This is a genomic window from Bacillus cereus group sp. MYBK79-1 (genome assembly GCF_051915365.1).
Classification (GTDB): domain Bacteria; phylum Bacillota; class Bacilli; order Bacillales; family Bacillaceae_G; genus Bacillus_A.
On record NZ_JBQAEO010000003.1, the window covers coordinates 285927 to 343597 of the forward strand.

Sequence of the window (57671 nt, forward strand, 5' to 3'; positions counted from 1 at the left end):
TCGATGATTAATTTCATATCTGGCGCGATGGCTATGAGTGTAGTAGGGAAATTGCTTGATAATGGTTCTACTTCGCTACAACTCAATCCTTTTGTTGCAAATGAAGCTGCAAATATGTATAGTAATATCTTCGGCGTGATGTCATTGTTGATCCTACTTGTAGTTGTGCTGTATCGCCTTCAATTTGGCATGGGCGTTTCTACATTAAATATGACTAACAAAGGTAGTAAGAATTTATAAAAGAATACGAGGAGGTTTATGTATGAATGCTCAAACTGCGTCTGTTTCTTCGCAGTCAAAGGAATTTGACAATGTGAAAAGACTCCCAATTTTAATATCGATGATCATTGGGGCGTTTTTCACCATTTTGAATGAAACATTATTGAACGTTGCTTTTCCGCAATTGATGATTGAGTTGAATGTAACACCATCAACTCTTCAATGGCTTTCAACAGGGTACATGCTTGTAGTTGCTGTACTAATTCCAGCTTCTGCTTTATTAGTACAATGGTTTACAACAAGACAAGTATTCATAGGTGCGATGGTAGTCTTTACTTTCGGTACATTTGTAAGTGCGATTGCACCTGGATTTTCTATACTATTGGTGGGTCGCTTGTTACAAGCGGCAGGTACGGGATTAATGATGCCCGTATTAATGAATACGATTCTCCTTCTATATCCTCCTGAAAAGAGAGGAGCGGCAATGGGGAGTATTGGGCTTGTGATCATGTTCGCTCCTGCTATTGGACCGACACTTTCAGGTATCATTTTAGAAACATGGAATTGGAGATGGCTATTTTATATCGTTCTTCCATTCGCAATTTTTTCTATCGTTTTCGCGTTTATTTATTTAAAAAATGTCTCAGAGCCTACTAAACCAAAGGTAGATGTGTTATCTATTCTTTTATCTACAATTGGATTTGGCGGGATTGTTTATGGATTTAGTAGCTCAGGTGAAGGTTGGGATAGTTTCCAAGTATATGGCATAATCCTAATTGGTCTTGTAGCACTTCTATTCTTCGTATTACGTCAATTGAAATTGAAAGAGCCGTTACTAGATCTTAGTGCATTTAAATATCCGATGTTTACGCTGACGACAATTTTATTGACGATTATGATGATGACGATGTTCTCGACAATGACGTTACTACCATTTCTATTCCAAGGTGCTTTAGGCTTAACTGTCTATGCAACTGGTCTTATCATGCTTCCTGGTAGCCTGTTGAATGGTCTACTTTCTCCAGTTTCAGGGAAGCTCTTTGACAAGTTTGGTCCAAGAGCGCTTATTATTCCTGGTACGATATTATTAGCAGGTGTGATGTGGTTCTTTACACAAGTAACGGCAGATACGTCTAAAATAACTTTCATCCTATTACATGTCACTATGATGGTATCCATTTCAATGATTATGATGCCAGCGCAAACGAACGGTTTGAACCAACTTCCGAAGCGATTTTATCCTCACGGAACAGCTATTTTGAATACTCTATCACAAGTAGCGGGTGCGGTAGGAGTTGCCTTCTTTATTAGTGTTATGACTTCCGGACAAAAGAAATATTTGGATGCATCTTCAAATCCAACTGACCCAGCTCAATTGATAGAAGCGATGGTTTCAGGCGTGCATAACGCATTTACGATTGGCTTTGGTTTGGCACTACTTGCAGTCGTTGTAGCTTTATTTATTAAACGTTCGGAAACCTCAGATAATTAATAGAAGGTTTTCGCTAATTGATAAATAAGATTTTAATCTATTTCTTTTTCAACATTAATTTTTTGTTTCAGAAACGTAAATAGATAGTAGAAGAGGGTTATGAGAAATAACCCTCTTTTTATGTTGTAATAAGTGAACTCGCTTTAATAGATGTACATAATTCAGAACGAGATATAGATTCAGCTAGTTGTTGTAAATAGGCGTATTCTTCTGCATCTTTTTCAGAAGTATTAGGATCTAATAAAGGTGAAGATAGAAGTACATCAAGCGTAAGTATGTCTCCATCATGAGAAATGATGTTATAACCTGCAAATACAGGGCGTTTTAAGTCTTTTACTTTCTGAATCATCTTATGGAATTTCGTAACACTTATATTGATTTTGGCTAATGGAAAGCATTTTTGGGTAGGATTCTCGATGGTCTTTCTAATTTTATAATCGTATACATAGTAGTACTTTTCTTGCTGTTCAAGTGTTTGCAACTCTTTCGTTAATAAGTGGTATTTGTCTGTAAGTCCAGTTGTGAGTGTATCGTGTTCTTCGCCAACTAATAATGTGAAAGGTCTTGGTGAGGAGATTTCGAGAGGGCGGACGTTTAGGTCGGTAAAAGTAGGATTAGATTGTAAAATGTTATGTAATTTGTCGGTAGGAAACAGGCCGTCATAAATAGCGATAAAGTAATGGTTCATCTTTTCACTCCTTAGCTTTTTCTAAAATGATATATTCTACTTTTAAGGTGTAAATCCTGCACAAAAAAGAAACACCTTGATTGTTATCAAGGTGTAATAAGTTCAAAACTCTCCGCATCAGCCCCGAGTATAAACGGACTAACCTCGCCAACGCTATAAAGTTGCAATTCATGCATTGCGCGTGTGCAAGCAGTGTAGAACAATCTACGAACGCTCTCATCACTGTATACATCTTTAGAAGCATTGTAAATAATAACAGCATCAAATTCGATACCTTTCGCTAAGTAAGCAGGGATCACGACAATGCCTTGCTCATACTCGGCTGAGTTACTTTTCACAAGTTTAATATTTTCGATATGACGAAGTGCTTCGTAGGCAGCGGCGCTTTCAGCTGCAGATTTACATATAATTGCGATTGTATTGTGCTGCTCTTTTTGTAGTGCAGCAACTTTGGCGGTAATATGCTCATGCAGTTCGCTGTCATTCGATACTTTCGTCACTGTAGGTTTCTCACCATCACGTTCAAAGGTGTGAATGTTTTTGCCTTCCGGTACGAGAGCACGTGTGAATTCAATAATCGGTTTTGTTGAGCGATAGCTACGAGTTAAGTTGATGCCGTTCGTTTCGTCTGGTCCGTATAAGCTAGTAAGTGTATTGAAATTCACTGCTTCACTCGCATGGGCAAATATCGCTTGATTAAAGTCTCCGAGTACAGTCATTCTTGCAGCAGGGAAGAGACGTTTTAAAAACTCGAATTGAAACGGCGAATAATCTTGCGCTTCGTCTACGAGTACGTGTTTAATCGATCTATTCGTTTGGAAGCCTTCAATTAATTCTTTTAAAAGTAAAAATGGAGTCGCATCCTCGTAATATAGCTTTCCTTCATCAAGCATGTTTACTGTTAAGGAGCAAATGTCATCCCATTCTGCCGGCTTTTCCCCAGTAACCCACGATGCATTTGTAAAGAGTTGTTTATATATGCCTGTGAAGTTGATGAAGCGCAATGTTTGAACGCCTTTACGAAGCGGCTTCAATTTTTTACGGACAATCATACGACCGAGTACTTTCGTTTCTTTCTCAAAGTCATTAAAGGAGTTGTCTTCAAACTCGCCTTTTTTCTGTAAATATTTATAAGCCTTTTGGTATTCATCTTTACTAAGTAATTCAATTTCTTCTTCTACCCAAGGTTTTTTCAGTTCTGTTTTTTCAATCTCATCTATTTTTTTATTTAGCCAATCTGTTAACTTTTCAATTCGATTATGGAAGCGGAGGGAGGAATCCGTATTATAAAATTGCTCTGTAATTTCTTTAGCAGAGGCAATTAGTTTTCCTCTAAATTTCATTCCTCTAAATAGCATGCCTGAAGATTCAAGAGATTGTCTATACGCTCTAATCATCTCGAAAAATTGAGTAGATGCTTTAAAGCGAATGCTAGCATCTCTCGTTTTATAGGTGGGGCTATTCGTTTCAGTTAACATATATTCTAATTGTTCATAAGGATCTTCAACGTCAAATGACTTGCTTAGTCTATGGTTTAAGTATTCTTGGAATGTCACTTGCTGCATATTTTCTTCACCGAGTTCAGGTAGTACGTTAGAAACGTAGCTATTGAACATAGAGTTAGGGGAGAAGAGAATAATTTGATCCGCTTTTAGCCATTCGCGATATTTATATAGTAAGTAGGCGATTCGTTGCAGGGCAGCTGACGTTTTACCACTACCAGCAGCTCCTTGCACGATAAGGAGTCGGCCTTCATCGTGACGAATAATTTCATTTTGCTCGCGCTGAATCGTAGCGACGATACTTTGCATATGTTTGTTCGTACCTTTTCCGAGCGCTTGTTGCAAGATTTCATCACCAATTGTAAGGCTCGTATCGAACATAGAATCAATCTCGCCATTTTGAATAATGTATTGTAATTTTTTCTCCACGTTACCATGGATTACGCCGCCTGGTGTACTGTATTCAGCCGGTCCTGGTGGATAATCGTAGTACACACTCGAAATAGGTGCACGCCAGTCATATATAAGAAAGTTTTCTCCGCTTGCATCAGTAAGTGTAGCTACGCCGATGTAAATTTTCTCCGCAGCAGATTCTCCTTCTTCTTTGAAATCAATTCGTCCGAAGTAAGGTGCTTTATGCATACGTCTTAATGCGGCAAGTCGATTAAAGGTGTGCTTATGGGTAATTTGTGTGACAGCTAGTGACTGAGCTTGTTGTCTTAAGTTGATAACTGTTTCAAGATAATCATCAAAAGTATCAGTATTCACTTTCACGTCATCCCAGAAGTGTTTACGAATATGGATTACTTCTGCCCGGCGTCTGCCAGTTTCGTTTTCCAGTTTATCAATTTGCTGCGTAATCGTTTCGATTACGGTATCCAATCGTTTTTGCTCTAAATCAAGTTTTTTGTTCATACGGTAAGCACTCCTTTAAAAGTGAAAAATAGAGGTTGACTGAAGATATGTTTTGGTGTACAATTAAGATACGGATAAATACGTTCTCTGTATTTTTCGAAACGTGTTTCTGTACTAATTTAACATAGTTTTTTCATTTAATCAATGATAATAAGATAAACCTTGGTTCCGTGTGTGATGGAATCAAGGTTTTTTTGTGTTTCTTGAAGAGAGGATAGCGATCATTGTCAGTTTTTGTCGGTAAGTCGATATATTTCAAGAATCGCCGATATAATTGGAGTTGCGCTGATATATTTTGAAAATCGCTGATATAATTTAGAGTCACGAAAACCAAACGTATAATTTCACTTACCGAATCCGAACCTAGACGCAAAGTATCGCGAAGAGAGGGCAAAATAAAAAAGCTTGGGCCGAAGCCCAAGCTTTTTTCACTTCATTATTTCTTTTCGTCTTTCTTTTCGTCAGCTTTTGGCTCTTTGAAAAGATCTTTTAAATCTTTATCGTCAACTTTTACGTCAGCTTTTTTGATTTCTTTCATCATAAGATCGTTCATGAATTCGCCGTCTTGTGATTTCTTCGCAACGATTTCTTTTTTGATGTCATCTTTAGATTGTTCGAAAGATTTTTCTGGTTCTTTAATGTCTGTTACTTTAATGATGTGGTAACCGAATTGTGATTTCACAGGCTCGCTTACTTCATCTTTTTTCAGTTTATAAGCAGCATCTTCGAATTCTTTAACCATTTTACCAGCTCCGAAGAATCCTAAGTCGCCACCTTTTTCTTTTGAACCAGTATCTTCAGAGTATTGTTTCGCTAACTCTTCGAAAGATTTACCTTGTCCAAGTTCTTCTTTAACTTTTTTAGCAGTCGCTTCATCTTTTACAAGAATGTGGCTTGCTTTAATTTCAGGCTTGTAGTTATCTTTTAATTCTTTATCAGTGATTGTTTTCTCGATAGCTTTTTCTTGCGCTAATTGAGCACGCACACCAGTTTTTAACGTTTCTTCTTTAATGCCTTGTTGTTTTAATAGTGTATCGAATTGATCACCGTATTGTTTTTTCATTTCATCGAACTTTTTGTCTACTTCTTTGTCTTCAACTTTGTAGTTTTTAATAAGTACTTTTTCCATAACCATGTTGTTTAGTACTTGTTTACCAGCTTGTGTCTTCATTTGCTCGTAGAACTCGTCTTTTGTAATGTCACCAGCTTTAGATGTAACGATTTTGTCTGATGATGATGTTCCACATGCTGATAATGCAATTACACTTGTTGCGGCTAAGGCAAGCATAGCTTTCTTCATTCGATAAACACTCCTACTATTATGTATTTTTAATTTATCCTACCCAATGAATTTTAGTTCATAAGAGCCCGATTAAGTCTCACTGATACTTTTGCTTTTTGTATTGGTAAAGCGCGCTTAACAGGGCTTACCGAGGCTTTAGGATAAAGTTAAGATGCGTGTCATTTATTTCATAGTATAAGCAATATGTACAAAATTTAATATATCATATTTCGACTCGATTTCATATTGATAAAGAAAATTTAACCAGTATGTGTCAGATTTTGAAGGTGTTCCATATTGGGCGCATGCCGCATATACAGAAAAGAGGAGGGGATGGGGATGAATTCTCAACTTATTTTATTACTTGTACTGTTTATTTTATTGGTTATAGTAGGTATAATTTGCTTATAGAGGAAAAAAGTGAGGAAGGGGCTTCCTTCCTCACTTTCCATGAAATATAATTTCTATATAACTAGAAATTAATAAAATTGTTATACATACATTAATAACCCGAAAGACACCGGGTTGGCGGCTCGCAGCTATTTGTTTTCGTTCACACAGTGTATGTGTCATGAAATTCGTGTAAAATATAACAAGAAGTGCGAATGCGACAAAAACAACTGTTATAAGTGTCATGAGGCGAGACCTCCTTTTGGCTAAAATACATATACTTTATATATTGTATCATACGATATTTTGTTCGTGTTATAAAATTCAGAAATAGAAGACTTTGTGTTAGAAAGAGAGGGAGAAAATGGACGTTGTTAGAAGATTAGAACAAGCTGAATACTACGTAGACCTACTATTTAAAATGATTGATGAAGAAAAGTGTCCATTTTATTCTTTAATCATAAAGAAAAAAGCTCGTAAAAAAGATATTGAACGTATACTACATCTTTGTGAAATGCTGAACGAGCAATATGTAGTGGAGAAAGCAGAAGGGCTTCTTCTGTTCGATGCGTTGTTAGATCAATTTGAAAAAGCGCTTCCACATCAGCTCGAAGTACACGAAACTGCGGAAGCGCTAGCAAAACAAGGTTTATTTAAGCCGCTTATGAATGAATTCTTAAGCATGATTGCGAAAAAATAAATAGATTACTTCTTAACTAACTTCTGATCGGATTCCGTAAAATTCTCCTCAATATTCTCTAACGATTTCTCAAAAATATCGATGAAGTCTTGTCCGTAAATGTTGCGCAAGATAGCGATAAGTTCGATATTTTCTGGGAACTTACCGTAAAAATTACGAAGTGCAAGAGCCCCATTAAATACAGAATTATTTTCAGGATCATACTCCTCCATTAAGCGAAGTAGTAGTTCTTCCCCTTTGTCTGTAATCTCAATGTACGTATTTCGTTTGTCATCTTCTTTTTTCGAGAATACAAGATAGCCGCGTTCTTCCAGCTTTTTCGAGAAGTTAAACGCCGTTGATACGTGCATAACTCCAAACTTTGCAATCTCAGAAATGGAAGCCCCTTTTAAATGATAAGCGATTGATAGAATATGATGCTCATTAATGTTTAAATCGTAAGGCTTGATCCACTGTTGCCAATCTTTCTCTACACATTTCCATAACGCTTTCGATAATTGAGCAATGCGTTGGCTGAAAATCATCGCTTCTTTTACCGAGTAATCTTTTTCTCCACTTTTCATTTACTCACCCACTTTAACATTCTTTTTCATTACTATCTATTATGCCAGTAAAATAAAAATTAATAAAGTCTTTTTGTGAGAATTGTGAAAATTTTTTGGAAAAATGACATTCTATACAAATCATGCATAACTATGGAAGCGTTTTATGAGTCGTGAATACATGCGTTGTCCATACATGTTAAGTGATAACATATATTGTAAATGCATAAAAACACGGCATATCTATGTGATAGGCCGTGTTAAGGTCAATTTATATAAAAAATATTTGTTATATGCAAAAAACTAAGCAGGAATTTGTTTACGCTTTTTCCGGAACAGCTTCTTGTAGTTTCTCAATTGATTTTTGAATGTCCAAAATTTCTTTCTCAATATGTCGTTTGTTTTGAGAAATGTCTTGCTTCCAGTTAGAAAGCGTGTCTTGCATATCGTCTTTTAATTCTTGAAACACTTCTTTACCTTCTGAAGCAGTTTCAACGATTTGACGTTTTAATAATTTTGTATCAGCTGTAATATCAGCTAAAGTCTTTTTAATATCAGTTCCTTTTTCTTTTAGCTTACCGCGCATAGCTTTACCAGAAGAAGGAGTAGAGAAAAGAACGGCTAGTCCAGCAACTGCTCCGCCGCAAATGACACCTGTAATAAAGGATTTAGCTTTTGACATAAAAGGAAACCTCCTTATTTTTTGTTCGTATTCATGATGTGAAAACATATGCATATTTGTAAGGCAAGGGAAAGAAAAGTGTGCAGTGCACAGTCCCCGGCATCTTGAGTGGAGAAACAAGCCGTACAATATGTCATCACTTTAGGAAAGTGGCTTGTTATGTATTACTTCTTATTATAGTGTCATTATTTCACACTATTTGCAATTGTACTTGCGATGTTTTGTAAATTTTCCATTGTGTATTCATTTTGATGTGATTTCCAAACAGCACCGAAACCATCGTTTTCACCGTAGCGTGGAATTAAATGAAGGTGGAAGTGGAACACAGTTTGTCCAGCTTTTTCACCGTTATTGTTAAGTAGGTTAAAGCCAACTGGATTAAACTCTGCTTTAATCGCATTTGCGATTTTCGGAACGACAGAAAAAATGTGTGATGCGATTTCTGGCGTTAACGCAAAAATGTCTTGTTTGTGAACTTTTGGAATAACAAGGGTATGTCCTTTTGTTACTTGACTAATATCTAAAAATGCAAGCACATGTTCATCTTCGTATACTTTTGAGCAAGGGATTTGCCCGTCAATAATTTTACAAAAAATACAATTGTCCGCTGTATGATTCATTGATCTCATCCTTTCAAATAGCCTTAGCCGTATTTTACCATAATTACATAAGAGAACAAACACGAAAAACAGGAAGCTGACTCAGCTTCCTGTTTTCTGAAGAGGGATTGAAAAAGCATTATCGTAATTTACGTTTCGCAGACACCTCATTTATTTAAGAAATGCACGGTAAATCGGCTAAAGTTTCTGCCGTAGACACCCCATTTTCAAGTGAAATGAATTGCAATCTTTATAAAGGGAAATTGTTTATTTTTTAAAACAGTATATGCTCTTTCGGAGACACCCCGTTTCTAAAATGAAACAAATAATCTGGTTATGTGTAAATTTCTTTGTCCAACATGGACACCCCATTTCATGATGACTTCACTATGTTGTTGTACTCATCAATTGGTGGTCGCTTTTTCAATGTGTTCCTTCTTCACTAATTATGATGTCCGCTTTCGCAAAAATATATGCGAACAAATTTAAATTTTTTTTGAGGGCATCGATACTATGTAGTGCAGCGCTATTTTTGGTAAGATGAATATAGAATGAATACTAATGAAGAAAGTGGTGTCGTATGAGCGAGTTATTGCGTGTAGAAAATGTTACAGGAGGATATACGAAACGACCTGTACTAAAAGATGTTTCGTTTTCTGTGAATAAAGGCGAACTTGTCGGCTTAATCGGTTTAAATGGAGCGGGTAAAAGTACGACGATTAAACATATTATCGGTTTAATGGAACCGAAAAAAGGAACTGTCACAATTAATGGGAAAACAATTCGTGACGATATGACAGCGTACCGTTCTAGTTTTTCGTTCATCCCAGAAACACCAGTATTATATGATGAGTTAACGCTAGAAGAACATTTGAAGTTAACGGCGATGGCGTACGGTGTTGATGAGAAACAATATGAAGAACGTGTAGGACAACTATTACATGAATTTCGCATGAAAAATCGTTTAAAATGGTTTCCGTCTCATTTCTCAAAAGGGATGAAACAAAAGATAATGATTATGAGTGCGTTTTTAGTGGAGCCATCTCTTTACATTGTGGACGAACCTTTCGTTGGGCTTGATCCGTTAGCCATTCAATCACTCCTTCAAATGATGGATCAAATGAAAAAGAGCGGTGCAGGTATTTTAATGAGTACACATATTTTAGCGACGGCAGAGCGTTATTGTGATTCGTTTATTATTTTGCATCAAGGTGAAGTAAGAGCGAAGGGAACATTATCTGAACTGCAATCACAGTTTAATATGCCAGGTGCAACGTTAGATGATATTTATATTGCATTAACGAAGGAAGAAGATTATGAATAGCACAGCATTATGGAAAGAACGATTTCGTCACTTTCTAAAAGAAGTTCGTACATATAGTAAATACGTATTTAACGATCATTTGAAATTTATTTTCGTATTTATCATCGGCGCAGGGGCGTATTATTACCAACAATGGTTACAAACGTTAACCCCGTCGTTTCCGGCGGCGCTCGTTATGGCAGTGTTACTGGGTCTTATATTAACGGCTGGATCAATCCAAACGTTATTAAAAGAAGCGGATCTCGTTTACTTGCTGCCAGTTGAAGAAAAGTTAAAACCTTACTTCACAAAGGCATTTCTTTTTACGTTTATGATTCAGCTATACATAATCGCAATCGTAGCGGCAGCGGTTGCCCCGTTATACTTCCAGCAAATGAAACAAACAGGAGCGGCTTACATATGGATTGTACTCGCGTTTGTCATTGTAAAAGCGTGGAACTTATTCGTTGCGTGGGAAAAGTCATTTTTAACAGATCAAAATATACAAAGAGCTGATTGGTTCATTCGTTTTATTTTAAACGGCTTATTTGTGTACTTCCTTGTAGAACGTACTTCCGTTATGTTTATTGGCGGAACCGTCCTTCTCATGATGTTATACCTCGTAGTATTGCATCAAATGGTGAAGGGAAAGCCGCTAAACTGGGAGTATTTAATTTCTGAAGAAGGTAAGAAAATGATGCTGCTATACCGCATCGCGAACATGTTCGTTGACGTACCAGCATTAAAAGAAAGAGTAGCACGTAGAAAATGGCTTGATTTCATCCTTTCGATGATCGGTGAAAAGCGTACATATTTATACTTATATACGAGAACGTTTTTACGATCTGGTAACTATTTCGGCTTGTATGTGCGTTTGCTCGCTCTTGGAGGAGTTATTCTTTACTTCATTCCGTTTTTATATGGACGATTTATCGTAAGCCTTATCTTCCTATATTTAATTGGTTATCAGCTCTTAACTTTATGGAAGCATCACCGCATGAAGATTTGGCTGGATTTGTATCCGGTCGGGGGAGAAGAGAAGAAGAAAGATTTTCTTGTCTTATTAAATGCAATCCTTATTATCGGCAGCGTTGTATTTACAGTTATATTCGCCCTTGCGACGAAAGATTTCATGATGACGGGAATTTTACTAGTCGTAAGCATAGTATTTAGTATCGGTTTCGTTTATCAATACGGGGCAAAACGTATTGAGCGTTTAAATTGAAGGGAATGAACCTATGATTACATACGAAGAGAAGGTTATAAAAGAATTGGAGCAGTGGAAAGCTACATTCATGAAAGATTCTTCTATGATGACACGGTTCTCTAAGAAAGTGCAGACGAAAGTACAACAGCTTATTCCGGCGAAAGTGCAAAAAGTATTAACGGAAACGATTCGGATGATGGTGCAAACGATTAGTGCCGGATCAAACTTTATAAAGCCGAAATTAAAAGAGACGAACTGGTCATTGCAAAGAAGAGAGGACGAAGTACGTAAAAAAATGGATGAGTACAAAAAAATAGCAGCGGCAGAAGGAGCAGGGACGGGAGCAGGCGGTATTCTCCTTGGCCTTGCTGACTTTCCGCTTTTACTCGGCATTAAAATTAAATTTTTATTCGATGCAGCAACGTTGTACGGATTTGATACGAGCGACAAAGAAGAGCGCCTTTTTATTCTTCACGTTTTCCAGCTCGCCTTTTCAAGTGACGACCACCGAAAAGAAATATGGAAAGCAATCGAAACGTGGGATATAGAAGAAGAAAATCATATGGACTGGGAAAAGTTCCAAACAGAGTACCGAGACTATATCGATTTAGCAAAAATGCTTCAGCTCGTACCAATAATCGGTGCCCCGGTCGGCGCATATGCGAACTATCAACTACTGCAAAGGCTCGGAGAAGTGACGATGAATTGTTATCGTATGCGACTACTTAATAGAAATTAAAAAGAAAGCATCCTAAATGTGTGATTTAGGATGCTTTTTTTAGAAGTTAATGCCGATATAGCTAACTCCGGCAATAATCAATACGATGAAGAGTACAATGATGAATGGAAATCCGCTTTTGCCAGCTTGTCCAGCTTCACCACCGCCAGTGCCACCACTACCGCCTTTACCACCAAGTCCCATAGGAATATCCTCCTTATTGTTATATGTTGCGTTTACTTTATACTTTTCTATATTTACCAATAAATTCCTTTTGGAGATGCTAACTTGCAAATCATTTCGTTTCATTTTATAATTTATTTACCGACCGGTAAGTAAAAATAAGTGGGGTACAGTATGACAAAGAATTTACAAACATCGCAAAACATTGTCGAGGCATCATTTAAACTCATGGCAGAGCACGGCATTGAGAAGATGAGCCTTTCTATGATTGCGAAAGAGGTAGGTATTTCAAAACCGGCTATTTATTATCATTTTTCTTCTAAAGAAGCGTTAGTCGATTTTTTATTTGAAGAAATTTTTTCTGGGTATCATTTCGTGAGTTATTTCGATAAAGAGCAATATATGAAAGAAAACTTTGCAGAAAAGTTAATTTCAGATGGTTTACATATGCTCTCTGAATATGAAGGGCAAGAAGGAATATTACGTGTTATAAATGAATTTATCGTAACTGCATCGCGAAATGAAAAGTATCAGAAACGCTTATTTGAAATACAAGAAGATTTCTTAAATGGTTTCCACGATTTATTGAAGAAAGGTGTGGAGCTTGACGTTGTGTCACAACATGAAACGGAAGAAAATGCTCATACGTTAGCGCTCGTGATCGATAATATGAGTAATTACATGTTAATGGGATTCCAGTTAAAGTATAAAGAAATTTGGATTCGAAATGTGAAAAACGTCATGAAGGAGGAATAGAAGTGAAAATGCAAAAAAACTGGTGGCTCGGTTTTCTTGGATTCATTGGGATTTATCCCGCATTAACGGGCAGTAAGACCCCCCACCTCAAAATTCAGCGAAAGCAAAGAAGTTAGGTGGGGGATCAACTGCCCGTAAAAGCCCGATTGGTTCAACTAATAATCAGCAGGGGATGAACAAAACCCCCACTGATTAAAGTTTCACTTTATAAAATCCCAGGTATGATTGAAGCTTTTCAAGCGGATGGAAGTTGGCTTAAGTTAATCGGTTTCATTTGGTTACTTTGGTTCGGATATTTTATTCCTGAGAAGAAAGATAATTAAATTACAATTTTCTGTAAAGTTATGTAAAATATAGATTGAGAGTATTCATATATTAGATTACTAGATTTGGAGTGGTTACATGGATCCATTGAAAAATGAAATTCATCCTGACATGGTCAAGGTGTGGAAAGTTCGTGCTGTCATTGAAGAAGGGATTGGTATTCTTGTCATTTTAGCTTACCTTTTCCTCATGATAAAGTTTGATTGGTGGGCGTGGATTTTGTACGTGCTAATCGGGTTAACGGTTGCACTAGCGCCATTTGAGTACTTCGTATTTCCAAAACTTCGTCAGCGTTATTATAGCTACCAACTAAATGAAGAAGAACTTGAAATTCAGCACGGTCTTTTCGTCGTAAAGCGCGTATTAGTACCGATGATTCGTGTGCAGCACGTGACGATTGAACAAGGTCCGATTATGAGAAAATATGGCTTAGCAGAATTACACATTTCAACAGCGGCAACTTCTCACAGCATCCCAGGCTTAACGATGTATGAAGCAGAAATGTTGAAAACAAAAATCGCAGAATTAGCGAAAGTGAGTGATGAGGATGTATAAGAGGCAGCATCCCATTACGATGTTATTAGAATTAAAAATAACAGACTTTATACCACTCATTATTTTCATGTTTAGTTTAAACGGAAAGTTCCCGTTTTGGTATTTAATTCCCGCTGCATTCGGTTTACTCACCGTCTTTTCAGCGTTTGAAAAATGGTATTACACAACATACTGGGTTGAAAATAACGTATTACATGTGAAACAAGGGCTCTTTGTGAAGAAGGAGAGCTACTTAAATAAAGAACGTGTGCAAACAATTAATACAAGTTCTAACGTGTTATATCAAATGCTTGGCTTAAAGAAAATTCAGATCGAGACGGCTGGTGGGGGCGACGATGCAGAAGTTAGCTTAGCTGGTATTACAGTAGAAGAAGCAACAGAGCTTATTGCGATGCTAAATGATCCAACTCCAGAAGTGAAAGCAGAAGAAACGTTAGACGAAGCGGTAGAAAATACAGAAGAAAAACAAATCGTTACAGAAGAGAAACAATCGACAGAGTATAAATTAACTTGGAAAGAAATTGTGCTAGCCTCTGTTACATCTGGTCAGTTGGGACTATTATTCTCATTAATCTTTTTCGTGTATCATCAAGTAGATGAGTACATTCCGAAATGGATAGAGAATAGCGTAAAGTCGTATGTAATGGAACATGATATATATGGCTGGATTTTCATGGTAGCCATTTTGATCGTCCTTTCGTGGATTATATCGACAATTGGTTACGCGTTAAAACATGGAGATTTCACAGTGAATCGAAGAAATGATGAAGTCCGCATTTCGCAAGGGTTACTTGAGAAAAAAGAACTCGTCCTAAAATTACACCGTATTCAAGGTATTACGATAAAAGAAAGTATTTTACGTCAACCATTCGGTTATTGTGCTGTGCAAGTAGAGGTGATTCAAAGTAAAGGACTGGGTGACGAGAAAGAAAAAGTTACACTGCATCCTATCATTCGAAAAGATCGCGTACAACAGTTACTCGCACATTTACAATTACCATATGAACTGAATACAAACATTATTTCATTACCAAAAGCAGCATTACGCCGCTATCTCATTGATAGTTTCATTTTCTTCGCAATGCTAGCAATCCCGCTTATTGGAATAAGTATATACTTTGAAAAGCACTTCATCATGTGGGCATTAATTCCGCTCGTGATCCTCATCTTTACACTTGGATACGCAACATTTAAAACAAATGGTTACAGTGTAAACGGGGAGCAAATTACGCTTGTATATCGCAGCGTCGGAAAATATACAGGGCTTGTTAGAAGAAGGCACGTTCAATCAATGGAAAAGACACAATCATATTTTCAGCGCCGTGCAAATTTATGTACGTATAAATTTTCTAACGCATCATCGAATTACAAATTAGAGCATACGAGAGTAGAAGATGCGGAGAGAATGCAGGGTTGGTATAAGAAGAGAATAAGTGAGGATTAATATGAAAAGGCTTGCCTATTATGAAAGGCAGGCCTTTTGTTATAGAGAAATTAGTAGTTTACACTTTGTGTACCCTGTTTGGAATGTAGTAACTTCAACATCTCATGGTCACTAGATGTATTGTGGTAAAAAAGACACCCTAAGGTGCCTTTCATCGACTTGGACCATCTTAAATTTAATAATATCCACTATTTTGCAATTGTAAATATATGAGAAATCTTTCATATTACATTCATGTAGCTGAATTTAATAGAGTTTATTTGGTATGAAAATCTTTAAATATTCTACATTTTATCTTTAGAAAAAAGAAAAACTCTCACCTGAAATTAAATGTGGATTGATAGCGATATGCTGCTACATCTAAAAATATTAAAAAATATGCTAGTTCTAGTAATTTAATCCTATCATTTTAAAAAAATTTGAATATTATAGTATAAATAAAAAGAAAGGAGGTATGCCAATATGAACAATCAAACGTTAGCAATTTTAAGAACATTGTCTCCTGGTACAAATATTCTATTCCAATTCAACTCTCAACCTATTATAGAGGGTGTTTTCTTAGGTATTAATAGAAACACAGTTCAGATTAGCTTTGAGGATAATGTATTTTTCATTTTAGCAAATAAAATTAATGCAGTTGCACCTATAACGTAAAAGTAGTAAGGCATAGAAGGCGGTTTTCAACAATCGCCTTCTATATTTTTTATATGCTGGATGTGTAAAGTTATGAAAGTATAAAATTGGTTCTCTTATTTATTTCGCTGCTGATATAACTAGACGTATAAGAGGTAGATGGAAATCAGCTGAAAATATGTATATCCCAGCGTATGATTATGGATTCGTAATTAATTATAATACGGAATCACGTACACCATACAAAGGAAGCGCAATCTTCTTCCACGTCTCTACTTCATGGACAGAAGGGTGTACAGGTGTAGATAAACAAAATGTTATTGATATTTTAAGATGGATTGATCCAGGGAAAAATCCTGTTATTATTCAAACTCCTGAAAATGAACTGACAAATTATTAATTGGATACGCTAAAAAAATATAATTTATACGGCATTATTTTAAGTCTACTTTCATTAGTAGGCTTTTTTGTTAATCTCAAACGCTAATGGATTATTTCATTAAAAAATTGGATTTACGATACGTTAGGGAGGTTTCATAAACGGTTGTTTGTAGTTTTTTTGAGACTAATGAATAAATTTTTTAATATATAGGGATTAAAGTGAATAAAATAAAAGGTCGATTTCTTTTCATGTAAAGAAGTTGGCTTTTTTATTTCGCTTTGTTTAGTGTAAGTGATTTTTGTTTCAGAGTACTGTTTATTTTTGGGCTTGATGATAATGAGGAGAGATCCTTTGCATCCGTATTTACACTAAGGATTGGAGTTTATCGTTTTCTAAAAATATAGACAGGGGAAAATAATGTAAAAAAACTATTGTATATTTAAAAACCTTATGTTACATTTGTGTTACAGGAAAGTTACAAACGGTAACTTATGTTACGGTTTGTTTTCTTTTGTTTTTCGTTATGTTACGAAATGGGGTTCGTATTCAATCAATCGAGAACATGTAAAGCTAAAAAAATAGCAACCTAAAAATAGTTTTTCTATGTGTATAAGAGTGTGTGTAGTAAAGAGCCTGGTGAGAGTTTTACGCACATTATTAAAATTCCTTTCTGTCTTTAAAAAAAGAAGAAGAAACCAACTACCAACTATTTAGGAGTTTTAAGTAATGATAGTAAATGAAATGTACTTCCTTTCCCACACACAAAGTACATCTTTACTTTCAGTCTAATTACTACACAGACTTTTATACATATGCTGTTACCCCGCATTAACGGTCAGTAAGCCCCCCACCTCAAAATTCAGCGAAAGCAAAGAAATTAGGTGGGGATCAACTGCCCGTAAAGGCCCGATTGGTTCAACTAATAATCAGTGGGGGAGAAATAAAAAGCCCCACTGATTAAAGTTTCACTTTATCGTTTTAGGGATATATAGGAGGAGAAAAAATGAAAAAGTTATTAATGGTAATTGGACTTACGTTTTTAATGTTAGCTGGATGTAGTAATGGTAATTTTGACAAAGCAATGGATGAAGGGAAGACCGCGTTAACGAATAAAGAATATAAAAATGCCTTATCATCATTTGAAAAAGCGCTAGATGAGAAAAAAGACGATTCAGATGCAAAGATGCTTGTAGAACAAACGAAAGTAATGATTGAAGCAGTGAAGTTAAAAGAGGAAACAAAGATAGAAGAATCAATCAATTCATTTGAAAAAGTAGAGAACATGAAGAATGGAAATGCTACGCTTGTAAAACAAGCAAAAGAAGAACGCGCAGCATTACTAGCCATCTTAGAGCAAAAAAAGAAGTATAGCGAGCAACTGACGAAAAGTGAAGAGTTAATAAGTAAGAAAAGTTATGCAGAAGCGAAAGAGCTCTTAAATAATCTAGTTGCAGAAACAAAAGATAACAAGAATCTTGAAGAATATAATAAAAAAGCGGTAGGATTAGTTACTAAAATGAATGAAGAAGAAAAAACTGCAAAGAGTGAAGCGGCAGCGAAGGCACAAAAAACAAATGTAGTAACGAATCAAAAGGTAGCAACAGAAAAGACTCAAAAAACTGAGGCAGAAAAAAATCAAAAGGTAGTAGCAGAAAAGAACGAAAAAACTGAGGCAGAAAAAAATCAAAAGGTAGCAACAGAAAAGAACCAAAAAACTGAGACAGAAAAGAATCAAAAGGTAGAAGCAGAAAAGAACCAAAAAGTAGAAACAGGAAAGAATCAAAATGCATTTACTTTTGAGAAAGCGAAAGCATATATCAAAAATGAATATAAAGAAGACTATAATTACACGCTAGAAAATACGCAAGTAGAGAATGGAAAGAAATATTATCAAATTAGAGTGCGTACGACATATAAAATAGAAGGCGCAGCTGGAGCAGGATTTACTGGCGTATTCAAAGTATTCGAAGATGGTACAATTATTGAACTGCACTAAATCGATGAAAAAGGTATCCTCAAAGTATTTGAGGATACCTTTTTTAGCATAAAAAAAGGCATCTAGCAAAAGTACTAGATGCAAATAAAAACACAAGGGAAGATAAATATCTTCCCGTTTCCCGTAAGTAATTATATCAAAAAATTTATAAAAAACTAGCTTTATTTTTTATATAATTCATGTGTAAAGCTATGAAACGATAAGATTACACTGTTTTCATAGTGTTTTATTGAAAAAAGGAGCTGCGTATATGATTAATTTTAAACCAGAAAATTTAAACCAACTATTAAAAGTGATACTAATTAGTGCGAATAAGTCGTATGATGCGATTAAAGATTATGAGTTTACGGGGGAAGAAGTAGTGTTTCGTGTAGACTTCGAGTATATTGACGTTTCTTTAATGATTGTAGATATGTTAGGAAGATCAGCTTCTAAATTCACTATTTTGCCATATGCTCATCCGAATACGAATGAAATAGATTACATTCAGTTTCAAGTGTATGCGATTAATGAAGGGAATTTTAAAGAAATGATGGATACGATGTAAAGGAACTATAATTTTACAAATATGTATATACCAACTAATATATAATTAATAAATTCATATAATTGGAGTGATGAGATGCAGCCGTTAGAAAGGGAGATTCATTCTAATATGCTGAAAGTGTGGCGAATTCACGCTTTAATTGGGGCGGCAGTTATACTAGCAGTCGTAATTGCGTATTTCTTTTTTATGATTACTTTTAATTGGTGGGGTTGGTTGTTTGGCTTGTTAGTAACAGGCGCTATTATATTTATCCCGCTTGATTATTTTGTGTTTCCAAATTTACGTCAACGCTATTATAGTTACAGATTAAATGAAGAAGAGATTGAGATTCAAAAGGGAATGTTCGTTGTAAAACGCGTACTTATTCCGATGATGCGTGTGCAGCACGTAACGATTGAACAGGGCCCGATTATGAGAAAGTATAATTTAGCAGAATTACATATTTCAACAGCAGCAACTTCTCATAGTATTCCAGGTTTAACGAAAGAAGAAGCAGAGCAGCTGAAAAGACAAATTGGAGAACTTGCGAAAGTGAGTGATGAGGATGTATAAGAGGCAACATCCAATCACGATATTGTTAGGTATTCGAGTTGCGACTTTGTTACCTTTTATTTTTCTTGTTTTATTTAAATCAGATGGCCAAGTAAAACCTTGGTATTTCTTACATCTTGTTCTTTTATTTGTAGTATTTATTATGGCGATTTTCTCAGCTATAAAATGGTATTTCAAAGTGTACTGGGTTGAAAATAATATTGTACATATAAAGCACGGTGTGTTCGTTAAGAAAGAAAGTTACTTAAATAAAGAACGTGTGCAAAATATTAGTACGTCTTCTAACATCATTTATCAAGTGCTCGGACTGACGAAGTTAAACATAGAAGTAGCCGGTGGCGGTACTGAACCGGAAGTGATGTTAGCTGGCATTAGAGAAAGTGAAGCGAAGGAACTGATCTCTTTATTACATAAAGAGATCAGTGTTGTGACTGAAGAAGAGCCCGCGACAGCAGAAAATAAGACAATTTATCAGTTAACAGCAAAAGAAATTTTATTTGCCTCTATTACATCTGGTAGATTTGGATTAGTATTTTCGATGTTAGTCATCCTTTACACAGAGTTTAATCAATTTCTACCAGAATGGCTCATCAATAAAGTAGAAGCATATGTAATGGATAACGGTGTATATGAATTAATCGTTATGGCCGCGATTTTAATGGCGGTTTCGTGGGTCATTTCAACAGCTGGCTATGCGTTAAAATATGCGAACTTTAAAATTGAGCGAAACGGAAATGAAGTTCGCATCGTGCAAGGGTTATTTGATAAGAAAGAGTTTGTTTTAAAACTACACCGCATTCAAGCAATTACGGTGAAAGAAGGAATTCTCCGTCAGCCTTTCGGATACTGCTCTGTCGAAGTAGAAGTTATTCAAAGTATAGAAGCAGCTGGAAATGAAGTGATGTTACATCCTTTTATGAAGAAAAAAGATGTCCAGCAGTTACTTACGTATTTGCAGTTGCCGTATGAAATGGAAGAGAAAATCGTTCATTTACCGAAGGCTGCATTACGTCGTTACGTAATAATGGGCTGGATTACAAGTGCCGTGCTTGCACTGCCGATCATCGGTGCGAGTATATATTTTAAACAAAATGTTGCGTTATTCACATTAATACCGCTATTTATCATATTTACGTTACTGGCATACGCCCGGTATACAAGTGGTGGATATATGATACGAGACAATCAGTTAGTCATGGTGTACCGAGGACTTGCGAAATATACGGGGGTGATGCGAAGAAGGCATGTTCAAGCAGTAGGGTACAGTCAGTCGCATTTTCAAAAGAAAGACGAGCTATGTACAGCTGTCGTATCAGTAGCGGGGCATGTATATAAAGTGAAGCATATACAAAAAGAAGACGCGCTTCGCATATATAATTGGTATAAAGAAAAAGGAAACACCGGTGCGTAACGGTGTTTCCTTTTTTGTCGTGATTTTTCGATAAGTCGATATATTTGGAAAATCGCTGATATATCTTGAGTTGCGCCGATATATATCAAAAATCGCCGATATAATTTCACATACCGCCAATTCCGAACTACAAAACCCTTAAACTAACACATCAAAAGTAGTCACAAATGACGGGCGAGAGAAGATACTTTTCTGCTGCTCTGCATGTGGATGTGCTTGAGCCTGAGCTTGTCCTTCTGCTTGTGCAGGACGTTTTTTATGAGCGTTTTCGAATGAACGTGATTCTGTCCAGTCTTTAAAGTTTTGCTCCGTTTCCCACATCGTTAAGATGACATATGTATCGTTACTTAATGGGCGTAGAACGCGGATTGCTTGGAAACCAGGTTCGTTTTCGATAAGGCCTGCGCGGTTTTTAAAACGATTTTCAAATACTGGGCGACCTTCGTCTGTTACAGAAATGTTGTTACAAACGATGTAGCCAGGTTGTCCTTTAAATTCTCCTACAGCGTCTAGTACGTCATACTGAAGAGAACCTTCTACAGATTCTTCTGTATTTTCTTTATAAAACATATCTTTTTCATTATTTTTTGCAGTGAAATGTGCTTGTTCTAGAGGTGTTTCGTATGAAATAATAGCCTTCATTTTAATGCCCCCTTTAATTGTTTGTTTCTATTATATCAACTCTCGTAAAAAACTTCGAAGATTATATACATAAAGATACTTCTTTTTCAAATAATAAATGTACCATCATTTGGAAAGAAGGCCGATGTATGAAGAAAGTAAAGTGGACTTTATTAGGTGGGTTAGCAACGCTCGTATTAGCGATTGTACTTTATAAACTTATCGTGTTAGCTGGTGGCTATATGATGGATGAGAAGCAGCTCGTTTTCCACTCTTCATCACGTATCGTGGACCAGAAAGGGAAAGAAATTACGAAATTATATGTAGAAAATAGAGACCTCGTACCAATTGAGCAAATTCCGAAATACGTGCAGCAGGCGTTTGTTGCGGTAGAGGATTCTCGTTTTTATGAGCATCAAGGAATTGATTACCCGTCTATATTCCGTGCTCTTTATAAAGATACGTTGGCTGGAGAAAAGGTAGAAGGCGGTAGTACCATTACCCAGCAACTCGCTAAAAATGTTTTTTTAACTCGTGAAAAAACAGTTACGCGTAAATTGAAGGAAGTCGCAATTTCTCTTCAATTAGAACAAAAATATACGAAGCAACAAATTCTTGAAATGTATATGAATCATATTTATTTTGGGCATGGGGCTTACGGTATTCAAGCTGCAGCAAAGTTGTATTTTAATAAAAATGTAGAAGATTTAACAGTAGAAGAGGGCGCTATGCTTGCAGGTCTTCCGAAGTCGCCAAACGGATATTCACCTTATTTCTCCCCAGAGAAAAGTAAGGAGCGCCGTGATCTCGTATTGTCGCTTATGCATAAACAAGGTTATTTGACTGCCGAAGACAGCGTACGTTATCAAGGAAGAACAATTGCTTTATATAAAAACTTAGACGAAAATGAGCTCGCATATATGCCGTATATTGATATGGTCATAGATGAAGCCGCACGTTTATACGGATTGTCTCATCAAGAAGTACTTCGCGGAGGATATACATTTGTCGTGCCGATGGATGAAAAAATTCAAAAGGTAGCATATAACCAGTTTCAAGATGCAAGGAATTTCCCTGGGAAAGAAGAGGGGGCGCAAGGTGCGTTTTTATTAATGGATAATCGTACGGGCGGAATTAAAGCCGCGATCGGCGGAAGGAAGTATGTCCCGAGAGGGTTTAATCGTGTTTTCGCAAAAAGACAACCCGGTTCTGTGTTAAAACCACTTATCGTCTATGCACCAGCACTCGAAACGAAAAAGTATAATCCGTATTCTTTATTAACGAATGAAAGAACTTCTTTTGAAGGTTATGAACCCCGCAATTACAATCGTCAATATACGAAAGAAATGACGATGTACGATGCAATTTTAGAATCAGCAAACGTACCGGCAGTTTCTTTATTAAATGAATTAGGGGTTGAAGAAGGGAAGCAATATTTAGAGAAAGGTAATGTTCATATTGCTGATGCTGGTTTAAGTACAGCACTTGGAGGATTGAAAAATGGTGTTTCAACATTTGATCTTGTGAAAATGTATCGTGCATTTTTAGCAAATGGTGATATTATTGAGCCGCACGTTATTGATAAAGTGTTAAATAGACACGGCGCAGTTATTGGAGAATCGCCAAAAGTAGAAACGAACATTTTCTCGAAACAAACGGCTTGGTATATGACGAAAATGCTTGAAGGAGTTGTAAAGGAAGGGACAGCAAAAGCCGGTGTATATAACGGGGCATTAGCTGGAAAAACAGGTACAACTTCACTGCCAAATGACGATAATGGAGCGAGAGATATGTGGTTCGTTGGCTATACGCCAAATTTAGTAGGCGCTGTTTGGATTGGTTATGACCGTACGGATAAAGAGCATCAGTTGCAAGGCGAAAGTGCGTCAGCAACGAAATTGTTTAAGAAAATTTTAACGAAGGCAAATATAGAACAGAAAGAGCAGTTTATGAAGCCAGAAGGTGTGGAAACAATCGGCGCTCCGATTCGTCTGCACAAAATTGAAGATGTGAAAATGAAATTAGCGTTTAGCCCTTTCGGTTTATTTAAAGCGAAATTAAGCTGGACACCACTTCCTGATGATAGAATTATGTATCGCATTTATAGAGTGGAAAATGGAGTCCATACGCATGTGGGCACTGTAAATGGTGCCGGGGAATATGAGGAAAAGTTCGTTAACATCTTTTCAAAACCGAGTTTTTACGTTGTGCCATATAACACACAAACGAATCGCGAAGGAGAAAAGTCAAAAGTAGCTAAACCATAGTTTTTCTCTGTGTTATAATAAGAATGTTGTGAAAATAGTAAGCGTTTTTAAGAATGTTTGTGTCAATTTAATGAACAACGTACATAATGTTATGCATTTTGTTTTTACAAGCTGTATAGTAAAAAAAGATAAATATCGAACGTATTCGAAGCATTGGTAAGGAAGGGAGCAAGGGTCTTGGTAAGAACTATAAATGAGACATTTTTAAAAGCATGTAGGGGGGAACGTACTGATTATGTACCAGCATGGTATATGCGTCAAGCAGGTCGTTCGCAGCCGGAATATAGAAAGATAAAAGAAAAGTATTCTTTATTTGAAATTACACATAATCCAGAGTTATGTGCTTACGTTACAAAGTTGCCTGTTGATCAATATAACGTAGACGCAGCAATTCTGTATAAAGATATTATGTCACCACTACCTGCAATTGGTGTGGACGTAGAAATTAAATCAGGTATTGGCCCAGTTATTGATAATCCAATTCGTTCTTTACAAGACGTAGAAAAATTAGGGGAAATCAATCCAGAAGATGACGTACCGTACATATTAGATACGATTCGTTTATTAACGACGGAAATGCTAGACGTACCGTTAATCGGATTTTCAGGAGCTCCATTTACATTAGCGAGCTATATGATTGAAGGCGGTCCATCTCGTAATTATCATAATACGAAAGCTTTCATGTATGCAGAGCCAAAAGCTTGGTTCGCTTTAATGGATAAGCTAGCAGATATGGTTATTACATATTTAAAAGCGCAAATTAACGCAGGAGCAAAAGCAGTTCAAATTTTCGATTCTTGGGTTGGAACAGTAAATGTAGCAGATTACCGCGTATTTATTAAACCAGCAATGGAGCGTATTTTTGCAGAAGTTCGTAAGATGGGTGTTCCAATGATTATGCACGGCGTAGGAGCTGCACATTTAGTAAATGAATGGCACGACTTACCGCTTGATGTAGTAGGCTTAGATTGGCGCTTACCGATTGAAGAGGCACGCGCACGCGGCATTCATAAGGCGGTACAAGGGAATATGGACCCTTCATTCTTACTTGCACCATGGTCTGTTATTGAAGAACATGTAAAAGGTATTTTAGATCAAGGGATGAAACAGCCAGGTTATATCTTTAACTTAGGACACGGTGTATTCCCAGAAGTAAATCCAGATACATTAAAACGTTTAACTACATTTATTCATGAATACTCTAAAGGGCAGTTAGCGAAGTAAAGGAGCATTGCTGTATGAAAAAGAAAATTGGTTTGCTTGTAATGGCATACGGAACGCCATATAAAGAAGAAGATATTGAACGTTACTATACACATATTCGTAGAGGAAGAAAGCCAAGTCCTGAAATGCTAGAAGATTTAACAGAGCGTTACCGTGCAATTGGTGGTATTTCTCCTTTAGCTACTATTACATTAGAGCAAGCTAAAAAGTTAGAACAGCGTTTAAATGAAGTACAAGATGAAGTAGAGTACCATATGTATCTTGGCTTAAAACATATTGAACCGTTCATTGAAGATGCAGTGAAAGATATGCATAACGACGGTATACAAGATGCAATCGCACTTGTTCTTGCGCCGCACTATTCTACATTTAGCGTGAAATCGTATGTAGGACGAGCACAAGAAGAAGCTGAGAAACTTGGAAACTTAACAATTCACGGCATTGATAGCTGGTATAAAGAACCGAAATTTATCCAGTACTGGGTTGATGCAGTGAAAGGTATATATAACGGTATGGCAGAAGCAGAGCGTGAAAAAGCAGTATTAATCGTATCTGCACATAGCTTACCAGAAAAAATTATCGCACTTGGCGATCCATATCCAGATCAATTAAATGAAACAGCTGATTATATTGCAAGAGGTGCTGAAGTAGCAAACTATGCAGTAGGTTGGCAAAGTGCAGGAAACACACCAGATCCTTGGATTGGTCCAGATGTACAAGATTTAACGAGAGAATTAAATGAAAAGTACGGTTATACTTCATTCGTATACGCACCAGTTGGATTTGTTGCGGAACATTTAGAAGTTTTATATGACAATGACTTTGAGTGTAAAGTTGTAACAGATGAAATTGGCGCGAAATATTATCGTCCAGAAATGCCAAATGCATCGGACGCATTTATTGATTGCTTAACAGATGTTGTATTAAAGAAAAAAGAATCTGTAATGTAAAAAGAAAGGGGGAGCCTGCTTGAGGAAAAAAGTTGTAATCATCGGCGGTGGCATCACAGGATTAACAACAATGTATAACCTACAAAAAGATATTTATGACAAGAACTTGCCGATCGATACATTACTGATAGAAGCATCGGGTAAACTTGGCGGGAAAATTCAAACCGTTCAAAAAGATGGATTTACAATTGAACGCGGACCGGATTCTTTCTTAGCACGAAAAGAAAGTGCAGCAAGATTAGCGAAAGAATTAGGTCTTGGCGATGACCTTGTAAACAATAAGTCCGGTCAATCATTTATCCTCGTAAACAATCGGTTACATAAAATGCCGAGCGGATCAATGATGGGAATTCCAACGCAAATTACGCCGTTTCTATTTTCCAGGCTGTTCTCCCCAATTGGTAAACTAAGAGCTGGTTTTGATCTGCTAATGCCGAGATCAAAGCCAGTATCTGACCAATCACTCGGGCATTTTTTCAGACATCGTCTTGGCAACGAAGTGGTTGAAAATTTAATCGAGCCATTACTATCGGGTATTTATGCAGGGGATATTGATGAAATGAGCTTAATGTCAACGTTCCCGCAAATGTATCAAATCGAGCAGAAACATCGTAGTATTTCACTCGGTATGCGTACACTTGCACCGAAAGAAGAGAAAACTGAACCGAAAAAAGGAATCTTCCAAACAGTGAAAAACGGTTTAGAATCTATCGTAGAATCTCTCGAAATGAAGATGCATGAAGGTACGATAATAAAGGGCACTCGCATTGAAAAAATTGCAAAACAGGGTGATGGGTATACGATCACGCTTAGTAACGGAAAAGAAATAGAAGCAGACGCGGTCGTAGTGGCAACATCACATAAAGTATTGCCATCTATGTTTGCGCATTACAAGCAGTTTCGTTTCTTCCGCAACATCCCGTCCACATCAGTTGCAAATGTAGCAATGGCTTTTCCAAAATCAGCCATTCAGCGCGATATTGATGGCACAGGGTTTGTCGTATCTCGAAATAGTGATTACACAATTACAGCATGTACGTGGACACATAAAAAATGGCCACATACAACGCCAGAAGGAAAAATGCTACTTCGTTGTTACGTTGGACGCCCTGGTGATGAAGCAGTTGTAGAACAAACAGAAGAGGAACTCGTTCAGCTCGTACTAGAAGACTTACGAAAGACGATGGATATTACAGAGGATCCAGAGTTTACAGTCGTAAGCCGCTGGAAAGAAGCAATGCCCCAATATACAGTAGGCCATAACGAGCGAATGAAGAAACTCACAACATTTATGGAGAAAGAGTTGCCAGGTATATACTTGGCAGGTAGTTCTTACGCTGGTTCTGGTCTTCCGGACTGTATTGATCAAGGTGAGAAAGCAGCAAAGCGTGTACTCTCTCATTTGGAGAAAGTAAAGGATACGGAATTAATCGCACAATAAAGTGAAACGCCTTCAATCATATTGAAGGCGTTTTGTTACTTATTCACCGATAAACATATATAAGTTATTTGGCTTTATAGCGGCATCTCCTGCATAAATAACCCATTCTGTTAAGTTATCAAAATCTAAATGATAACTATTTCCTTCACTCATATCTTTTATAAAATATGGTTCGTTAATGAGTATTCCTTGAATGAAGTCTTCCGTAATGTTTTGCATTTCAAACCACATATGTTCACTTTTTCCCTCTTCGTAGGAGACACCAAACTTAGCGAGGAAACGAAAATCTTCATTTGATTGTTCAATGTGAAAAATGTTGCTGAAATATCCGAAAGTATTCTTCGCATTGTAAGCCATACGATCAGTTTCACTATTTGTTTTATAGAACATAAGCCCTGTAGCTTCCTCGTGTTCTTTGAAAAAGCTTTCGATACATTCTTCTGAAGTATTAAATTGGAATAAGAGAACGGATGGAGATTGATGGTATTCATCTCGGTCATCCATACCGCCTAAGAATGTGTTTTGTGCATCAATTGGCTGTAACTTCACTTCTTCATCCTCGATTGAAGATAATTGATCCATACTCGTTTTATGCCCAATATAAGATAATCCTTTCTCCCACGGAACAGCTACTGTATGTATAGAACCTTGCTGACTATGTGCGATAACGATAGGCTCATTCATAGGTACTTGGCCATTCTCAACGGCATTATTCGCAAATGTTTGAAAAAGATCGCCAATGCCGTAATAGGAAGAAATGCGATTTGGAATAATTAATTCTATTTCTGTTACGCCCGCTCTTAAAAGGCCGTGTGTATGAAACCAATATTGCGTAGGCTCGCCTTCTTTATCGTCCTCATAAACGGAATGAATAACGTATAAGTCAGGAATGTCAGGTAATAATTCATTTTCAACGTGATATTCAATATAGTTTCTAGATATCACTTTCATTGCGGCACTTGAATCAATTACAAATAACAAGTCTGGAGCGAGGTGCCATAAAAACTGTAACTGCTGGAAAAAGCAGTCCAGTACATCACCTACAAATAGCGTACGAGTGAAAATTTCAGTGCCATAAGCAGCATCTTCAAAATGACGATCTACGATTGTAGCATCTTGTCTATTGTACATTTTATATTCTTCTGGGTCATTCGCCTCATCAATATGCAGTTCATACGGTATGATTGTTTCATCCATATGTAATTCAACAATAAGGCTTGTCTCATCACTAAAAACAATTTTTAACTCATCAACTTTAGTAGAGATCGTTTCTAGCCGCTGTTTTAACTGCTCAATTGTAATTCTAGTTGGTATAACGGCAATCATATCTGAAAAATGACGTTCTAATGTTCCATTCATAGCTGCGCGGTATGTTTCTGTTTGCACTTCCATCCAATCACTCCTATTCAAATGAATCCATTTTACATGCCAATGAAATTTCAATATTTTCTGTGTTCTCTCTCTAACATTATAGAGTGCATTCGTAGAAGGTGTAAAATTATTATTTTGTATTATAGTTTGAAAACGAGTAAATTAGATTAATTTTTTGTAAAACTTGTCGAAATATCATTCTATATAACGAATCATTTGATATGATAGAAATGCTGAGAAAATATGAAATAGGGAGAGGAAAATGGCTGTGAAGAAATTGTTAAGTGTCTTTTTATCATTCATACTATTGCTTTCATTTACTGGAACTTTAGTACAAGCAGAAGAAACGACTTCTATGTCAGTAGAAAAAGCAATTCAAGTATTTAAGCAGCAAGGGAAAACGAAGGGGATCGTGGAAGGATATATCGTTGGATATACGCAAAGTCCTTCTAAATACACGAAAGATCCGGCTAAGTTTGATGATACAAACTTAGCAATTGCGGATTCGCCAAATGAAACGAATCCAGACAAAATCATGCCTGTTCAGTTGCCAAAAGGCGATGTGAGAGCAGCAGTAAACGTGAAAGATCATCCTGAAAATATCGGGAAGAAAGTTAGTTTAACAGGGACGCTTGAATTATATTTTAGTAGCCCAGGTTTAAAATCGGTAACAGCTCATAAGTTTCAAGGGGAAGGGCAAAACCGTGTTAGCGATGTAGTAGCTTCGCCTGGTGGCGGGAAAGTTGCGAAGGGAACAGCGGTAACATTAACAACGAATACAGAAGGAGCAACAATCTACTATACGTTAGATGGCTCTAACCCTACAAATAAGAGTGTTCGTTATAACGGACAAATTATAGTGAATGAAGATAGTGTGATTAAAGCAATTGCAGAGAAAGAAGGGCTTACTTCTTCAGCAATTTCAACATTTTCATTTACTATCGTAAACAATGAAGAGGTTCGTATTCATGATATTCAAGGAAAATCACATATTTCTCCTTACACAGGGAAGAAAGTATACAATGTGGAAGGCGTTGTAACAGCGCTTGATAAAAATGGTTTTTATATAGAAGATAATCAGCCTGATAATGATCCAGCTACTTCAGAAGGTATTTATGTGTACAAAAAAGATGCGAATGTAGCAGTAGGAGATCTTATTCAAGTTGGTGGAGAAGTAGAAGAATATGTTGGTCCTGGATATGCAGAAAGGTTTGACACAGACTTAACGACGACTGAAATTAAAGCGAGCCGCGTTGCTGTAATCGCAAACGATCAACCTTTACCAGCACCGATTGTACTTGGAGAAAACGGTGTGAAAATTCCTGATCAAATTATCGATAATGATGCATTCGGTTTATTTGATCCAAATGAAGATGCAATCGACTTTTATGAAAGTGTAGAAGGTATGCGCGTTACGATGCCAACGCCAAAAATTATTGCACCTCAGAAAAACGGAAATTTATATGTAACAGTAGAAAATGGCGGGAATAAAGTCGTAACGAAATATGGCACACCTGTATTAGATGAAAATCAATTAAATCCAGAGCGCCTTTCTGTAAAAGTACCTCGTGATTATGTAGCGAAAGTAGGAGATACTTTCACTGGAGATATAACAGGGGTAGTCGGATATGATTACGGTTCGTTCCGCATTTCGCCAATAACGGAATTACCATCTGTAGTAGACGGCGGATTTAAGCAGGTAGGCGCCAATATTCAGCCTCGTCTTGATAAGTTAACAGTTGCTACATATAACATTGAAAACTTCTCGGCGAATAAAAAAGAAACAACAGATGAAAAAGTAAAAGCGTTAGCGTATTCTATTAAATACAATTTAAAAATGCCAGATATTATCGGTGTAGAGGAAATGCAAGATAATAATGGATCAATTAATGATGGTACAACAGATGCTTCATTAAGTGCAAAACGTATCATTGATGCAGTTCTAGAAATTCGCGGGCCAAAGTATGAGTATGTAGAAATTGCTCCGCATAATAATCTAGACGGAGGAGCACCAGGAGCGAATATTCGCGTCGGTTTCTTCTACAACCCATCACGCGTGAAATTAGCAGCAGTACCGAAGTTACTTGATAAAAATGTTGTTCGCATTGGAGACGAAAACCCATTATTTGAAAGTACACGTAAACCGCTTGCAGCAGAATTTACGTTCCAAGGACAAAACGTTGTTGTCGTTGCCAATCACTTAAACTCAAAAATAGGAGATGCAACGCCATTTGGAAAAGTGCAGCCGCTCGTATTAAAGAGTGAAGAAAAACGAGTTCAATTAGCACAAGAAGTAAACAATTTCGTACAAGGTATTCAGAAAAAGAACACGAATGCACCAGTTGTTGTGTTAGGGGATATGAACGATTTTGAGTTCGCTAAACCACTAAAAACACTAGAAGGAACAATCTTAAAAAATATGTTAAACACAGTGCCGAAAGAGAACCGCTATACGTATATTCATGAAGGAAATGCACAAGTGTTAGATCATATTTTAGTAACAAACAACATCGCACCACACACAATTGTAGATCCAGTGCACTTAAACTCAAACATTATGAAAGAACATGGACGTGTAAGTGACCATGATCCAGTACTTGCTCAAATTGATTTGAAGAAAGCTTCTTAAAGTAGGGAACGCTTAGGTAACTAAGCGTTCTTTCTTTACTTTTATGCTTGTAATGTAAAAAACATTATGAATGAAGAAGATGAAGTTGAAGTTTTTAAAAATAAATTAAATAAAAAATATTGGATATTTGATTTTTATAGAACAAATATCTCTTTAAAGAGTAAGAGGAGTAAAAAAATGAAATTGCTTCTCAAATTCTAGGAGGGATATATATGTATAGAGCTAGTCATATTTTAACGGAAGAAGTAAAAGCGGAGTATAATTTTTCTTTGAAAACAGAGGAAACATTTATTGAAGTGCTGAGAAAAGAAGGATTGAATATTGAGGATGGAAAAGTTAGCAAAGCGGTCATGTTTTTCTACGCTCAAGATGAAACGCCAGCAGAAACTGAGGTTGCGGAAGTTAGTGAGTTATTAGAGTTTGGTGAGAATGTAAAGGTTGTACTAACTATTATTCGAAATCTAGCTACAGAAACAAAAGTAAGTATTACTAAAATTTGGGATTTATCAGATGGTAAGAAGTATTTTAAAGAGTATAGTGATAATGAGCTGATGCTAAAGAGTGAACTTGCTATTGAAGAGAAGAATGAAGTGATTGATGAAATTAAAGAGTATTTTGTTGTCAGTGATGAGGGAGAAATGTCTACAAAAAATGTTGTTATGGGAGCTTTAACGTGCATTATTAAAGGGGCATGCTGCACTTTTGAGGGGATTAGATATAATCATTGTGGACAATATTGTGGTAATTGGGAAAAAGTTGGTGGAGGCAAAGCAATTAATGCACTAGATCAATGTTGTTTTGAACATGATAGATGTTTAGTAGCAGGGTATGCTCGTTGTGGATGTCATAAAAAATTCTTACAGTGTTCGCAGGGGAAGAAGGGGCCTGGTCATCAAACAATAAAAAATGGAATTGCTGCGGCATTATTACTTGATCGTTGTTAAATAGGAAAAAGAAAGCTCATATATATTGAGCTTTCTTTTTTTATTATCTAGTAAAAAGGTAGCCAAATAATAATACAGAACCAATAAGTAAGATATTTAAAAGGGTGATGATTAAAGCAATGATAGGTAATATTTTTTTTTCAGAAGGACTAATAAATGTAATGATGGCCAGTATTATAGAGAAAATGGTTCCGCCTAATATTGCGTACGTCATAGGGGTAACTGTATTGGGACCGAATCGATCTAAGACAGGAACAAGTAAAAACATTAGAATAGTACTTAATAGGCTAAAGGTTAAAAACGTATAACTTTTCCAAGTGTGAAATTTAGGTTGCATAATTAAAATTCCCCTTTCCATGGTAATGTGAACTGTTATGTTTATCCTTATGTAAATCATAACTTGGAAATAACATTTTTACAATATTGTTAATTTTTAACTTACACAGAGTATTGGATCAATTTATATCCAAAATACCAGAAAGAGGAAAGAGGAAAGAGGAAAGAGGAAAGGTAATGATGAAAGTTATAGTTTGCATTAACAAAACCCCACGTTTTAGGATGGGGTTTTGTTAATACTTTTTAGTACGATTGAGAAGATGAAACATATAAAATAGTCAATTTTTCTCTATAAAATCAAAAAAATTTGGTGCAGGCATGTTTTGTAAGATAGGCATCTTTTCATAAATTTTGATTTTTATTTCTTGTTCTAAATTTTCTCTTTCTTGCAATGGTGTATTTCTTAAGCATTTATTTATCTTAGGGGCAAACATTTTTATGATTTCTTCAAAGTTAACTTCTGTATAAGTATCCATTAGTATTCCACTCCTATGCTAAATTCATTGCGTGCTTTAGTTTTTTTATTGCGTTTTTATGGTGATAAGAAATGGTTTGTTCAGATTCTTTTAGTAATTGAGCAATTTCTTTATTTGTGAGTTGTTCTAAGTAAAATAGGTTGAGTATATTGATTTGCTTTTTTGATAATTTACTAAATTGTTCAATTAATACTTCATCGCTTAAATGATTTTTTAAATTGTTGTCATCTTGTATGAAGCTATTGTGCGTTTTGTCCTCATTGTCAGATAGAAGGATTTCATATCTTGACATTTGATTCCCATCTTTATCTTCAAAGGATGTATCTAAGTTCAATACATTTCTTTTTGCATTGAGATTGACCTTCTTTCCAAAATCCATTGAATAGTAGTAAATGAGTTTACTGACGTAATTAATCACTTTAACTTTTTTAAAATGTGCTTGAAATGCTTGATCTAACAGTTGTTTATTTTTATTTGTTGGAGAAATAATGGCTGTTTTAAAAAGGTCATAGTTTTCTTTGCTTTCTAAAAAATTACGAACAATAGGTTCATTCATCTTTTTTTTATGCTTATTAATATAGTCTTCAATTTGTTTAGTCCCCATAAGTACCCTCCTTACTATTAAAAGAGAAATGAACAACTGCAAAATAAAAAATAATAACAATAAAATGCGAACGTAAGTTCCTTTTTTCTATATTATCCCATTTTTATTATTAATAGAAAAGAAGAATTTGTTTTTTTCTTTATACGTATATAAGGATTTTGAAAGTGCATAATTTAGTTTCATCTAAAATTTTTAAATGAGTTTTTTGATTTTCTGTAAAGTATCTTCTTTTTTATTAAAGAATAAATAAAAGGAGGAATTATTGTGGAGAAAAATATTATCTTATTTGGTCATGATGGTTGTGTTTTTTGCGTTAAAGCTAAGAAATGGTTGGATGATAATAAGATTAAGTATGTTAATAAAGACGTAACAGATGAACAAATAAGAAAGGAGTTTGAAATCTATAAGGCAGACGGGATTCCATTATTTATTATTAAGGATAACGAAAAACAGACAGAGGAGAAAATAGTTGGTTTTACAATAGAGAAAATGGTAGCGGTATTGAATAAATAAAGAAAATTTTAAAATTAAGTTATTTGATAAAAAGGATGGTGACTCTGTAAAGAGAAATCATCCTTTTTACAATGTCAGTAATAGTTTAATAACTACTTTCTTACAATATATGTTTAGTAAATTACAAAAGTAGTTTTGTATATAAAGCGTTTTCATTCAAACTTTCTTTTAGTTTGCTGCGAGTAGTTACTCTTTATAAAGTACAATACTTTTTTGGGAGGAAAGTAAAATGGTAATTATTAAAGAAAGCCCAGCAATAATCGATGAGGTATTTGATGAAATAAATGGTGATGGCTATGGGGGGAAGTTAATTAAAGCAAAAGAAGTTTGGAGTTCTAGTAAGAAAGGAGAGGGAATTGTAGTTGCTGTAATAGACACGGGGTGCTATACGGAACATTCTTGTTTAAGGGGAAATATTATTGGTGGCTATAACTTTACCAAAGATGATCATGGAGATACAAGCATTTTCGAAGATTATCGAGGACATGGCACCCATGTAGCAGGAATTATTGCAGGTAATATAGGTGTTGCGCCTGAAAGTAAGTTGTTAATATTGAAAGTATTTAATGTGCATGGGCAAGGTAGTTATGACAATGTGATACGTGCAATTAAATATGCAATGGATTGGAGCGGACCGAATGGGGAAAAGGTTTCTATAATTAATATGTCATTGGGGGGGCTTATTCATAGGGAAGATTTATATAAGGTAATAAAAGAGGCTAGGGCGAAAGGAATATTAATTGCTGCTGCAGGAAATGAAGGAGATGGGCGTTCTGATACGATAGAGATTTCTTATCCAGGATTTTATCAAGAGGTGATTCAAGTAGGTGCTGTGGATTATTCAGGGAAGATCTCAATGTATTCTAATACAAATATTAATTTAGATTTCGTTGCTCCAGGGACTGAAATAATATCAACATTTTTAGGTGGAAAATATGCAAGAATGAGCGGGACATCTATGGCTACTCCATTTGTCTCGGGTGCACTTGCTCTTGTTTGGAATCTATTGTCTTTCCAAGCAGAATCCCCTGTAGTGACGTCTTATCTCGTACATTTATATTTAATAAATCATGCGAAAAAATTAGGTTTTTCATATCTTGAAGAAGGAAATGGACTTATACAATTAGTTTAGAATAGGAGGAGAATGAGGTGGATCCTAGTCATTTAGAACCTTGGTTTTCTGCAATTGGTAATTTTGGATTTCCTGTAGCTTTAGCGGTGTATTTATTAATTAGATTTGAAAAAAAGCTTGAAAGATTAACAGATGTTATTGAGAATCTAAAAGATGTGATTCGCATGAAATAATTATTTATTGTAATTTTGATAAAGTAGAGCATCTCTCCTTTTTAATTAAATATATAAGTTTTAAAAGTAGGAGGGATTTTAGTGAAAGAGATTGAAAAAGAATTGAAAAGATATAACGAACTGAAAAGAGATTTAATGACTGTTACAAAATGTATAGAATGTTGTCAAGAAGATGATATATGTTTTTATCAGGATTTAGCAAGGGTATATACGAATAAATTACAAGCTTTCCATAATTTTATTGAGAAAGAGTATGGCGTGAGTATATTTTGTACTGAAAAAGTGAGTGAATCAGAGGATATCACGTAATTTGTAGGAAGAGAATGGATTGTATTGCCGGCAATCAAAAGATGCACTTTATATTTTTGATTGCTCATACATTTATGGCGGCATAGCCAAGTGGTAAGGCAAAGGTCTGCAAAACCTTCATCATCGGTTCAAATCCGATTGTCGCCTTTTAATTAGGACACATAGTTAATAAAAAAGAAAACTAGATGCTAGTTTTCTTTTTTTATATCCTCTATATATTCGAAAAAGCCAGGTGCTTCTTCGATAGCTGCTTCTTTTGCTTTTTTTAGTTCCTCTTCTATATCCTGTATATACTCATCCTCTTTTTTAGTCATGAGTTTTCCCCCTTTAATTTATAAGTGTAACAACTTTTATTTTGAACTATTGTTGTAATTTGTTCCACCGTAATTTTTATATAAGTGATCTTTTTATAAAAAAAGAGAAAATAATAAAAACAAAGAATATAACTAATTGCCTGAGATTATATATAGACAATTCTTTTTTATAAAATTCATGGTAAAATTAATTGAATATTTAGTCTTCCGGAGGGCGACGATGCAAGCACAAACAAATGGAAAATTAATAAATCAGCTAGCAATTTTTTTTAGTACGATTGTCATGCTACAATTTGTAGCTGATCTAACAGGACTTACTCAAAACTTGGATATTACGCATAACTTAATCAATACAACCGCTTCTTATATAACATTTAGTTTGGCAGTGATTTTTACTTTAATAGGTGCAAGGAGAGAATTAAGTAAATATGCAATTATTTCATTATGTTTAGTTCTAGGTATTAAAGTAATTTATTTTGCGGCGGTCGTTATTTTATGGGGATTGGCTGATACGTCGTAAAGGGGAGATGATTATATGAGTAATGATAATAAGAGCGTAATTCTCTAAGCTAACTTAGGGGATTACGCTCTTATTCGTGCAATGATTTAGTCTGAAATTACTTGAAACGCTTTTCTACACCGTTCTCTTTTTTGTAGTCTTCTTCTATATTTTTTTCTATCCCGCTTTACTCCTTGTATATACATAAGTAAGCTAACGAAAAGGAAGAAAGCACATTGCATCATTAAAACGTATGGTGACATGCCTTGCAATGGTTGTTTCGGATCATATAAATGAATAGGTGCTCCGCCTATTGAAGGAAGTATTGTATTTAGCAGGACGTACGGAATGGAGGCAACTGCAAATGGAAAGAGAATTGCCATATAGTCCTTTTGTGACCATACAGCTGCAGCAAGTCCTAAAAGGGCCATTAAACCTGCAAATAAAAAATTAATTCCGATATATACAGTAATGTAAGTGAGAGGCGCATCTAAATATAGGTTTGCGAACATTCCATCATCATTTATGATGCCTGAACCAGCCGTAGGTGTTCCGTCTGGAATGGTTAATTTGCAAAATAATAATGATAATATGAACGGAAGCGTATAAAGAAAGCCTCCGCAAAAAAACGTAACGATATATTTCGTTACTGAATAAGGAAATATAGAAATCCCCTTACTAACAAACGGTTTAAAACCGTCTGACTTATCCGAATTGTAACTTGTACTAAAGGGGAAACTCGCAATAACAGGCATTAATAATAAATAAACATCCATTTCATTGTCGCGAAATCCAATCCATTTTATATCTGTTGATATAGGACCATTCGCTGCGTCTCCTAAATAACGAATCACATAGTAATAGTGATAAATACAAATAAGAACGAATCCACTAAACATCATAATTAAAGAAATACGACTACAAAAAGCTTGCTTTATATTTAAACGAAGCGCACGCATCATGACTGAAAAAGCCTCCACTATTTTGATAAACTTGTCTATTTTCTATATTACTATTAAATGTAAAGATTTACTTGTTTTTTTATTTGATTATTTGAAAAAAGGGAAATTCGTTGTCGTTAAGTAAGGTTTAATTGCACATCTTAAGAACACCTTTTCTTTTTCTCTTTTCTTCTGATACACTATGACAGTATTATATAACTTGACTGGAATTTTTTTGTACTGGAAATAATAAAAAAGAGAACTTGTATACAATGTAAGCGTGTGGTAATATCAAAGATGTACTGATTGACTATATTATCCAATTGGTCATTTTTGGAGGTGACGATGTGGCGATAGATCGAAAACGTTCTATTATTGAAGCTGCAACAAAGTCTTTTTCAGCGTTCGGCTATAAAGCAACAACGATGGATCAAGTAGCGAAATTAGCGAATGTAGGAAAAGGAACGATTTATACTTTTTTCAAAAATAAAGAAGAGCTATTTGGTGAAATTATTTCTAATTTAATTACAGAAATGAAGCAAGTTGCAGAAAGTGCAATTCGTTCAGATGTTTCATTTTTTGAAAATGTACATAGAGCATTATATAGCATATTAGAATTCAGAAAAGAACATCAGCTCATGATTAAGTTAATTCAAGAAGAGCGCGATATGGGAACGAAAGAAGTACAAGAAGTGATGCAACAAGTAGATGTGGAAATCGTTTCTGTCATTCAATCGTATTTAAAGATTGCGATTGAAAAAGGTGAGATTAGCAAATGTGATCCAGAAATTACAGCATTTATTATGCTTCGCTTATACGTATCGCTTATTTTTGATTGGGAAAAAAATCATGAACCGCTAGAAAAAGAAAAAATCGCAGAATTATTTGAACTTTATTTATTAAAAGGATTGTCAAATTAAGATAATCCTTTTATTATTATAAAATATGACCAAATGAACATAATGGTCATATATTTAATTTAAGGAGGGGAAATAGAAATAGTAATTTCATATTGAGTAAAAGTTGCATAGTATAAATTCGGGGATGAGGCATATGTATGACTAAGTATAGCCTTTTTATTTGGGTGAAAATGACCAAATGAACAATTCGGTCATTTGGAAAAGGGGGAGAAATAATGAAATGGAATCAGTTGCTTCGTAAAGAGTTTACTGCAATTATAAAAAGCAAAAAAATATTAATTCCAATTATCGCGGTTCTATTCGTACCAATTTTATATGCAGGTATGTTTTTATGGGCCTTTTGGGATCCGTATAAACAGTTAGATGATTTACCAGTGGCGGTAGTCAATTTAGATAAAGGTGCAGTATTTGATGGGAAACCAATTGAGGTCGGAAAAGGTCTCGTTGATAACTTAAAAGATAATACAAGTTTCAAATGGGAATTTGTAAGTGAAAAAGAAGCGAAAAAAGGAATGGAAGGTAGAAAGTATTACATGTTAGTACGCATTCCAGATGACTTCTCAAGTAACGCTACAACGTTATTAAAAGATGATCCAAAACCATTAAACTTAGAATATATCCCAAATGAAAGCTTAAACTTCTTATCTTCACAAATTGGCGGAACAGCCATTGAAAAAATTAAAGGTGAAGTATCAAGTACGTTAACGAAAACATATGCAGAGAAAATGTTTGATTCCATTCAAGACGTCTCAAAAGGATTAGCAGATGGGGCGGAAGGAGCAAGTAAACTACACGACGGATCAAGTGAGCTACATGATGGTTCAAGTAAAGTGACGGACGGCCTTCATACACTTCAAGGGAAGTCTGGGGAGATGAAGGATGGAGTTCAGAAATTAGCAGATGGATCTAATAAATTAGTAGATGGGTCCGGAAAAGTGACAAACGGTTTAAATACGTTAAATAGCAAAACAGGTGAGATGCAGATAGGTATAGGGAAATTAGTAGATGGATCCGGAAAAGTAACAGCAGGTTTAAATACGTTAAATAACAAAACGGGTGAAATGCAAAAAGGAATTGGTGAATTACATGATGGATCTGAAAAAGTGACCGGTGGGTTGAACAAATTATTAAGTAAATCCGGTGAATTACAAAAAGGAACAACTGATCTATCAAATGGTATGGGGAAACTTGTTGAAGGACAAAATCAATTAGAAAAAGTGTCTCAAGAAATTCAAAAGGGATTGCAAGATTTAAATAGTAACGTACAAAAATCTGCTGCGGGCTTAGAGGAAATGCGTTCGAAAGTTCCTTCTATATTGAATACAGTAAATGAAAAAATAGATGGAGCTGGGGCGAATGTAAATCAGTTAAATGAACTTACACAATCAACAGCAGGAGATGCAAAAAATGCAGCGCAAGATGTAGCGAATTTACAAAAGCAAATTGAAAGTTTACCAAAAGAATATCAAGAGCAGTTACAACCATTTATAACAAGTGCTGTAAAAAGTACAGCGACAGTTCAGCAAAAGGCTGCGGGAGTAGCAGGTGGAACAAATAAATTAAATGAAGAAGTAAAACAATTAAAAGATGAAATAGATCAAAAAACAAGTGATGCACAAAACGAACTGCCGAATACAGCGAAATTGCAACCTTTAACAGATGGTATTGAGAAATTAGCGAGTGCACAAAAAGGATTTGTTGGAAATTTCCAAGGGTTTGGTACGAAGTTAAATACCGCTAAAGAAGGGGCAAATAAATTTAAAAACGAATCCGTTCAATTAATTGATGCGATAAATCAATTAGCAGATGGTTCGGGTAAAGTAACAGGTGGCTTAGACACATTATCTGCAGGAGCAAATCAAATGGCAGGTGGTGTAAATCAATTAGCAAATGGCTCAAGCCAAGTAACAGGAGGTTTAGGAACATTATCTGTAGGAGCAAACCAAATGGCAGGTGGAGTAAATCAATTAGCAGATGGATCTAATCAAGTAACAACTGGCTTAGGTACTCTAAATGGTGGCCTAAATCAAATGTCAACCGGCTCAACCCAGCTAATCGACGGCGTAAATAAACTAGCAGACGGCTCTGGAAAAGTAACAGATGGCCTCGTAAAAGTAAATGATGGTTCAGGGGAACTTGCTGAGAAACTTGGTGAAGGGGCAGAGAAAACTGGTGAAGTAAAAGGGACGGATAAAACGTATGATATGTTTGCAAGTCCTGTAAAAGTGAAGACGGAGAAAATGGCGGAAGTTCCAAACTACGGAACTGGATTTACACCGTATTTCTTATCACTCGGTTTATTTGTTGGGGCATTACTATTATCTATCGTATATCCATTACGTGATACAGTCGGTGTTCCAAAATCAGGATTTAGTTGGTTTATTAGTAAGTTCGGCGTGTTACTATCAGTCGGTATTATTCAAGCGGTAGTAGCAGATATTATATTACTATTCGGGTTAGGGGTAGAAGTACAAAGTATTCCGTATTTCATACTCTTTAGCATCGTTACAAGTTTAGCGTTTATCGCATTAATTCAATGTTTAGTAACAGCATTTGGTGATGCAGGGCGTTTCATCGCCATCATCACATTAATTATTCAGCTTACAACAAGTGCTGGAACATTCCCACTAGAATTGATTCCGAAGTTTTTACAACCATTCAATGCTTGGTTGCCGATGACATACTCTGTATCAGGATTGAAAGCAGTCGTATCAAGTGGAGACTTTAACTTCATGTGGCAAAACGTAGGAATACTCATGATTTTCATCGTTGTGTTATCACTTGGAACAATCGCATCCTTAACTTGGATGCACAAACGACAATTTAGAAATATTGCGGAAAATCAATCGATTGAAGCGTAGAAAAAAGCACCTTTCCGGTGCTTTTTTATTTTAATGTAGGGGGTCTTTTCTGTAGTTTATATATAAAGTTTTTTAAAAGCTATAGAGACGAAAGAAAAGGAATTACAACAATTTACAGAGAAAACTAGATATAGAGGAGTTGATATGATGAAAGGAGATCGTACTTACTATTTTATTTTGTATCCACTAATCTTCTTTCTTGTTTTCACCCTTTCACCTATCTTATTTCACAAAGAGGAATATACAAGTATGAAAGATACATTAGGAATACTGCTATTCTACTATGTGTTAATTAGCGGGTATTACCTTATGGATGTTGTAAGTGAAAGAATAAAGAAAAATAATAAGGACAAACAATAAAGTTGTATTATTAAAAAAACGATGGAGGATAACGAAATGACTGAAAATGAAATAAAATTCAGAGATACGACGATTCGTAACTTTTTCGATAAAGAGGATCGCCTAAAATCGATTCCAGGTCAAAAGAAGAAAAAACTAGTATTGTTAGAGCATTTAATTAGCAAATTAAACGCTGAAAATCAGTATACGGAAAAAGAAATGAATACATTCATAAAACAATATCACGATGATTTTTGTACGATTAGACGTGAGTTTATTGTCCACAGGTTTATGGATCGCGAGGATAATATGTACCATATAAACGGGAGAGAAGTGTGGACGAAGTGGGAGGAGCTAAAATAATGAATTAGAGGGGAATCCTCACGTTATCTATTCTTCTTTGTAGTTTTTAGAAAAAGGTAAGAGGTGATTCAGTGATACGATTAGCAAAAGAGATTGATGCACAATCCATTATGGATATTAGAAAAGAAATTATATTATCGGAAACTACTACAAAGTTTTTCATAGTATCACCAAATAAATTGCCAAATGATATGGATGCAGAAAAAGAAAAGATACGGAAAGGCAATAGAAAAGGGAATCTTTACATAGTTTATGAAGTAGATAAAAAAGTGGTTGGCTTTTTACTTTTCAATCGATATGAATTAGACCGCTTACGACATGCAGGCACAATGGGAATGGGAATTAAAGAGGCGTACTGTAATCAAGGCATTGGTACAAAACTAATTGAATTTCTTATTAGCTGGGCTAAAGGGCAGAAAGGTTTAGAGAAAATTTGCTTAGGCGTAGTTTCTATTAATGATAGGGCGATTAAGGTGTACAAACGTATGGGATTTGTAGAAGAAGGAAGACAAAGAAAGCAAATAAAGTATGAAGATGGATCATATGGAGATGACGTATTGATGGGTTTTTATATTGAATAAAATACATATTTTTTAGGAAATGTATATACAAGATGATATGTACATTTCCCCCTACTGTAAACTTCTAAAAGCAGTATAAATCCTCCTCCCATTAACATACTTTTCCCTATGTATAATATTAATATAGTAAAATCATAACAACCCATATTGCAGTTTCCAATAATATACTATATAATCAATTTAAGAAAACGTTTTCATGCAAAGGGGGAGAATTTCGTGTCGACTATAGAGGACGTGGCGAAATTAGCGGGGTTATCAAGGACAACGGTTTCTAGGGTGATTAATAATCATCCATATGTTTCAGATGAGAAGAAAAAAAGGGTTCAATTAGCAATGAAGCATTTAGGCTTCGTTCCTAATTCTGCGGCGAGAAGGCTCCGTAAACAAAAGACGGAAACAATTGCGGTGCTAGTTCCAAGGATTACAAATCCTTTCTTCAGTAGATTTATCGAAGCAATTGAAATTGCTGCTTCTGAGCATAAATATAAACTGATTATTTGTCAAACAAGATATTTACCAGAAAAAGAGATGGAGTATTTACAATTATTATCTACGAAACAAGTAGATGGGATTATTCTATGTTCACTAGAAAATCCGTGGGAAGATGTAGAGCCATACTTACAGCACGGTCCAATCGTGTTATGTAATGAATATATTGAGGAAGCAAATGTTCCAACAGTGAAGTTTGATCATGCGCAAGGAGCATACATAGCTGCTAAGCATGTGTTAGAACAAGGATATCGTAATCTTATTTTTTGCCGTGGAAACGAAACCAAAGTGGTTAGCCAACAGCGAAAAATGGGCTTTTTACGTGCCATAACAGAGAAGAGCCGCCAAGTAGAAGCGATCGACTTTCTTGAAAACGCTTTCTCTTGGGATGATGGAAAGAGAATATTCCATGAAGTATTAAAGGACAAAAAAAATCCTACCGCGATTTTGGCAGGAGGCGACGAGGTTGCAGCTGGAATCATTTCAGAGGCAAAACGCCATGACTGGAGCATTCCAGATGATCTCGCTGTTATCGGTTTTGATAATCAAATATTATCACAGATTACAGAGCCAGGTATTACGACAATTGAACAGCCAATCGATGAGATGGCCCGAAAGGTTGTCGACCTGATGATGGATAAAATCCATACGAAAAATTATCGACAAAAAGAATTGTATGAGTTTGAACTGGAGCTCTTGGTGAAAGGTTCAACGATGAAGAAGGATACGATGTTATTAGCCTAGTAGACTATGTCTGCTAGGTTTTTTATGTTCACAAACTACTATTCTTCGTGAACGCAGTCATCACATTTGTTATGGTATGCTTCATGCTGCTCATCAATTTCTTTCCCGCAGTGCGCACAAGTTTTCGTCGGTAAATTTCTGAAAAACTCCATTGGTTGATCGATCATGTCAATCCCTCCATTTCCATTTCTTACTATTATTGTATTAGTACAAAAAACAAAAGTCAACAACTGTTTTATAACAAAAGTGAAAATTAATGAAAAAGTTTAGGAAATGGATTATAGTTAACAATGTAGGATGTAAGTGAAACATGCATTCCTACTCGGTTTTAGAAAGGATGGATACATATGAAAATGACTGTTGTCGGCTTTTGGGGCGGCTTTCCAGAAGCGGGAGAAGCAACGTCGGGGTATTTATTTGAACACGATGGTTTTCGTTTACTTGTAGACTGTGGTAGTGGTGTACTAGCACAGCTTCAAAAATATATAACACCATCTGATATAGATGCAGTTGTACTGTCGCACTACCATCACGATCATATTGCGGACATTGGGGTATTGCAATATGCGAGATTAATTACCAGTGCCACAAAAGGACAACTACCGGAACTACCAATATACGGTCATACGTTTGATGAGAATGGATTCAACTCTTTAACGCATGAACCGTATACGAAAGGAATCGCGTACAATCCAGAAGAAACACTTCAAATTGGACCGTTCTCGATTTCGTTCTTAAAAACTGTTCATCCTGTTACATGCTTTGCGATGCGTATTACAGCAGGTAGTGATATCGTAGTATACAGTGCTGATTCCAGTTATATTTCCGAGTTTATTCCATTCACGAAAGATGCTGATCTTTTCATTTGTGAGTGTAATATGTATGCACATCAAGAGGCTGCAAAAGCAGGGCATATGAATAGTACAGAAGTGGCGAGTATTGCGAAAGATGCGAACGTAAAAGAACTTTTATTAACGCACTTACCGCATACAGGAAACCCATCTGATTTAGTAGAAGAAGCAAAACAAATTTTCAGTGGCCATATTACGCTAGCGCATAGTGGCTACGTATGGAACTCATGAGGTGATACGATGTTATTTATTGATAATAAAGGGATTACAGATCCTAGAATAAACTTAGCAATTGAAGAATATTGTGTGAAAAATTTAGATATTAACGAAACATACTTACTGTTCTACATTAACGAACCTTCCATTATCATTGGTAAAAACCAAAACACAATAGAAGAAATTAATGCAGATTACGTAAAAGAACAAGGTATTCATGTCGTTCGTCGTCTATCAGGCGGAGGCGCAGTATATCACGATTTAGGAAACTTAAACTTCAGCTTTATTACGAAAGATGATGGAGACAGTTTCAGCAACTTCAAAAAATTCACAGAGCCTGTAACGAAAGCGCTTGGCAAATTGGGTGTAAATGCAGAATTAAGTGGTCGTAACGACATTTTAGCTGAAGGTAGAAAAATTTCAGGTAACGCGCAGTTCTCAACGAAAGGTCGTATGTTCAGTCACGGTACGTTACTATTTGACTCTGAAATCGATCACGTCGTATCAGCGTTAAAAGTAAAAATGGATAAGATCCAATCAAAAGGAATCAAATCAATCCGTAGCCGCGTTGCGAACATTACAGAGTTCTTAAACGAAAAAATGACGACAGAAGAGTTTAGACAACTTCTTCTAGAAACAATTTTCGAAGGGGAAACAGAAATTCCAACGTATGAATTAACAGAAAATGATTGGAAAGAAATCCATAAACTTTCTGAAGAACGTTACCAAAATTGGGATTGGAACTACGGAAAATCTCCGAAGTTCAACTTACAACATTCACACCGCTTCCCAGTTGGACAAGTTGATGTTCGTCTTGAAGTGAAAAAAGGAACAGTAACAGAATGTAAAATTTACGGTGATTTCTTCGGTTCACTAGATGTGCATGACATTGAAGAGCGTCTAACAGGTGTACAATTTGATAAAGATGCATTCACTGCAGCTTTAGAAGGCGTAAATATCGCGCGCTACTTCGGTAATATTACAACAGAAGATTTCTTACATTTATTCTTCTAAAAATAAGGGAGGTTGCCGTAACGGGCAGCCTCTTTTTTTTGCGTAGATTGTCACGTTTTGTCGGTAAGTCGATATATTTTAAAAATCGCTGATATATTTCGAGTTGCGGTCGATAAATTCGGAAAATCGCTTATATAATTTCATTCACCATAAAATCACAGGACATTTGCCCCTCGTAAAGGAATATATATGTCAAAAGGAGGCGGTTCGAAATGAAAAGGGTAATGTACGTTGTATTACTGCTCAGCTTCGTTATCGGAATGACAGCCTGTAACGATGAAACGTCCTCAAGTCGTACACTTTTATCTATTGGAAAGCCAGCGAAGGATAATGTCATATATTTTACGCATACGGATAACAAACGAAAGATAGATGATATACAAACTATGTTTCAAAATAAGAAATGGAAAAGAAATGAAACGTTTAGTACGGTGAATAAAACACCAGATCTTGTCTTGTCGATAGATGAGGCCAATACCGGGTTACCGACATTGTATGTTACATTGTTCTTTCATGAAAATGGAGCGGACGTTCTTAACTTGTACGGGGAGTATACGAGCTTAAATAAAGAAGAAATTGAAACGCTGAGAGAAAAGATGAGTGCATATTATCCTAAAATGATTTTTGGTCTAGTTTCATAAATTACTTGCAAATAAAATTCCTTTATCCTTCCAAAGTAAATGAAGAGGAGGTGATCTGTTTATATGCAGTTAATGGAATATCACTTGCCACTTTAATTTTCTTTTAATATAATTAATTTAGAATTTTTAAATATTCTAAATTTTATAAAGGTGGGGTTTGTGTGAATCTCGTTCAATCTTTGGCTGAAACGGCGAAAAAGAAAGGGGATAAACCGGCTTATATATTTATGGATCAGTCGGTCTCATATGACCAATTAAACAAAATGGTCACAAGGTTTTCTAGCAATTTAGCAGAAATGGGCATTGGAAAAGGGGACAATGTTGCATTAGTTGTTGGAAATTCACCACATTTTTTGGTCGGTTTATACGGAACAATGAAAGCGGGAGCAACTGTTATTCCAGTTAATCCAATTTATACAGCAGACGAAATGCATTACATTTTACAAAATGGAGATGTAAAAACAATCATCGTACTCGACGTCCTTCTACCTGTTATACAATCTCTTACAACTAGACTTCCTTCACTTGAAAACATCATCATATGCGAAACCTCATCAGATTTTAACCATACAGAAACCGAAAAAATGAAAACGTTTACGAGAATGATAGGGGCTGGAGATTTAACTTACGAAGGCCCAGAGCTAGATGAAGAAGAGGTAGCGGTTATTCTATACACTTCAGGCACAACTGGAAAACCGAAAGGTGCTATGTTAACACATAAAAACTTATATAGTAATGCGAGCGATGTGGCGTCGTATTTACAATATACTGCCGATGATCGCGTCGTTGCGGCATTGCCGATGTTCCATGTATTTTGCTTAACAGTGGCGGTAAATGCGCCGATTGTGAACGGGGCAACTATTTTAATGTTACCGAAATTTAGTCCGAAAGAAGTATTCCGTATTTGTCGCACGTACGAACCAACGATTTTTGCTGGTGTACCGACGATGTACAATTATTTATATTTATTCGAAGAAGCAAGTGCAGAAGATGTGAAGACGCTTCGCCTTTGTATTTCAGGTGGTGCATCAATGCCTGTTGCTCTTCTGCAAAACTTTGAAAAACGTTTTGATGTAATTGTTTCAGAAGGATACGGTTTATCAGAAGCATCGCCAGTTACTTGTTTTAACCCGCTAGATCGTCCGCGTAAACCTGGATCAATCGGTACAAATATTTGGCATGTAGAAAATAAAATTGTGAACGAACTTGGGGAAGAAGTACCTGTTGGCGCAGTCGGTGAATTAATTGTTCGCGGGCCTAACGTTATGAAAGGATACTATAACGCGCCAGAAGATACAGCAGCGACATTGAAAGACGGCTGGCTGTATACAGGAGACTTAGCGAAAAGGGATGAAGAGGGTTACTTCTATATCGTTGATCGGAAAAAGGATATCGTCTTAGTTGGTGGTTATAACGTATACCCTCGTGAAGTAGAGGAAGTATTATATACACACGAATCTGTAGCGGAGGTTGTTGTAATTGGCGTTCCTGATGAAAACTTAGGAGAAGCAGTACGAGCTTACGTCGTTTTGAAACAAGCTCAAGTAACAGAAGAAGAACTGATGCACTATTGCACGTTACATTTAGCAAAATATAAAGTGCCAATGAGTATCGAATTTTTAACAGAATTGCCGAAGAATACGACGGGTAAATTGTTAAGAAGAGCGTTAAAAGAGAAAGCGATGCAAGTATAAAAATAGGGGCAACCATCTTTATGAAGGTGGTTGCCTTTATATTTTTTAGAATTGGTTAAGCTATAACCCCATATATTTAAACCGTAATATGACTCATAAGGAGGAGATATACGTGGGGCAAAAGGAATTACGTTTACGGAGAGTTCAATACCTTATTTGTGACATTATGGATGAAATGAATTCTGAAAATGAGAAGAAAAACTTAGAAATACTGCAGCAAGTCATTGATCATCTTTCAGGTGCGATAGGTGATTTAGTCGATCCATCTAGTACGTATTCTATTGATTATTTAGAGAGAAAGGTTCATACGGCACATTATTTACTATTTAAAAATGAACGAAAGGCATATTTGTGCAGGAAATGATATTTTTTATTTGATATTGATAATCATTATCAATATGATAGTTATGTTGAGTATATTTTTATAAAGGGAGATGTCATATTGATAATGATTAAGAAAAAATATATTAATGCATTCGTTATAGCGGCAACTTTAGCAGTTCCATTAAGTGGCTTCAGTGCGCCAATTGCAAAAGCAGATGTGATTGAAATGAAGGCAGCTAGTAAACTTGCAGATGGTACATATGATGTTATTTTAAAGACTTATAAAGATCAAACGAATGATACATCAGTTGCATCTACATATTTAAAAAATCCAAAAGTAACTATTCAAGGTGATAAAAAAATCGTTACGTTAACAGTTCAAGATAGTAGCTATTTTCAGTATCTTAGAGTAGAAGATCCAAATAAATTAGGGACATTCCATGATGTAAAAGTAATCTCCGAAGATAAAGCGAATAATGGTACGAAAGTTGTTCAATTTGAAATTGGTGAGTTCTCAAAAAAATATAATATGCAAATGCATATATTAATTCCAGCAATTAAATATGATCATAAATATCAACTACAGTTTGAAATCGATGCAAGTGCAATTGAACAGAAGCCTAAATTCTCAGACGTACCAGCTTGGGCACAAGAATCAGTTCAATATTTAGTAGATAAAGAAGCAGTGCACGGTAAGCCAGACGGTACATTTGCACCGGCTGAAAATATCGATCGTAGTTCAGCTGCAAAAATATTAGCAACTGTTTTAGGGTTAGAAATTAAGAAAGATGCAAAGCCATCATTCCCTGATGCACAAAATCACTGGGCTACACCATACATCGCAGCAGTTGAAAAAGCAGGTATTGTAAAAGGTGATGAGAAAGGTAACTTTAATCCGAACGGAATTATTAACCGTGCATCAATGGCTTCTATGCTAGTAAATGCATATAAATTAGAAAGAAATGAAAATATGAAACTACCAAAAGAATTTGCTGACTTAAACAATCATTGGGGTGCAAAGTATGCCAATATTTTAATCCAAGAAAACATTTCAATTGGAACAGATAATGGCTGGGCTCCAGATAAAGCGGTAAGCCGCGCAGAAGCAGCACAATTTATTGCGAAGACAGATACGTTAAAGAAATAAATGAAATAGAGTGAGAAAATAAAGGCGCACAACGTTCACTTTTGTGAATAGATTGTGTGCCTTTTTGTTGTGGGATTCATTAATGGGATAGAGGTAGATAAAGTATTGCCTCTTTGGATAAGGGGCCAGATAAACTTTCTCGAGATTACTCTATTTGGGCCGATGTGTATTATCAAGATGGTAGTGGTACGAACTATCAAGCGAAATTCCCAAGTGGAACGAATGATTGGAACCGTAGTGCAGTTGTAATCCCTGCCACGAAGCCAATTAAACGTATGGAAATCTACCTTCTATTTAGAAGAGAGAATAAAGGAAAAGTTTGGTTTGATGATATTCGTTTACTAGAGGGTAACGCTCTTATTAAAAACGAGTATGACAACGATGGAAATGTTGTTGCCGCGTATGATGAAGAAGGACAGAAGAACAGTTTCACATATGATGCATCAGGAAATAAAAAGAGCGAAACAGATGAAAAAGGAAATACAAAACTATATGATTACAACAAAGATAATTTATTAACAAAGGTTACATTAAAAAATGGTACCTCTGTAAATTATCGTTATGATCATAATGGAAACACAACAGAAAAATCTGTCATGTTTGGTGGGAAAACACAAACACACAAATATGAGTATGATGTAGATAACAAAAATACAGTGTATATCGATGCGTTAAACCGTCGTATTGAAAACACGTATGATGAAAATACAAACAAGATTAAAACAAAAATGCCAAATGGCTCTATTTTAGAATCTGTATATGATACAGCAGATCGCGTCGTTGGTGAAAAGCGAAATGCAAAAGATTCCTTTACATTTGAACGTGATCAAAATGGACAAGTTACGAAAGTGAAAGATCTTGTTAATGGTGTAGAACGTACGAAAACATACGATAAGGCAGATCGAGTTACAAGTGCAACAGATAGCCGAGGCGGAAAAGTTGACTGGGCATATCACGACAAAGCAAACAGTAAGACAGAAAAGCTAAAAGAACAAACAGTAACGCAAGGCGGATACACAAATAAAGTATCGTATGACTACAACACGTTAGATCAAAACATTCGTGTGACAGACGGTTCGCAAACGTATCGCTTTGATTATGACGATCAAGGGAATGTTCGTACGTACACAGCTGGTAATGGTTCAGGTTCTACTTTTAACTATGATCATGCGAACAAAATTAAAGATTTAGTAGTAGGTACATCAAACAGTATTCTACTTTCTGAACGCTATGAATATGACCAAGCGGGTAACCGTACGAAGATTAAACATGAAGGTGCGGGCGGAAAAGTAACAGAGACAAACTTTGTATATGACCCGATTAACCAATTATTAAATGAAGCATTACCAAACGGAACAAGTAAATCATACACATATGATGGGTTTGGAAACCGTACAAGTGTGAAAGTTGTAGAAAATGGAAAAGAAACAAAGTCTATAGCGGCAACATTTAATGAAGGAAATCAACTTGTAAAATTCGGAAATGAATCGTTAACGTATGATGCGAATGGAAATCGTACATCAGACGGAAAGTACAAGTATACATGGAATGAAAATGACCAAATTGTAGCTATCACAAAACAAGGTGAAAGCAATGCATTCGCAACATATAAGTATGACGAGGATAATCGTCGAATTGAAAAGAGTGTAAATGGTCAAGTAACACGCTACTTCTATGATGGAGATAGTATTAATCCGTTATATGAGACAGATGGTAGTGGAAAAGTACTTCGCCAATATGTGTATTCCGTAAATGGTTTACGTTTGGCTATGAAATCGCAAGGACAAACATTATACTATCACTATAATCCTCGTGGTGATGTCGTTGCGATGACTAATCAAAACAAAGAAATTGTAGCAACGTATGAATATGATTCGTGGGGTAACGTAGTAAAGAGTGACGCAAAAGGTATCGCAGCAGACAATCCATTTGGATATGCGGGATACATGTATGATAAAGAAATTGGCATGTATTATCTGATTGCGCGTTATTATAATCCAGATCATGGCGTGTTCTTATCAGTGGATCCTGATCCAGGTGATGAAGATGATCCGATTACAATGAATGGGTATACGTATGGTGATAATAACCCTATAATGAACATTGATCCAGATGGGCATTTAGCATGGTTTGTTCCAATTGCTATACATGGGGCTAGAATGGCTGCTCCTCATGTGGCACGTTATGCTGGGAAAAAATTAGCTAAACGATACGTGAAGCAGCAATTAACCTATAAAGGGAAAATCCGCAAAGAATTAAACTTTCAAACTAAGAAATTGTTTGACGAGCATTATCAGAAGCATGTAATAAAGCAAAAAGAGTTTGGGAAAATTACTAAGGCACAATATTTACAAGGGCACGTAATCTCTTAAATTCTAAACCTAGTTCCACAGTTTTAAGGAAAAAGAGACAAGGAAAAAATTAGTTTATAATACTCAGACTAATGAATTTGGAGTTTTAAGTAAAAGGAAGAAAATCTCTACCTATTTTAAACCAAAAAGAAAGAAAAAATACTTTGATGAACAATGATAATAATTTAAAGGATGATAAGATGAAGAATAACGATATGAATTTTATATGTTTAATCTGTGGTTTCGATAATTTATTAGACCCACCATATGAAGATGGTTATCCATCATATGAGATTTGTCCATGCTGTGGTTTTCAATTTGGTTTTGATGATTGTGATCAAGGCTATACGTTTGTTGAGTACAGAAAAAAATGGTTGAAAGAAGGTGCGATTTGGCATGACAACGAAGAAAAACCAACTGGGTGGTCATTAGAAAAACAATTAAAAAATATTGAGTGATTTCATGGAATAAAGGGTTAAAGAGAACACTAATTGAAAATATGTTTATATGAAAAAGAGTTTGAAGCAATTCAAACTCTTTTTTATAATTGTGTAACGTAGTAGCGATGACAGACCAAAATAGGCAAGGTGTAGCAACGTACGAATATGATTCATGGGGTAACGTATTAAAGAGTGATACGAAAGGTATCGTAGCAGACAATCCATTTGGATATGCGGGATACATGTATGATAGAGAAATTGGCATGTATTATTTGATTGCGCGTTATTATAATCCAGATCATGGGGTGTTCTTATCGGTGGACCCTGATCCGGGTGATGAAGATGATCCTGTGACGCAAAACGGATATACGTATGTAGATAATAATCCGGTAATGTTGATAGATCCAGATGGTAATATACCGGTTCCACTTTTAGTAATGGGAGCTAGAGTGGCTGCTCCGCATGTAGGTCGTTTTGTTGGTAAATAATTGGCTAAACGTGCTGTAAAGCAACCATTAAAATACAAAAATACGAAAGCAGTAGCAGGTAAAATTACTGGATATACAAAACATGGGTTTAATCAAGCGATTAGTCGTAATAACGGATTAGGGTTTCACCAAAGACCATCTTACATACTGTTAGGTCAGGGGTAGCTATACAAAAAGATCGTGGAACAATTAAATATACTAGTAAACAAGCTGTAGTTGTTTTAAATAAAAAGGGAAAAGTCGTAAGGACTTTTGCTAGAGGAGCGAAATATACACGGAAAGGAAAGGAAAAAATAAGCGTGGGTAAATTTGATAGAGATATGCAAGGGTTATTGCAAAGTATATTAAGGGAAAAGCAACCTGAGTTATTGTGGATTGCAAATTGTAAGGACTTTCGTATATTAGAAATTGAAACCATACATGAGTTGAGAGATATATTAGCAGATGAATTAATTGAAAAGGGCTTTGATGAACAAGATAATATTAAGGATTTTGGTAGGAATTTAGAGAGATTGATTGATATGTTTGGGGATTTACTGCCTTAATAGTTTGGATGCATAATGGATTTGTAGGAAGGAGGGCTAATATTGGCTCTTCTTTCTTTTTGGATCGTAATCCAATGAATTCAATTTTAAACGAGACATTACCAAACGGGACGACTAAATCTTACACATATGAGGGATTTGGAAACCGTACAAGATTGAAAGTTGTAGAGAATGGAAAGGAAACAAATCGTTAACGTATGATGCGAATAGCAATATAAAAAGACTTTAGCATATAAAAAGAAAAATAATGAAAAGCGTCCCCCGCTAAATAAAAGCGATTATTGAAAAGGATGAGTGATTATGAAGTTTTTTTAAGTGGTGAATTAGAAGGAGATATTGCTGAGGAATTTATAAATATAATTTTAGAAATCGGTAGTGAACTTGAGGGATTAAATAGGAATGATTATGGTAGCGAAGTAGAAGAAATAGCTATAATCCCTATAGTAGCTAAAATAACTCCGGAATATGAAGATGCGGGATTTTTTAAAGAAAGAAAGCTTTTTAAAAGGAAGAGTAAAGAAGCAGATTTTAGATTAAGGATTGACTATGAAACATTTTTATCTGCAGATTATGCTACGAGAAAAATATTGATAATTAGAAATATTATTCACTCTATTAGAATATTAGGGGGAAGGGCTAAGTCTGATTTTAATGCAATAAAGCTAGAGCAAGATATTTTACAAGTTTTTAATATCGATGGGAGTATGTAGTAGGGCATTTTACAGATGAATATTACGTAGTATCTTTACGTTCGGAAAAAATGATTATTTGTTTACTATGCCGAAGACTGTGTTATAGGAGAGAATAAATGGAATCAGTATTATTTAATAAATTAAATTATACGTTACAAATCGGGAAAATTCGTATGTTTATACCAGATTTTAGTTCAAAGGAATATATTATTTTTGAAGATTTAGCAGGACTTTTAGATTTAGAGACAAATTATGATGCAATGAAATTTGTAAGGAATCAAGTTAAAGAAGCCGGAATAAAAGGTAAGGTTCGTTTTGATTCAGAGAGCGATTGTGTAGAAATATATTCAACTAATGGGAAGACGTTGTTACAAGTTGCGATTTTAGTGAATGAACTTATAGACGAAGCATTTACATTTGCGAATCAAAGAGAGTATGAACAGTTTATTGGATCTTGGAAACGACCTAAAAAGCAAAAATGGAAAGTTGGAGATGTATTTTCTATTTCATTACCAAATGAGACCTACTTCTTTGGACAAATTGTTGAGTTGTTTGAAGATTTGGAGCCTCTATGTGTTATATTCGATTTAAATCTGAAAACATTACCTACTAAAGAAGCTGTTAAAAATGTCAATATTTTAACAGCATTGATGCTTAATGGAACAGAATTTGATGATTATACTTTTAAAGTGATTTTTGATATGGATATAATGGGAATAATAAATGAGGCCACTAGAAGAAATCCAGTTAGGAATGTATTTTGGAGTGATTCTCATTTGGTAGATTTCTGCATGGAATATAAATTAGAAGAGAAACAGGAATTTGTAGAAAAGATACTTGCTAATAGAAACTTTGTAATTGAGTATAAATGAGGATAGCAATTTTTATCCGTACTATAAAGTAATATGTATTTTCTCCAGCTAAGAGTATTGATCTTTATTATGAAAATCGCGAAATAACTTTGTATGGCGAATTTGTACATGTAGGGGAACGATGAGATGAACTTTGAATTCAAAAGAGTTCAGTGTATTGAAGATAGTAATATATATCGGGTGGATAATTTTACTGACATATATGAAACGGATTTAAATAGTAATGATGATTGTAATATTGATAATTTGAATTTTATTTTTCAACAGAGGATTCATCAATTCATTATACATGTAGGTAAATCAGAAGTATTACATTTTAAAGAGGAAGTAGATTCTAAAAATATTTTCTATAAGATTTTAGATTTTGGAAAGAATAATATTTTCTTTGTTTTTGAATCTATACGAAAGAAAGAAGTACTGTATATTATCAATTTATTTTATAGTGTAAGTATAGAAAACACGTTAGCTATAATTTGTTTTGGAGAAAAGGTTCATATTGAATTTGAAAAAATAACTCAAAATAGGGTTATAGAGTATGTAATGGGGAAGTGTTTTGTTCCTAAGATCACATTAGTCCCATCATCGGCGTGTGCTTTTATTCAATATGATGGTGCATTATTAACAATTGTTAGTAACAATTTAGAAATATAGAGACAGAGTAAGGAAAGATAAAGTTGTTAGAGAGAAGAGTGAGTATAAGCTCTTCTCTCTTTATATATGTCATGGTAATGTGAAAATTTGTTTTTAAGGAGAAAATATGGACACATACATTGAAATACACAAACCTGCAACGGAAAATAACGGATATTTTCTAGTTTTAGATGAACATGATAATTTTGAAAATGATAACATCTTGAATTTGTTATCGACAATTAATAGATATATAGTTGATGTTGATACGGGCATGGAACGATTTATGGAAACAATGATTTCGAAATTTCATTTATATCTTTTAGTGAATTGTGATGGGGTTCAAGAAGAATTAACAAAGGTGCAAAATTACATTTGGGAAAATGAATTAAAAGAGCTTAACTGGAAAAAGTCGACTGTAAAGAGCACAATTTTAATCAATCATTATGATCCCGCAACTAATATTTTCGATGTGATTTCCCCTGTATGTATGGAGGGGGGCCTTATGTTTCTTTTCTCTGAAAAAGAAGTAAACGAAAATTAGCTAGAGCGCATTATAAAGCATATGAAATTTGATCGGACAAGAGTATATTTCAATAAAGAAACAATTGAACTAGCCGGGAAAATGGGTTATATAATAGGTCATTTTGAAGATGAGTATTATATAGTATCTTTACGTTCGGAAAAGCAAGTATTTGTTTGTTATGCGGAAGAACGGATTATGGATTAAAATAAAAGTTACAGAAGTTTTTACGTTGAGAATGAAAATGCACTCGAATGTTTGGGTGCGTTTTTTTACAACTTCTATATTTAGAATCAATGAGAGGATTTTCATCTATATGAAAGATATCCTATGTAAAGAGTTAAAAAGTTTTAAGTCTATTGTTGAAGCGTATCAGTTTAAAAAAATGAGTTTGGATTATAAACAAAATGTAATGTTACTCGTACAAAATGATACGGATCAGCCTTGTATAATTTATTTGGATAAAAATAATTTACATATAAAGAGTTTCAATTTAAATATGGATATTGATGTTGAATCTGTCAGATATATGCAACGAATTGGAGAGAGGTGGTTGCTTATATTTAATTATGCAGGTGATAATGCAGTTATTTATAATCCAGACGGAAGTGAATATTGTAAGTTTTATGCCGGAGAAGGCATTCAAGATTGTCAAGTTGATGCGAATGAAGATATATGGGTTAGTTATTGTGATGAAGGGGTTTTCGGAGAGTGCCCAATTGGAGTAAGTGGTATAGTTGCTTTTGATTCTAAAGGTCAATCGATTTTTAATCATTATGATCAATATGTAGAAAGGTTTAATGTGCCTTCTATAGATGATTGTTATGCAATGAACGTTATAGATGGAGACGTTTGGCTCTATTATTATTCAGAGTTTCCTTTAGTTCAAATGAAAGATAAAAAAATTCATATGTCTTGGAAGGAAATACATGTAATTAAGGAAATACGATCGAAAAGTTTTGCGGTTGCCCAAGATAAAGTAGTATTTATTACGCAAGATAAAAAGTTAGTAGTTTATGATTTAAATAATAGTCATGTGTATGATATAAATCTTCGTAATGAACTTGGAGAACCGATTCAATTTGGCACTTATTATAGCCGTGGATCTGTTATGTATTTTCAGACGGACGATACGTTGTATTATGTTGATGCGCTTAATATATGAGGTGATAAATATAAA

At 35.4% G+C, this 57671-nt stretch carries 64 protein-coding genes, 1 tRNA gene and 2 pseudogenes (1 of these 67 only partly in view); 51 read left to right on the top strand and 16 right to left on the bottom strand.

Annotated features, from left to right (window positions below):
• Positions 1-240 carry the final stretch of an MFS transporter gene (locus ACTFOB_RS08310; protein ID WP_440026754.1) on the top strand. The gene continues 1152 nt to the left of window position 1, outside the view, so 240 of the gene's 1392 nt are visible here — the last part of the coding sequence; its start codon lies off the left edge, out of view; the stop codon is at positions 238-240.
• 22 nt (positions 241-262) lie between these two features.
• The gene (locus ACTFOB_RS08315; RefSeq protein ID WP_440026631.1) at positions 263-1711 is read left to right on the top strand and encodes an MDR family MFS transporter; all 1449 of its coding nucleotides are present in this window, start codon (positions 263-265) and stop codon (positions 1709-1711) included.
• A gap of 118 nt (positions 1712-1829) precedes the next feature.
• Here ACTFOB_RS08315 and ACTFOB_RS08320 read toward each other — a convergent pair whose 3' ends face one another.
• The 3 genes from ACTFOB_RS08320 to prsA form a co-directional block, all read right to left on the bottom strand.
• Positions 1830-2399, bottom strand: coding sequence for a hypothetical protein (locus ACTFOB_RS08320; protein ID WP_440026633.1), 570 nt, complete (start codon positions 2397-2399; stop codon positions 1830-1832).
• Positions 2400-2485: 86 nt separating this feature from the next.
• The gene (helD, locus tag ACTFOB_RS08325; RefSeq protein WP_440026635.1) at positions 2486-4816 is read right to left on the bottom strand and encodes an RNA polymerase recycling motor HelD; all 2331 of its coding nucleotides are present in this window, start codon (positions 4814-4816) and stop codon (positions 2486-2488) included.
• Between the two features lie 436 nt (positions 4817-5252).
• Positions 5253-6116 carry a peptidylprolyl isomerase PrsA gene (gene prsA, locus ACTFOB_RS08330; RefSeq protein WP_440026637.1) on the bottom strand — a complete coding sequence of 288 codons (864 nt, stop codon included), beginning with the start codon at positions 6114-6116 and terminating at the stop codon, positions 5253-5255.
• Positions 6117-6395: 279 nt separating this feature from the next.
• Between prsA and ACTFOB_RS08335 the strand changes: the two genes are divergently transcribed.
• A complete protein-coding gene (locus ACTFOB_RS08335) occupies positions 6396-6509 on the top strand; it encodes a hypothetical protein (RefSeq protein WP_002007073.1) in 114 nt (37 codons plus the stop codon).
• 30 nt (positions 6510-6539) lie between these two features.
• Here the strand turns inward: ACTFOB_RS08335 and ACTFOB_RS08340 are convergent, their stop codons facing one another.
• Positions 6540-6734, bottom strand: a complete 195-nt coding sequence (locus ACTFOB_RS08340) for a hypothetical protein (protein WP_000172690.1) — start codon at positions 6732-6734, stop codon at positions 6540-6542.
• 118 nt (positions 6735-6852) lie between these two features.
• On the opposite strand from ACTFOB_RS08340, the gene ACTFOB_RS08345 reads away from it, so the two are divergent.
• Positions 6853-7188 carry a DUF1878 family protein gene (locus ACTFOB_RS08345; RefSeq protein ID WP_440026639.1) on the top strand — a complete coding sequence of 112 codons (336 nt, stop codon included), beginning with the start codon at positions 6853-6855 and terminating at the stop codon, positions 7186-7188.
• Between the two features lie 5 nt (positions 7189-7193).
• Here ACTFOB_RS08345 and ACTFOB_RS08350 read toward each other — a convergent pair whose 3' ends face one another.
• The 3 genes from ACTFOB_RS08350 to ACTFOB_RS08360 form a co-directional block, all read right to left on the bottom strand.
• The gene (locus ACTFOB_RS08350) at positions 7194-7751 is read right to left on the bottom strand and encodes an HTH-type transcriptional regulator Hpr (RefSeq protein WP_000834920.1); all 558 of its coding nucleotides are present in this window, start codon (positions 7749-7751) and stop codon (positions 7194-7196) included.
• Between the two features lie 298 nt (positions 7752-8049).
• On the bottom strand, positions 8050-8412 hold the full coding sequence (locus tag ACTFOB_RS08355; RefSeq protein ID WP_000030296.1) for a YtxH domain-containing protein: 363 nt from the start codon (positions 8410-8412) through the stop codon (positions 8050-8052).
• A 185-nt stretch (positions 8413-8597) separates the two neighbouring features.
• Entirely contained in the window at positions 8598-9032 is a 435-nt protein-coding gene (locus tag ACTFOB_RS08360) for an HIT family protein (protein ID WP_001016840.1), read from the bottom strand.
• Positions 9033-9591: 559 nt separating this feature from the next.
• Here ACTFOB_RS08360 and ecsA point away from each other — a divergent pair.
• The 3 genes from ecsA to ecsC are packed head-to-tail and all read left to right on the top strand — an operon-like array spanning position 9592 to position 12260.
• Positions 9592-10335 carry an ABC transporter ATP-binding protein EcsA gene (ecsA, locus tag ACTFOB_RS08365; RefSeq protein ID WP_440026641.1) on the top strand — a complete coding sequence of 248 codons (744 nt, stop codon included), beginning with the start codon at positions 9592-9594 and terminating at the stop codon, positions 10333-10335.
• Entirely contained in the window at positions 10328-11539 is a 1212-nt protein-coding gene (gene ecsB / locus ACTFOB_RS08370; RefSeq protein ID WP_440026643.1) for an ABC transporter permease EcsB, read from the top strand. Before ecsA ends, ecsB begins: the two co-directional genes overlap by 8 nt.
• A 13-nt stretch (positions 11540-11552) precedes the next feature.
• Positions 11553-12260, top strand: a complete 708-nt coding sequence (ecsC, locus tag ACTFOB_RS08375) for an ecs operon protein EcsC (protein ID WP_440026645.1) — start codon at positions 11553-11555, stop codon at positions 12258-12260.
• Between the two features lie 39 nt (positions 12261-12299).
• Here ecsC and yjcZ read toward each other — a convergent pair whose 3' ends face one another.
• On the bottom strand, positions 12300-12443 hold the full coding sequence (gene yjcZ / locus ACTFOB_RS08380; RefSeq protein ID WP_440026647.1) for a sporulation protein YjcZ: 144 nt from the start codon (positions 12441-12443) through the stop codon (positions 12300-12302).
• 153 nt (positions 12444-12596) lie between these two features.
• Here yjcZ and ACTFOB_RS08385 point away from each other — a divergent pair, with 153 nt between their 5' ends.
• The 9 genes from ACTFOB_RS08385 (at position 12597) to ACTFOB_RS08425 (ending at position 21022) form a co-directional block, all read left to right on the top strand.
• Positions 12597-13178 (top strand): TetR/AcrR family transcriptional regulator, encoded by a 582-nt coding sequence (locus ACTFOB_RS08385; RefSeq protein WP_440026649.1) that lies wholly within the window; start codon positions 12597-12599, stop codon positions 13176-13178.
• Positions 13179-13580: 402 nt separating this feature from the next.
• Complete coding sequence (locus tag ACTFOB_RS08390; protein WP_064473826.1) at positions 13581-14057, top strand: PH domain-containing protein; 477 nt, start codon at positions 13581-13583, stop codon at positions 14055-14057.
• Positions 14050-15501: a PH domain-containing protein gene (locus ACTFOB_RS08395; RefSeq protein WP_440026651.1), complete on the top strand. Its 1452-nt coding sequence runs from the start codon at positions 14050-14052 to the stop codon at positions 15499-15501. The genes ACTFOB_RS08390 and ACTFOB_RS08395 overlap by 8 nt, the downstream gene beginning before the upstream one ends.
• A gap of 462 nt (positions 15502-15963) precedes the next feature.
• On the top strand, positions 15964-16155 hold the full coding sequence (locus tag ACTFOB_RS08400; protein ID WP_440026653.1) for a hypothetical protein: 192 nt from the start codon (positions 15964-15966) through the stop codon (positions 16153-16155).
• Between the two features lie 85 nt (positions 16156-16240).
• Complete coding sequence (locus tag ACTFOB_RS08405) at positions 16241-16534, top strand: L,D-transpeptidase family protein (RefSeq protein WP_440026756.1); 294 nt, start codon at positions 16241-16243, stop codon at positions 16532-16534.
• Between the two features lie 985 nt (positions 16535-17519).
• Positions 17520-18512 (top strand): hypothetical protein, encoded by a 993-nt coding sequence (locus tag ACTFOB_RS08410; RefSeq protein WP_440026655.1) that lies wholly within the window; start codon positions 17520-17522, stop codon positions 18510-18512.
• A gap of 250 nt (positions 18513-18762) precedes the next feature.
• Positions 18763-19059, top strand: coding sequence for a protoporphyrinogen oxidase (locus tag ACTFOB_RS08415; protein WP_440026657.1), 297 nt, complete (start codon positions 18763-18765; stop codon positions 19057-19059).
• Between the two features lie 75 nt (positions 19060-19134).
• Entirely contained in the window at positions 19135-19611 is a 477-nt protein-coding gene (locus tag ACTFOB_RS08420; RefSeq protein ID WP_440026659.1) for a PH domain-containing protein, read from the top strand.
• Positions 19604-21022 carry a PH domain-containing protein gene (locus ACTFOB_RS08425; RefSeq protein ID WP_440026661.1) on the top strand — a complete coding sequence of 473 codons (1419 nt, stop codon included), beginning with the start codon at positions 19604-19606 and terminating at the stop codon, positions 21020-21022. The genes ACTFOB_RS08420 and ACTFOB_RS08425 overlap by 8 nt, the downstream gene beginning before the upstream one ends.
• Positions 21023-21160: 138 nt before the next feature.
• Here the strand turns inward: ACTFOB_RS08425 and hmoB are convergent, their stop codons facing one another.
• Positions 21161-21664, bottom strand: a complete 504-nt coding sequence (hmoB, locus tag ACTFOB_RS08430) for a heme-degrading monooxygenase HmoB (RefSeq protein ID WP_002150035.1) — start codon at positions 21662-21664, stop codon at positions 21161-21163.
• A 128-nt stretch (positions 21665-21792) separates the two neighbouring features.
• On the opposite strand from hmoB, the gene ACTFOB_RS08435 reads away from it, so the two are divergent.
• From ACTFOB_RS08435 to hemY, 4 genes are all read left to right on the top strand, one after another.
• Positions 21793-23910 (top strand): transglycosylase domain-containing protein, encoded by a 2118-nt coding sequence (locus ACTFOB_RS08435; RefSeq protein ID WP_440026664.1) that lies wholly within the window; start codon positions 21793-21795, stop codon positions 23908-23910.
• A 177-nt stretch (positions 23911-24087) separates the two neighbouring features.
• On the top strand, positions 24088-25134 hold the full coding sequence (gene hemE, locus ACTFOB_RS08440; RefSeq protein WP_017656766.1) for a uroporphyrinogen decarboxylase: 1047 nt from the start codon (positions 24088-24090) through the stop codon (positions 25132-25134).
• A gap of 14 nt (positions 25135-25148) precedes the next feature.
• Positions 25149-26084, top strand: a complete 936-nt coding sequence (gene hemH / locus ACTFOB_RS08445) for a ferrochelatase (protein ID WP_144613384.1) — start codon at positions 25149-25151, stop codon at positions 26082-26084.
• 19 nt (positions 26085-26103) lie between these two features.
• Positions 26104-27525: a protoporphyrinogen oxidase gene (gene hemY / locus ACTFOB_RS08450; protein ID WP_440026667.1), complete on the top strand. Its 1422-nt coding sequence runs from the start codon at positions 26104-26106 to the stop codon at positions 27523-27525.
• Between the two features lie 39 nt (positions 27526-27564).
• Here hemY and ACTFOB_RS08455 read toward each other — a convergent pair whose 3' ends face one another.
• A complete protein-coding gene (locus tag ACTFOB_RS08455; protein ID WP_440026669.1) occupies positions 27565-28917 on the bottom strand; it encodes a DUF4026 domain-containing protein in 1353 nt (450 codons plus the stop codon).
• A gap of 241 nt (positions 28918-29158) precedes the next feature.
• On the opposite strand from ACTFOB_RS08455, the gene ACTFOB_RS08460 reads away from it, so the two are divergent.
• Both ACTFOB_RS08460 and ACTFOB_RS08465 read left to right on the top strand, forming a co-directional pair.
• Positions 29159-31525, top strand: a complete 2367-nt coding sequence (locus ACTFOB_RS08460; protein ID WP_440026670.1) for a DUF6359 domain-containing protein — start codon at positions 29159-29161, stop codon at positions 31523-31525.
• 212 nt (positions 31526-31737) lie between these two features.
• Positions 31738-32469: a hypothetical protein gene (locus ACTFOB_RS08465; RefSeq protein ID WP_440026672.1), complete on the top strand. Its 732-nt coding sequence runs from the start codon at positions 31738-31740 to the stop codon at positions 32467-32469.
• A 43-nt stretch (positions 32470-32512) separates the two neighbouring features.
• Here the strand turns inward: ACTFOB_RS08465 and ACTFOB_RS08470 are convergent, their stop codons facing one another.
• The 3 genes from ACTFOB_RS08470 to ACTFOB_RS08480 form a co-directional block, all read right to left on the bottom strand.
• On the bottom strand, positions 32513-32806 hold the full coding sequence (locus tag ACTFOB_RS08470; protein ID WP_440026674.1) for a hypothetical protein: 294 nt from the start codon (positions 32804-32806) through the stop codon (positions 32513-32515).
• 277 nt (positions 32807-33083) lie between these two features.
• Complete coding sequence (locus ACTFOB_RS08475) at positions 33084-33281, bottom strand: hypothetical protein (protein ID WP_440026676.1); 198 nt, start codon at positions 33279-33281, stop codon at positions 33084-33086.
• A 13-nt stretch (positions 33282-33294) separates the two neighbouring features.
• Positions 33295-33885 (bottom strand): sigma-70 family RNA polymerase sigma factor, encoded by a 591-nt coding sequence (locus tag ACTFOB_RS08480; RefSeq protein ID WP_440026678.1) that lies wholly within the window; start codon positions 33883-33885, stop codon positions 33295-33297.
• 264 nt (positions 33886-34149) lie between these two features.
• On the opposite strand from ACTFOB_RS08480, the gene ACTFOB_RS08485 reads away from it, so the two are divergent.
• The 5 genes from ACTFOB_RS08485 to ACTFOB_RS08505 all read left to right on the top strand — a co-directional run bounded on the left by ACTFOB_RS08485 (position 34150) and on the right by ACTFOB_RS08505 (position 36159).
• Complete coding sequence (locus ACTFOB_RS08485; RefSeq protein WP_440026680.1) at positions 34150-34398, top strand: glutaredoxin family protein; 249 nt, start codon at positions 34150-34152, stop codon at positions 34396-34398.
• 229 nt (positions 34399-34627) lie between these two features.
• Entirely contained in the window at positions 34628-35530 is a 903-nt protein-coding gene (locus tag ACTFOB_RS08490) for a S8 family peptidase (RefSeq protein ID WP_440026682.1), read from the top strand.
• 17 nt (positions 35531-35547) lie between these two features.
• Positions 35548-35703 carry a YvrJ family protein gene (locus tag ACTFOB_RS08495; protein WP_440026683.1) on the top strand — a complete coding sequence of 52 codons (156 nt, stop codon included), beginning with the start codon at positions 35548-35550 and terminating at the stop codon, positions 35701-35703.
• A gap of 81 nt (positions 35704-35784) precedes the next feature.
• Positions 35785-36012: a hypothetical protein gene (locus ACTFOB_RS08500; RefSeq protein WP_440026684.1), complete on the top strand. Its 228-nt coding sequence runs from the start codon at positions 35785-35787 to the stop codon at positions 36010-36012.
• Positions 36013-36088: 76 nt separating this feature from the next.
• Positions 36089-36159, top strand: a tRNA-Cys gene (locus ACTFOB_RS08505).
• A gap of 41 nt (positions 36160-36200) precedes the next feature.
• Here ACTFOB_RS08505 and ACTFOB_RS08510 read toward each other — a convergent pair.
• Positions 36201-36326, bottom strand: coding sequence for a hypothetical protein (locus tag ACTFOB_RS08510; RefSeq protein WP_440026686.1), 126 nt, complete (start codon positions 36324-36326; stop codon positions 36201-36203).
• A 220-nt stretch (positions 36327-36546) separates the two neighbouring features.
• Between ACTFOB_RS08510 and ACTFOB_RS08515 the strand changes: the two genes are divergently transcribed.
• A complete protein-coding gene (locus tag ACTFOB_RS08515) occupies positions 36547-36846 on the top strand; it encodes a hypothetical protein (RefSeq protein WP_440026688.1) in 300 nt (99 codons plus the stop codon).
• Between the two features lie 86 nt (positions 36847-36932).
• Here the strand turns inward: ACTFOB_RS08515 and ACTFOB_RS08520 are convergent, their stop codons facing one another.
• Entirely contained in the window at positions 36933-37787 is an 855-nt protein-coding gene (locus ACTFOB_RS08520) for a hypothetical protein (RefSeq protein ID WP_440026689.1), read from the bottom strand.
• Positions 37788-38113: 326 nt separating this feature from the next.
• On the opposite strand from ACTFOB_RS08520, the gene ACTFOB_RS08525 reads away from it, so the two are divergent.
• From ACTFOB_RS08525 to ACTFOB_RS08550, 6 genes are all read left to right on the top strand, one after another.
• Entirely contained in the window at positions 38114-38686 is a 573-nt protein-coding gene (locus ACTFOB_RS08525; RefSeq protein WP_000963381.1) for a TetR/AcrR family transcriptional regulator, read from the top strand.
• A gap of 215 nt (positions 38687-38901) precedes the next feature.
• Entirely contained in the window at positions 38902-41547 is a 2646-nt protein-coding gene (locus ACTFOB_RS08530) for a YhgE/Pip family protein (RefSeq protein ID WP_440026691.1), read from the top strand.
• A 144-nt stretch (positions 41548-41691) separates the two neighbouring features.
• Positions 41692-41907 carry a hypothetical protein gene (locus ACTFOB_RS08535; protein ID WP_440026693.1) on the top strand — a complete coding sequence of 72 codons (216 nt, stop codon included), beginning with the start codon at positions 41692-41694 and terminating at the stop codon, positions 41905-41907.
• Positions 41908-41943: 36 nt separating this feature from the next.
• Positions 41944-42249, top strand: coding sequence for a DUF2087 domain-containing protein (locus tag ACTFOB_RS08540; RefSeq protein WP_440026694.1), 306 nt, complete (start codon positions 41944-41946; stop codon positions 42247-42249).
• Between the two features lie 71 nt (positions 42250-42320).
• Positions 42321-42830, top strand: a complete 510-nt coding sequence (locus ACTFOB_RS08545; protein WP_440026695.1) for an N-acetyltransferase family protein — start codon at positions 42321-42323, stop codon at positions 42828-42830.
• Positions 42831-43046: 216 nt separating this feature from the next.
• Positions 43047-44063 (top strand): LacI family DNA-binding transcriptional regulator, encoded by a 1017-nt coding sequence (locus ACTFOB_RS08550; RefSeq protein WP_000103724.1) that lies wholly within the window; start codon positions 43047-43049, stop codon positions 44061-44063.
• Between the two features lie 38 nt (positions 44064-44101).
• Here the strand turns inward: ACTFOB_RS08550 and yhfH are convergent, their stop codons facing one another.
• Entirely contained in the window at positions 44102-44230 is a 129-nt protein-coding gene (gene yhfH, locus ACTFOB_RS08555; RefSeq protein ID WP_000567010.1) for a protein YhfH, read from the bottom strand.
• Positions 44231-44410: 180 nt separating this feature from the next.
• Here yhfH and ACTFOB_RS08560 point away from each other — a divergent pair, with 180 nt between their 5' ends.
• The 17 genes and pseudogenes from ACTFOB_RS08560 (at position 44411) to ACTFOB_RS08640 (ending at position 57656) form a co-directional block, all read left to right on the top strand.
• Positions 44411-45145, top strand: coding sequence for an MBL fold metallo-hydrolase (locus ACTFOB_RS08560; protein WP_440026696.1), 735 nt, complete (start codon positions 44411-44413; stop codon positions 45143-45145).
• A 9-nt stretch (positions 45146-45154) separates the two neighbouring features.
• Positions 45155-46144 carry a lipoate--protein ligase gene (locus tag ACTFOB_RS08565; RefSeq protein ID WP_440026697.1) on the top strand — a complete coding sequence of 330 codons (990 nt, stop codon included), beginning with the start codon at positions 45155-45157 and terminating at the stop codon, positions 46142-46144.
• Positions 46145-46356: 212 nt separating this feature from the next.
• Complete coding sequence (locus ACTFOB_RS08570) at positions 46357-46785, top strand: hypothetical protein (RefSeq protein ID WP_440026698.1); 429 nt, start codon at positions 46357-46359, stop codon at positions 46783-46785.
• A 161-nt stretch (positions 46786-46946) separates the two neighbouring features.
• A complete protein-coding gene (locus ACTFOB_RS08575; protein WP_440026699.1) occupies positions 46947-48479 on the top strand; it encodes a fatty acid--CoA ligase family protein in 1533 nt (510 codons plus the stop codon).
• A 112-nt stretch (positions 48480-48591) separates the two neighbouring features.
• Positions 48592-48843 (top strand): hypothetical protein, encoded by a 252-nt coding sequence (locus ACTFOB_RS08580; protein WP_440026701.1) that lies wholly within the window; start codon positions 48592-48594, stop codon positions 48841-48843.
• 84 nt (positions 48844-48927) lie between these two features.
• On the top strand, positions 48928-49950 hold the full coding sequence (locus ACTFOB_RS08585) for an NEAT domain-containing protein (protein ID WP_440026702.1): 1023 nt from the start codon (positions 48928-48930) through the stop codon (positions 49948-49950).
• 275 nt (positions 49951-50225) lie between these two features.
• Entirely contained in the window at positions 50226-52322 is a 2097-nt protein-coding gene (locus ACTFOB_RS08590) for an RHS repeat domain-containing protein (protein ID WP_440026758.1), read from the top strand.
• Positions 52323-52501: 179 nt separating this feature from the next.
• Positions 52502-52759 carry a hypothetical protein gene (locus ACTFOB_RS08595; RefSeq protein ID WP_226545651.1) on the top strand — a complete coding sequence of 86 codons (258 nt, stop codon included), beginning with the start codon at positions 52502-52504 and terminating at the stop codon, positions 52757-52759.
• Positions 52760-52854: 95 nt separating this feature from the next.
• Positions 52855-53157: pseudogene (locus ACTFOB_RS08600) on the top strand (RHS repeat-associated core domain-containing protein); the annotation flags it as partial.
• Positions 53158-53229: 72 nt separating this feature from the next.
• Positions 53230-53394: a hypothetical protein gene (locus tag ACTFOB_RS08605; protein ID WP_440026705.1), complete on the top strand. Its 165-nt coding sequence runs from the start codon at positions 53230-53232 to the stop codon at positions 53392-53394.
• A gap of 134 nt (positions 53395-53528) precedes the next feature.
• Positions 53529-53774, top strand: coding sequence for a hypothetical protein (locus ACTFOB_RS08610; RefSeq protein WP_440026707.1), 246 nt, complete (start codon positions 53529-53531; stop codon positions 53772-53774).
• 74 nt (positions 53775-53848) lie between these two features.
• Positions 53849-53968 carry a Wall associated protein gene (locus ACTFOB_RS08615; protein WP_440032722.1) on the top strand — a complete coding sequence of 40 codons (120 nt, stop codon included), beginning with the start codon at positions 53849-53851 and terminating at the stop codon, positions 53966-53968.
• Between the two features lie 96 nt (positions 53969-54064).
• Positions 54065-54484: an Imm44 family immunity protein gene (locus ACTFOB_RS08620; protein WP_440026708.1), complete on the top strand. Its 420-nt coding sequence runs from the start codon at positions 54065-54067 to the stop codon at positions 54482-54484.
• A 98-nt stretch (positions 54485-54582) separates the two neighbouring features.
• On the top strand, positions 54583-55338 hold the full coding sequence (locus ACTFOB_RS08625) for an Imm26 family immunity protein (protein ID WP_440026710.1): 756 nt from the start codon (positions 54583-54585) through the stop codon (positions 55336-55338).
• A gap of 126 nt (positions 55339-55464) precedes the next feature.
• Positions 55465-55989: a hypothetical protein gene (locus ACTFOB_RS08630; RefSeq protein WP_440026712.1), complete on the top strand. Its 525-nt coding sequence runs from the start codon at positions 55465-55467 to the stop codon at positions 55987-55989.
• A gap of 106 nt (positions 55990-56095) precedes the next feature.
• Positions 56096-56698 (top strand): annotated as a pseudogene (locus tag ACTFOB_RS08635) (hypothetical protein).
• 109 nt (positions 56699-56807) lie between these two features.
• Positions 56808-57656 carry a hypothetical protein gene (locus ACTFOB_RS08640; protein ID WP_440026714.1) on the top strand — a complete coding sequence of 283 codons (849 nt, stop codon included), beginning with the start codon at positions 56808-56810 and terminating at the stop codon, positions 57654-57656.
• The last annotated feature ends 15 nt before the right edge of the window (positions 57657-57671 follow it).

Coding starts and splice junctions, on each gene's coding strand:
- ACTFOB_RS08460 (WP_440026670.1), top strand. CDS start 29,159: ATGGCTGTGAAGAAATTGTTAAGTGTCTTTTTATCATTCATACTATTG.
- ACTFOB_RS08390 (WP_064473826.1), top strand. CDS start 13,581: ATGGATCCATTGAAAAATGAAATTCATCCTGACATGGTCAAGGTGTGG.
- ACTFOB_RS08320 (WP_440026633.1), bottom strand. CDS start 2,399: ATGAACCATTACTTTATCGCTATTTATGACGGCCTGTTTCCTACCGAC.
- ACTFOB_RS08455 (WP_440026669.1), bottom strand. CDS start 28,917: ATGGAAGTGCAAACAGAAACATACCGCGCAGCTATGAATGGAACATTA.
- prsA (WP_440026637.1), bottom strand. CDS start 6,116: ATGAAGAAAGCTATGCTTGCCTTAGCCGCAACAAGTGTAATTGCATTA.
- ACTFOB_RS08615 (WP_440032722.1), top strand. CDS start 53,849: ATGAATTCAATTTTAAACGAGACATTACCAAACGGGACGACTAAATCT.
- ACTFOB_RS08535 (WP_440026693.1), top strand. CDS start 41,692: ATGATGAAAGGAGATCGTACTTACTATTTTATTTTGTATCCACTAATC.
- ACTFOB_RS08470 (WP_440026674.1), bottom strand. CDS start 32,806: ATGCAACCTAAATTTCACACTTGGAAAAGTTATACGTTTTTAACCTTT.
- ACTFOB_RS08400 (WP_440026653.1), top strand. CDS start 15,964: ATGAACAATCAAACGTTAGCAATTTTAAGAACATTGTCTCCTGGTACA.
- ACTFOB_RS08465 (WP_440026672.1), top strand. CDS start 31,738: ATGTATAGAGCTAGTCATATTTTAACGGAAGAAGTAAAAGCGGAGTAT.
- ACTFOB_RS08640 (WP_440026714.1), top strand. CDS start 56,808: ATGAAAGATATCCTATGTAAAGAGTTAAAAAGTTTTAAGTCTATTGTT.
- ACTFOB_RS08490 (WP_440026682.1), top strand. CDS start 34,628: ATGGTAATTATTAAAGAAAGCCCAGCAATAATCGATGAGGTATTTGAT.
- hemH (WP_144613384.1), top strand. CDS start 25,149: ATGAAAAAGAAAATTGGTTTGCTTGTAATGGCATACGGAACGCCATAT.
- ecsB (WP_440026643.1), top strand. CDS start 10,328: ATGAATAGCACAGCATTATGGAAAGAACGATTTCGTCACTTTCTAAAA.
- ACTFOB_RS08570 (WP_440026698.1), top strand. CDS start 46,357: ATGAAAAGGGTAATGTACGTTGTATTACTGCTCAGCTTCGTTATCGGA.
- ACTFOB_RS08415 (WP_440026657.1), top strand. CDS start 18,763: ATGATTAATTTTAAACCAGAAAATTTAAACCAACTATTAAAAGTGATA.
- ACTFOB_RS08340 (WP_000172690.1), bottom strand. CDS start 6,734: ATGACACTTATAACAGTTGTTTTTGTCGCATTCGCACTTCTTGTTATA.
- ACTFOB_RS08595 (WP_226545651.1), top strand. CDS start 52,502: ATGAAGAATAACGATATGAATTTTATATGTTTAATCTGTGGTTTCGAT.
- ACTFOB_RS08630 (WP_440026712.1), top strand. CDS start 55,465: ATGAACTTTGAATTCAAAAGAGTTCAGTGTATTGAAGATAGTAATATA.
- ACTFOB_RS08565 (WP_440026697.1), top strand. CDS start 45,155: ATGTTATTTATTGATAATAAAGGGATTACAGATCCTAGAATAAACTTA.
- ACTFOB_RS08345 (WP_440026639.1), top strand. CDS start 6,853: ATGGACGTTGTTAGAAGATTAGAACAAGCTGAATACTACGTAGACCTA.
- ACTFOB_RS08475 (WP_440026676.1), bottom strand. CDS start 33,281: ATGGATACTTATACAGAAGTTAACTTTGAAGAAATCATAAAAATGTTT.
- ACTFOB_RS08315 (WP_440026631.1), top strand. CDS start 263: ATGAATGCTCAAACTGCGTCTGTTTCTTCGCAGTCAAAGGAATTTGAC.
- ACTFOB_RS08590 (WP_440026758.1), top strand. CDS start 50,226: ATGGAAATCTACCTTCTATTTAGAAGAGAGAATAAAGGAAAAGTTTGG.
- ACTFOB_RS08480 (WP_440026678.1), bottom strand. CDS start 33,885: ATGGGGACTAAACAAATTGAAGACTATATTAATAAGCATAAAAAAAAG.
- ACTFOB_RS08410 (WP_440026655.1), top strand. CDS start 17,520: ATGAAAAAGTTATTAATGGTAATTGGACTTACGTTTTTAATGTTAGCT.
- yhfH (WP_000567010.1), bottom strand. CDS start 44,230: ATGATCGATCAACCAATGGAGTTTTTCAGAAATTTACCGACGAAAACT.
- ACTFOB_RS08520 (WP_440026689.1), bottom strand. CDS start 37,787: ATGATGCGTGCGCTTCGTTTAAATATAAAGCAAGCTTTTTGTAGTCGT.
- ACTFOB_RS08625 (WP_440026710.1), top strand. CDS start 54,583: ATGGAATCAGTATTATTTAATAAATTAAATTATACGTTACAAATCGGG.
- ACTFOB_RS08540 (WP_440026694.1), top strand. CDS start 41,944: ATGACTGAAAATGAAATAAAATTCAGAGATACGACGATTCGTAACTTT.
- ACTFOB_RS08530 (WP_440026691.1), top strand. CDS start 38,902: ATGAAATGGAATCAGTTGCTTCGTAAAGAGTTTACTGCAATTATAAAA.
- ACTFOB_RS08435 (WP_440026664.1), top strand. CDS start 21,793: ATGAAGAAAGTAAAGTGGACTTTATTAGGTGGGTTAGCAACGCTCGTA.
- ACTFOB_RS08515 (WP_440026688.1), top strand. CDS start 36,547: ATGCAAGCACAAACAAATGGAAAATTAATAAATCAGCTAGCAATTTTT.
- ACTFOB_RS08585 (WP_440026702.1), top strand. CDS start 48,928: ATGATTAAGAAAAAATATATTAATGCATTCGTTATAGCGGCAACTTTA.
- ACTFOB_RS08560 (WP_440026696.1), top strand. CDS start 44,411: ATGAAAATGACTGTTGTCGGCTTTTGGGGCGGCTTTCCAGAAGCGGGA.
- ACTFOB_RS08385 (WP_440026649.1), top strand. CDS start 12,597: ATGACAAAGAATTTACAAACATCGCAAAACATTGTCGAGGCATCATTT.
- ACTFOB_RS08425 (WP_440026661.1), top strand. CDS start 19,604: ATGTATAAGAGGCAACATCCAATCACGATATTGTTAGGTATTCGAGTT.
- yjcZ (WP_440026647.1), bottom strand. CDS start 12,443: ATGGGACTTGGTGGTAAAGGCGGTAGTGGTGGCACTGGCGGTGGTGAA.
- ACTFOB_RS08620 (WP_440026708.1), top strand. CDS start 54,065: ATGAGTGATTATGAAGTTTTTTTAAGTGGTGAATTAGAAGGAGATATT.
- ACTFOB_RS08350 (WP_000834920.1), bottom strand. CDS start 7,751: ATGAAAAGTGGAGAAAAAGATTACTCGGTAAAAGAAGCGATGATTTTC.
- ecsA (WP_440026641.1), top strand. CDS start 9,592: ATGAGCGAGTTATTGCGTGTAGAAAATGTTACAGGAGGATATACGAAA.
- helD (WP_440026635.1), bottom strand. CDS start 4,816: ATGAACAAAAAACTTGATTTAGAGCAAAAACGATTGGATACCGTAATC.
- ACTFOB_RS08355 (WP_000030296.1), bottom strand. CDS start 8,412: ATGTCAAAAGCTAAATCCTTTATTACAGGTGTCATTTGCGGCGGAGCA.
- hmoB (WP_002150035.1), bottom strand. CDS start 21,664: ATGAAGGCTATTATTTCATACGAAACACCTCTAGAACAAGCACATTTC.
- ecsC (WP_440026645.1), top strand. CDS start 11,553: ATGATTACATACGAAGAGAAGGTTATAAAAGAATTGGAGCAGTGGAAA.
- ACTFOB_RS08360 (WP_001016840.1), bottom strand. CDS start 9,032: ATGAATCATACAGCGGACAATTGTATTTTTTGTAAAATTATTGACGGG.
- ACTFOB_RS08420 (WP_440026659.1), top strand. CDS start 19,135: ATGCAGCCGTTAGAAAGGGAGATTCATTCTAATATGCTGAAAGTGTGG.
- ACTFOB_RS08395 (WP_440026651.1), top strand. CDS start 14,050: ATGTATAAGAGGCAGCATCCCATTACGATGTTATTAGAATTAAAAATA.
- ACTFOB_RS08510 (WP_440026686.1), bottom strand. CDS start 36,326: ATGACTAAAAAAGAGGATGAGTATATACAGGATATAGAAGAGGAACTA.